Origin of the sequence: Undibacterium sp. TC4M20W (genome assembly GCF_049340245.1) — a bacterium.
Taxonomy (GTDB): Bacteria; Pseudomonadota; Gammaproteobacteria; order Burkholderiales; family Burkholderiaceae_D; genus Undibacterium.
Map to the genome: position 1 here is coordinate 1 of NZ_JBMPPI010000031.1, position 57,671 is coordinate 57,671.

The 57,671-nt window shown below is 50.8% G+C and carries 52 protein-coding genes and 1 tRNA gene; 26 read left to right on the plus strand and 27 right to left on the minus strand.

What is annotated here, in order from left to right; translation table 11 throughout:
• Positions 1-239 precede the first annotated feature (239 nt).
• On the minus strand, positions 240-1,244 hold the full coding sequence (locus ACO0LL_RS25330; protein ID WP_422953584.1) for a TRAP transporter substrate-binding protein: 1,005 nt from the start codon (positions 1,242-1,244) through the stop codon (positions 240-242).
• A 540-nt stretch (positions 1,245-1,784) separates the two neighbouring features.
• Between ACO0LL_RS25330 and ACO0LL_RS25335 the strand changes: the two genes are divergently transcribed.
• The 5 genes from ACO0LL_RS25335 (at position 1,785) to ACO0LL_RS25355 (ending at position 7,519) form a co-directional block, all read left to right on the plus strand.
• Positions 1,785-2,432, plus strand: a complete 648-nt coding sequence (locus ACO0LL_RS25335) for a TRAP transporter small permease (protein WP_422953585.1) — start codon at positions 1,785-1,787, stop codon at positions 2,430-2,432.
• A 98-nt stretch (positions 2,433-2,530) separates the two neighbouring features.
• The gene (locus ACO0LL_RS25340; RefSeq protein ID WP_422953642.1) at positions 2,531-3,820 is read left to right on the plus strand and encodes a TRAP transporter large permease; all 1,290 of its coding nucleotides are present in this window, start codon (positions 2,531-2,533) and stop codon (positions 3,818-3,820) included.
• 156 nt (positions 3,821-3,976) lie between these two features.
• Entirely contained in the window at positions 3,977-5,965 is a 1,989-nt protein-coding gene (locus tag ACO0LL_RS25345) for a sensor histidine kinase (RefSeq protein WP_422953586.1), read from the plus strand.
• A 41-nt stretch (positions 5,966-6,006) separates the two neighbouring features.
• Entirely contained in the window at positions 6,007-6,597 is a 591-nt protein-coding gene (locus tag ACO0LL_RS25350) for a response regulator transcription factor (RefSeq protein ID WP_422953587.1), read from the plus strand.
• Between the two features lie 31 nt (positions 6,598-6,628).
• Entirely contained in the window at positions 6,629-7,519 is an 891-nt protein-coding gene (locus tag ACO0LL_RS25355) for an AEC family transporter (protein ID WP_422953588.1), read from the plus strand.
• Between the two features lie 21 nt (positions 7,520-7,540).
• Here ACO0LL_RS25355 and ACO0LL_RS25360 read toward each other — a convergent pair whose 3' ends face one another.
• The 4 genes from ACO0LL_RS25360 to queG all read right to left on the minus strand — a co-directional run bounded on the left by ACO0LL_RS25360 (position 7,541) and on the right by queG (position 13,780).
• Complete coding sequence (locus tag ACO0LL_RS25360) at positions 7,541-9,457, minus strand: ATP-binding protein (protein ID WP_422953589.1); 1,917 nt, start codon at positions 9,455-9,457, stop codon at positions 7,541-7,543.
• Positions 9,454-10,086, minus strand: coding sequence for a YfiR family protein (locus ACO0LL_RS25365; protein WP_422953590.1), 633 nt, complete (start codon positions 10,084-10,086; stop codon positions 9,454-9,456). Before ACO0LL_RS25365 ends, ACO0LL_RS25360 begins: the two co-directional genes overlap by 4 nt.
• A 9-nt stretch (positions 10,087-10,095) precedes the next feature.
• Positions 10,096-12,015 carry a TonB-dependent receptor plug domain-containing protein gene (locus tag ACO0LL_RS25370; RefSeq protein ID WP_422953591.1) on the minus strand — a complete coding sequence of 640 codons (1,920 nt, stop codon included), beginning with the start codon at positions 12,013-12,015 and terminating at the stop codon, positions 10,096-10,098.
• A gap of 679 nt (positions 12,016-12,694) precedes the next feature.
• Entirely contained in the window at positions 12,695-13,780 is a 1,086-nt protein-coding gene (gene queG, locus ACO0LL_RS25375) for a tRNA epoxyqueuosine(34) reductase QueG (protein ID WP_422953593.1), read from the minus strand.
• Between the two features lie 79 nt (positions 13,781-13,859).
• Between queG and tsaE the strand changes: the two genes are divergently transcribed.
• Complete coding sequence (tsaE, locus tag ACO0LL_RS25380; protein ID WP_422953594.1) at positions 13,860-14,345, plus strand: tRNA (adenosine(37)-N6)-threonylcarbamoyltransferase complex ATPase subunit type 1 TsaE; 486 nt, start codon at positions 13,860-13,862, stop codon at positions 14,343-14,345.
• Entirely contained in the window at positions 14,309-15,733 is a 1,425-nt protein-coding gene (locus ACO0LL_RS25385) for an N-acetylmuramoyl-L-alanine amidase (protein WP_422953595.1), read from the plus strand. The genes tsaE and ACO0LL_RS25385 overlap by 37 nt, the downstream gene beginning before the upstream one ends.
• A 34-nt stretch (positions 15,734-15,767) precedes the next feature.
• Here the strand turns inward: ACO0LL_RS25385 and ACO0LL_RS25390 are convergent, their stop codons facing one another.
• Entirely contained in the window at positions 15,768-17,093 is a 1,326-nt protein-coding gene (locus ACO0LL_RS25390; protein WP_422953596.1) for a PLP-dependent aminotransferase family protein, read from the minus strand.
• Between the two features lie 111 nt (positions 17,094-17,204).
• On the opposite strand from ACO0LL_RS25390, the gene ACO0LL_RS25395 reads away from it, so the two are divergent.
• The 3 genes from ACO0LL_RS25395 (at position 17,205) to ACO0LL_RS25405 (ending at position 19,382) form a co-directional block, all read left to right on the plus strand.
• The gene (locus ACO0LL_RS25395; protein ID WP_422953597.1) at positions 17,205-17,828 is read left to right on the plus strand and encodes a LysE family translocator; all 624 of its coding nucleotides are present in this window, start codon (positions 17,205-17,207) and stop codon (positions 17,826-17,828) included.
• Between the two features lie 100 nt (positions 17,829-17,928).
• Positions 17,929-18,588 (plus strand): hypothetical protein, encoded by a 660-nt coding sequence (locus ACO0LL_RS25400; RefSeq protein WP_422953598.1) that lies wholly within the window; start codon positions 17,929-17,931, stop codon positions 18,586-18,588.
• A gap of 635 nt (positions 18,589-19,223) precedes the next feature.
• Positions 19,224-19,382 (plus strand): hypothetical protein, encoded by a 159-nt coding sequence (locus ACO0LL_RS25405; protein ID WP_422953599.1) that lies wholly within the window; start codon positions 19,224-19,226, stop codon positions 19,380-19,382.
• A 33-nt stretch (positions 19,383-19,415) separates the two neighbouring features.
• Here the strand turns inward: ACO0LL_RS25405 and ACO0LL_RS25410 are convergent, their stop codons facing one another.
• A complete protein-coding gene (locus tag ACO0LL_RS25410) occupies positions 19,416-20,069 on the minus strand; it encodes a DedA family protein (protein WP_422953600.1) in 654 nt (217 codons plus the stop codon).
• Between the two features lie 94 nt (positions 20,070-20,163).
• Between ACO0LL_RS25410 and mutL the strand changes: the two genes are divergently transcribed.
• The 6 genes from mutL (at position 20,164) to ACO0LL_RS25440 (ending at position 29,806) form a co-directional block, all read left to right on the plus strand.
• A complete protein-coding gene (gene mutL / locus ACO0LL_RS25415) occupies positions 20,164-22,086 on the plus strand; it encodes a DNA mismatch repair endonuclease MutL (RefSeq protein WP_422953601.1) in 1,923 nt (640 codons plus the stop codon).
• 46 nt (positions 22,087-22,132) lie between these two features.
• A complete protein-coding gene (locus ACO0LL_RS25420; RefSeq protein ID WP_422953602.1) occupies positions 22,133-23,353 on the plus strand; it encodes a multidrug effflux MFS transporter in 1,221 nt (406 codons plus the stop codon).
• On the plus strand, positions 23,350-24,297 hold the full coding sequence (miaA, locus tag ACO0LL_RS25425) for a tRNA (adenosine(37)-N6)-dimethylallyltransferase MiaA (protein ID WP_422953603.1): 948 nt from the start codon (positions 23,350-23,352) through the stop codon (positions 24,295-24,297). The genes ACO0LL_RS25420 and miaA overlap by 4 nt, the downstream gene beginning before the upstream one ends.
• A gap of 191 nt (positions 24,298-24,488) precedes the next feature.
• A tRNA-Met gene (locus ACO0LL_RS25430) sits at positions 24,489-24,565 on the plus strand.
• 469 nt (positions 24,566-25,034) lie between these two features.
• Positions 25,035-28,748, plus strand: a complete 3,714-nt coding sequence (locus tag ACO0LL_RS25435; RefSeq protein WP_422953604.1) for an RNA-directed DNA polymerase — start codon at positions 25,035-25,037, stop codon at positions 28,746-28,748.
• 71 nt (positions 28,749-28,819) lie between these two features.
• Positions 28,820-29,806, plus strand: coding sequence for a hypothetical protein (locus ACO0LL_RS25440; RefSeq protein ID WP_422953605.1), 987 nt, complete (start codon positions 28,820-28,822; stop codon positions 29,804-29,806).
• A 103-nt stretch (positions 29,807-29,909) separates the two neighbouring features.
• On the opposite strand, the gene ACO0LL_RS25445 is transcribed toward ACO0LL_RS25440, so the two are convergent.
• The 6 genes from ACO0LL_RS25445 to ACO0LL_RS25470 all read right to left on the minus strand — a co-directional run bounded on the left by ACO0LL_RS25445 (position 29,910) and on the right by ACO0LL_RS25470 (position 38,098).
• Positions 29,910-31,325, minus strand: a complete 1,416-nt coding sequence (locus ACO0LL_RS25445) for an efflux transporter outer membrane subunit (protein ID WP_422953606.1) — start codon at positions 31,323-31,325, stop codon at positions 29,910-29,912.
• On the minus strand, positions 31,322-32,512 hold the full coding sequence (locus tag ACO0LL_RS25450) for an efflux RND transporter periplasmic adaptor subunit (protein WP_422953607.1): 1,191 nt from the start codon (positions 32,510-32,512) through the stop codon (positions 31,322-31,324). Before ACO0LL_RS25450 ends, ACO0LL_RS25445 begins: the two co-directional genes overlap by 4 nt.
• Positions 32,509-35,721 carry an efflux RND transporter permease subunit gene (locus tag ACO0LL_RS25455; RefSeq protein ID WP_422953643.1) on the minus strand — a complete coding sequence of 1,071 codons (3,213 nt, stop codon included), beginning with the start codon at positions 35,719-35,721 and terminating at the stop codon, positions 32,509-32,511. The genes ACO0LL_RS25450 and ACO0LL_RS25455 overlap by 4 nt, the downstream gene beginning before the upstream one ends.
• Positions 35,722-36,098: 377 nt before the next feature.
• A complete protein-coding gene (locus ACO0LL_RS25460; protein ID WP_422953608.1) occupies positions 36,099-36,623 on the minus strand; it encodes a GrpB family protein in 525 nt (174 codons plus the stop codon).
• A gap of 5 nt (positions 36,624-36,628) precedes the next feature.
• A complete protein-coding gene (locus ACO0LL_RS25465; protein WP_422953609.1) occupies positions 36,629-37,363 on the minus strand; it encodes a substrate-binding periplasmic protein in 735 nt (244 codons plus the stop codon).
• 42 nt (positions 37,364-37,405) lie between these two features.
• Complete coding sequence (locus ACO0LL_RS25470) at positions 37,406-38,098, minus strand: ATP-dependent Clp protease proteolytic subunit (RefSeq protein WP_422953610.1); 693 nt, start codon at positions 38,096-38,098, stop codon at positions 37,406-37,408.
• Positions 38,099-38,338: 240 nt separating this feature from the next.
• On the opposite strand from ACO0LL_RS25470, the gene ACO0LL_RS25475 reads away from it, so the two are divergent.
• Together ACO0LL_RS25475 and ACO0LL_RS25480 are read left to right on the plus strand one after the other, a co-directional pair.
• Entirely contained in the window at positions 38,339-38,773 is a 435-nt protein-coding gene (locus ACO0LL_RS25475; protein WP_422953611.1) for a DUF2177 family protein, read from the plus strand.
• A 79-nt stretch (positions 38,774-38,852) separates the two neighbouring features.
• The gene (locus ACO0LL_RS25480; RefSeq protein ID WP_422953612.1) at positions 38,853-39,389 is read left to right on the plus strand and encodes a DUF2177 family protein; all 537 of its coding nucleotides are present in this window, start codon (positions 38,853-38,855) and stop codon (positions 39,387-39,389) included.
• A 35-nt stretch (positions 39,390-39,424) separates the two neighbouring features.
• On the opposite strand, the gene ACO0LL_RS25485 is transcribed toward ACO0LL_RS25480, so the two are convergent.
• The 4 genes from ACO0LL_RS25485 to ACO0LL_RS25500 form a co-directional block, all read right to left on the minus strand.
• Complete coding sequence (locus tag ACO0LL_RS25485; protein WP_422953613.1) at positions 39,425-40,030, minus strand: TPM domain-containing protein; 606 nt, start codon at positions 40,028-40,030, stop codon at positions 39,425-39,427.
• On the minus strand, positions 39,933-40,790 hold the full coding sequence (locus ACO0LL_RS25490; protein ID WP_422953614.1) for a TPM domain-containing protein: 858 nt from the start codon (positions 40,788-40,790) through the stop codon (positions 39,933-39,935). The genes ACO0LL_RS25485 and ACO0LL_RS25490 overlap by 98 nt, the downstream gene beginning before the upstream one ends.
• Positions 40,787-41,413 (minus strand): LemA family protein, encoded by a 627-nt coding sequence (locus tag ACO0LL_RS25495; RefSeq protein ID WP_422953615.1) that lies wholly within the window; start codon positions 41,411-41,413, stop codon positions 40,787-40,789. Before ACO0LL_RS25495 ends, ACO0LL_RS25490 begins: the two co-directional genes overlap by 4 nt.
• Before the next feature lie 299 nt (positions 41,414-41,712).
• Complete coding sequence (locus ACO0LL_RS25500) at positions 41,713-42,171, minus strand: PA2169 family four-helix-bundle protein (RefSeq protein ID WP_422953616.1); 459 nt, start codon at positions 42,169-42,171, stop codon at positions 41,713-41,715.
• A gap of 576 nt (positions 42,172-42,747) precedes the next feature.
• On the opposite strand from ACO0LL_RS25500, the gene ACO0LL_RS25505 reads away from it, so the two are divergent.
• The 4 genes from ACO0LL_RS25505 to ACO0LL_RS25520 all read left to right on the plus strand — a co-directional run bounded on the left by ACO0LL_RS25505 (position 42,748) and on the right by ACO0LL_RS25520 (position 44,800).
• Complete coding sequence (locus ACO0LL_RS25505) at positions 42,748-42,963, plus strand: hypothetical protein (RefSeq protein WP_422953617.1); 216 nt, start codon at positions 42,748-42,750, stop codon at positions 42,961-42,963.
• 70 nt (positions 42,964-43,033) lie between these two features.
• On the plus strand, positions 43,034-43,234 hold the full coding sequence (locus ACO0LL_RS25510; protein WP_422953618.1) for a hypothetical protein: 201 nt from the start codon (positions 43,034-43,036) through the stop codon (positions 43,232-43,234).
• A 128-nt stretch (positions 43,235-43,362) separates the two neighbouring features.
• On the plus strand, positions 43,363-43,761 hold the full coding sequence (locus tag ACO0LL_RS25515; protein WP_422953619.1) for a hypothetical protein: 399 nt from the start codon (positions 43,363-43,365) through the stop codon (positions 43,759-43,761).
• Positions 43,762-44,167: 406 nt separating this feature from the next.
• Positions 44,168-44,800, plus strand: a complete 633-nt coding sequence (locus ACO0LL_RS25520) for a response regulator (RefSeq protein WP_422953620.1) — start codon at positions 44,168-44,170, stop codon at positions 44,798-44,800.
• A gap of 137 nt (positions 44,801-44,937) precedes the next feature.
• Here the strand turns inward: ACO0LL_RS25520 and ACO0LL_RS25525 are convergent, their stop codons facing one another.
• Entirely contained in the window at positions 44,938-45,318 is a 381-nt protein-coding gene (locus ACO0LL_RS25525) for a response regulator (protein WP_422953621.1), read from the minus strand.
• Between the two features lie 347 nt (positions 45,319-45,665).
• On the opposite strand from ACO0LL_RS25525, the gene ACO0LL_RS25530 reads away from it, so the two are divergent.
• On the plus strand, positions 45,666-47,030 hold the full coding sequence (locus ACO0LL_RS25530) for a CHASE3 domain-containing protein (protein WP_422953623.1): 1,365 nt from the start codon (positions 45,666-45,668) through the stop codon (positions 47,028-47,030).
• 140 nt (positions 47,031-47,170) lie between these two features.
• On the opposite strand, the gene ACO0LL_RS25535 is transcribed toward ACO0LL_RS25530, so the two are convergent.
• Positions 47,171-47,866 carry a Crp/Fnr family transcriptional regulator gene (locus ACO0LL_RS25535; RefSeq protein WP_422953644.1) on the minus strand — a complete coding sequence of 232 codons (696 nt, stop codon included), beginning with the start codon at positions 47,864-47,866 and terminating at the stop codon, positions 47,171-47,173.
• Between the two features lie 484 nt (positions 47,867-48,350).
• Here ACO0LL_RS25535 and ACO0LL_RS25540 point away from each other — a divergent pair, with 484 nt between their 5' ends.
• Positions 48,351-48,815, plus strand: a complete 465-nt coding sequence (locus ACO0LL_RS25540) for a glycine zipper 2TM domain-containing protein (protein WP_422953624.1) — start codon at positions 48,351-48,353, stop codon at positions 48,813-48,815.
• A gap of 130 nt (positions 48,816-48,945) precedes the next feature.
• On the opposite strand, the gene ACO0LL_RS25545 is transcribed toward ACO0LL_RS25540, so the two are convergent.
• The 5 genes from ACO0LL_RS25545 to ACO0LL_RS25565 form a co-directional block, all read right to left on the minus strand.
• A complete protein-coding gene (locus ACO0LL_RS25545; protein ID WP_422953625.1) occupies positions 48,946-50,196 on the minus strand; it encodes an AI-2E family transporter in 1,251 nt (416 codons plus the stop codon).
• Between the two features lie 165 nt (positions 50,197-50,361).
• Positions 50,362-50,544 carry a CsbD family protein gene (locus ACO0LL_RS25550; protein WP_422953627.1) on the minus strand — a complete coding sequence of 61 codons (183 nt, stop codon included), beginning with the start codon at positions 50,542-50,544 and terminating at the stop codon, positions 50,362-50,364.
• Between the two features lie 459 nt (positions 50,545-51,003).
• Positions 51,004-51,318, minus strand: a complete 315-nt coding sequence (locus tag ACO0LL_RS25555; RefSeq protein ID WP_422953628.1) for a BON domain-containing protein — start codon at positions 51,316-51,318, stop codon at positions 51,004-51,006.
• A 291-nt stretch (positions 51,319-51,609) separates the two neighbouring features.
• Entirely contained in the window at positions 51,610-52,833 is a 1,224-nt protein-coding gene (locus ACO0LL_RS25560) for a hypothetical protein (RefSeq protein WP_422953629.1), read from the minus strand.
• A gap of 15 nt (positions 52,834-52,848) precedes the next feature.
• Positions 52,849-54,258 (minus strand): MBOAT family O-acyltransferase, encoded by a 1,410-nt coding sequence (locus ACO0LL_RS25565; protein WP_422953630.1) that lies wholly within the window; start codon positions 54,256-54,258, stop codon positions 52,849-52,851.
• Between the two features lie 322 nt (positions 54,259-54,580).
• On the opposite strand from ACO0LL_RS25565, the gene ACO0LL_RS25570 reads away from it, so the two are divergent.
• Positions 54,581-55,192: a DUF4166 domain-containing protein gene (locus ACO0LL_RS25570; RefSeq protein ID WP_422953631.1), complete on the plus strand. Its 612-nt coding sequence runs from the start codon at positions 54,581-54,583 to the stop codon at positions 55,190-55,192.
• Here the strand turns inward: ACO0LL_RS25570 and ubiG are convergent.
• Both ubiG and ACO0LL_RS25580 read right to left on the minus strand, forming a co-directional pair.
• A complete protein-coding gene (gene ubiG, locus ACO0LL_RS25575) occupies positions 55,119-55,868 on the minus strand; it encodes a bifunctional 2-polyprenyl-6-hydroxyphenol methylase/3-demethylubiquinol 3-O-methyltransferase UbiG (protein WP_422953632.1) in 750 nt (249 codons plus the stop codon). The genes ACO0LL_RS25570 and ubiG overlap by 74 nt on opposite strands.
• 38 nt (positions 55,869-55,906) lie before the next feature.
• Positions 55,907-56,284, minus strand: coding sequence for a thiol-disulfide oxidoreductase DCC family protein (locus tag ACO0LL_RS25580; RefSeq protein WP_422953633.1), 378 nt, complete (start codon positions 56,282-56,284; stop codon positions 55,907-55,909).
• A 104-nt stretch (positions 56,285-56,388) separates the two neighbouring features.
• Between ACO0LL_RS25580 and ACO0LL_RS25585 the strand changes: the two genes are divergently transcribed.
• Positions 56,389-56,742, plus strand: a complete 354-nt coding sequence (locus ACO0LL_RS25585) for a metalloregulator ArsR/SmtB family transcription factor (protein WP_422953634.1) — start codon at positions 56,389-56,391, stop codon at positions 56,740-56,742.
• A 65-nt stretch (positions 56,743-56,807) separates the two neighbouring features.
• On the opposite strand, the gene ACO0LL_RS25590 is transcribed toward ACO0LL_RS25585, so the two are convergent.
• On the minus strand, positions 56,808-57,473 hold the full coding sequence (locus tag ACO0LL_RS25590) for a hypothetical protein (RefSeq protein WP_422953635.1): 666 nt from the start codon (positions 57,471-57,473) through the stop codon (positions 56,808-56,810).
• Positions 57,474-57,671 lie beyond the last annotated feature (198 nt).

Sequence of the window (57,671 nt, forward strand, 5' to 3'; positions counted from 1 at the left end):
AACTTTGATACTCTTTCATCTTGAAACTCCTTCTTTTGGTAGAGATAGAAGTTTCAAACCGACCGCCGTATAGGTCAAACCTTGAGGAGTCCCCCGGCAGAGCCGGGGGATTACCTTATTTATTTAGAAATTGCTGCACGGTACGCACATCCAAATAAAAAAACCACCATGACCGTGTCATAGTGGTTTTTGACAGATTTCAGAAGTCCAGGTAACTACTTGATTACCCAATTAGCTACTTACTTAAAGCCCAACTTAACGCCTTCTTTATTGACATTGGCAATCAGGTCTTTACCTATGCGTCCTTCCATTTCTTTTTGCACTGGCAACAGCGCTTTGCGCCATTCTGCTTTTTCTTTGTCAGTCAGTACGTAGACTGTTGTCTTGCCAGATTTTTTGACCGCTTCCAGTGCATTGTCATTTTCTTGCTGGGCAATCGCATTGGCATACTTGGTGGCCGATTTCATCGCTTCATCAAGCTGGGCACGTATGTCTGCTGGCAAACCATCCCAGAATTTTTTATTGACGATGACAGCATAGCCAAGATAACCGTGATTGGTTACGGTGACATGCTTTTGCACTTCATGCATTTTTTGCGTATACAGATTGGATGGCGGGTTCTCGGTGCCATCTACTACGCCGGTTTGCAAGGCTTGATAAACTTCAGAGAATGCCAGCACCTGAGGATTCGCACCCAAAGCGCGCATTTGTGCATCCAGTACTTTAGATGATTGTATGCGCAGCTTTTGCCCCTTCATGTCGGCTGGCAAATGCATGGGTTTGTTGGCAGACATGACCTTGAAACCATTGTCCCAGAAGCCCAGGCCGATGATGCCCTTGGGCTCCAGCTTCTTCATGAGGTCTTTGCCAATTGCGCCTTCTGTCACGGCGTACAGGACGTCTTTGGAAGGGAAAATATAAGGCAGATCAAATACTTCAAATTCTTTGACGCCCAGCGGACCAAATTTGGCAAGGGAAGGTGCCAGCATCTGCACTGCACCTAATTGCAGGGCTTCCAGTTCTTCCTTGTCTTTGTACAGGGTGCTGTTAGCGTAAATCTCTACCTTAACGCGACCCTTGGTGGCTTTTTCTGCCAATTCCTTGAAACGCTCGGCAGCTTTACCTTTAGGCGTATCGTTGGAAACCACATGACTGAATTTAATGACGATAGGTGCTTGCGCAAATGCGGCACCACTGACGAGGGATGCGGCCAACAGGGAAAACAGCACTGACTTCAGTTTCATATTTGTCTCCGGACGTTTTTATGGATTGTATCTATTCTTGCACAGATTATTGCAATGCCAGCATTATCTGCCAACTGTGGAAAACCACAAGTCCGGCAACTAACTGACAGAAATACGACTAAGCCAGCCATTTCAGCAAAAAAATTACTATACTTGCACTCAATCTATTCATGAACACAATGTGGAAAACCACAGTTGCCGCAGTTGCAGTGCTACCTGAGAATGAGAAACAAAATAAAAATTAATTTTTACAATACGGGGACTCTATGAATCAAAAATCCACATTAGCTTGCTGAAGCCCACTGGTCGTCCTGACTTGTGGCATCGATACAGAATACAAATTTGTAGCTGGTGACGACTGCAGCCTGGCGCGTCACAATGCGCTACGAGATTGTATCTGTCCTTGATCAGCACCAAGACGCGCAATCAGATCTTATTACCAAGCTACATAGGTAAGGCATATCAGCAAGGCATAGGCATAAAAAAACATACTGCCTGTCTTTTCAACATCGCGTTAATTTTTCCAATAGGGATCCTGTCATGAAATTTCTCGATCATCTGGAAGAGTGGATTATCGCTGCCCTCATGGGTGGTGCAACGTTCATCATCTTCATTTCCGTTCTTCACCGCTACGGTACCGGCTTCAACATCCCTGTCGTGCAGGACTGGTTATTGTCACTGCACTTCAGTTGGGCACAAGAACTGTGCATCATCATGTTCGTCTGGATGGCCAAGTTTGGTGCGGCCTATGGCGTACGTGCAGGCGTACACGTAGGCGTCGATGTGCTGGTGACCCGCCTGCCGGCAGAATGGCGCAATGCCACAGTGTATACGGCACTGGTATGCGGCATGATCTTTACCGGCATCATTGGCACACTGGGCCTGACCTTTGTCTGGGAAAACGGCATGCACTATGCCATTTTCCACACTCTGGGCCTGTCTGTAGGCGAACTCACTGAAGGTCCGACTACCCCTGATCTGGAATGGCCTACCTGGATAGTCTATTCCGCAGTCTGGATGGGTTCTTATTTAATGTGTTTCCGTTTTATTCAGGTTGCACTTATCTTCAATCGCACTGGTAAATTGCCGGTACATGATCATGCCCATGTAGAGGGCTTGAGTGATGAAGAAAATGAAATCCAATTGCAACCAGCAACAGCCACAGCAGCCGCGAAAGGAGGTGCATAATGAGCGCAGCCATTGATACACTGGGCATCAAACAGATGTCTAAACAGCGTGCCACGATAGTCTTGTGTGGCATAGTCCTGGCGCTTGGTGCCATGTGCATGGTCGGCAAGATCGGTATTGTCTTCGCCTTACTGATTGCGCTGATGCTGACCGGCATCCCGGTCTCGATTGCCTTGGGTCTGACGGTGCTGATGTTCATGTACCTGCTGACCCAGGTACCGATCGAAGCCGTGGCGCTGAAACTGTTCACCGGTATAGAAAAGTTCGAGATCATGGCGATCCCTTTCTTTATCCTGGCAGGTAACTTCCTCACGCATGGCGGTGTCGCCAAGCGCATGATCAATTTCGCTACCAGCATGGTCGGTCACTGGCATGGTGGCCTGGCGCTGGCAGGTATTATTTCCTGCGCCATGTTTGCGCTGGTATGCGGCTCCAGCGTGGCAACCGTGGTGGCGATTGGCTCCATCATCTTGCCTGCCATGGTCAAGCAGGGTTATCCTAAGCAGTTCGGCGCAGGCGTCATCATTACGGCAGGCTCCCTGGGTATTTTGATGTTGCCATCGATTCCCAAGGTGATTTACGCGATTTCTACCAATACCTCGATTGGCGCCTTGTTCGTCGCAGGTTTGTTCCCAGGCATGTTGCTGACAGCCATGCTGTGTGCAACGACCTGGTTCCTGGCCAGGAAAAATGGTTACCCGCGCATGAAACGGGCAACCTGGGGCGAGCGCTGGAAGGCATTCCGTGAAAGTATCTGGGGTCTGCTGCTGGTCGTCATCATCATCGGCGGTATCTATAGCGGCATCTTCACTGCGACAGAAGCAGCGGCCATGAGTGCGGTATATGCCTTCTTCATCTCGGTCTTTGTTTATAAGGACATGAAGATAGCAAATACCCCCAAAGTACTGGTCAATTCAGCCGCGCTGTCAGCCATGCTGTTGTACATCATTACCAATGCCGTGCTGTTTTCCTTCCTGATGGCGCATGAGAATATTCCCCAGCTAATGGCTGACTGGATACTCGGCAAAGAACTGGGCCGTGCTGGCTTCCTGTTCTTTACCAATATCCTGCTGCTGCTGGCTGGTAATGTCATGGAACCATCGTCCATCATCCTGGTCATGGCACCTATTCTGCATCCGGCTGCGATGCGCCTGGGCATAGATTCCGTCCATTTCGGTATCCTGATCGATGCGAACATGGAAGTCGGCCTTTGCCACCCACCAGTGGGCCTGAACCTGTACGTCGCCAGCGGCATTTCAAAAATGAGCATTACCGAGCTGACTGTTGCCGTCATGCCGTGGTTGTGCACGATGCTGGTCTTCCTCGTGATTGTCACGTATTGGCCGGGCCTCTCCTTATGGCTGCCACGGGCCATGGGTATGATGTAAGCAAGGCAAGCAAGCGAAGGGCCAGAAATAGACATATTTCTGGCCTTTTGTTTTACAAACGTCGATACAGCCTGTCGGGTATCATGAGCTGAAAAGCTTGCGCATGCACAAATTACCCCTGTCAGCAATGATCAGGCTGCGATAAACTCGTTTTTTATGAAAAGCATCCAACGCTCCCAATCCTGGCCCAATCAAAAGTGGCGCTGGATTATTCCTATTTTGCTGCTGCTGTTATTCTTGTCTACGCTGATCTGGTTACCGTGGCAGGCGCAGCGCATGGAGGCCAATGAGCGTCAGGAACAACTGATTGCCGACTCGCTATGGGTGGAACAGGCCATACAATTCCAGCTCAACCGCAATGACGAAGTCTTGCGCCAGGTCGGTAATGAGATCAAATCGGCCAAGCTGCAAAAAGATGCCGTGCTGGAGCGCTTTCGCACCATACTCAAGAACAACCGTGAAATCCAGCGTATCGCCTGGTATGACGCCAGCAATAAATTATTGGTTGATACCCGCGAAGTCATACCGGCAACTAATGACAGAGTGCCCCTGCCCAAGTTTGAATTTGGCGAACTTGATGTCAGCGAAGAAACGGTGTGCATGAAACCCGTTTTGGAAATCAATGCCAAGAATGCCTATCTCATGCATTGCCAGATCCCTCTGATCAAAGACGATCACCGGGTAGGCAGCATCATGATCAGTTACCGCATGAATGCCATTTTGGAAGAGCTGGTGCCCTGGTGGTTTGCCCAGGATAACCAGATCACCATCACCGACATTGACGACCGTATCCTGGCGGAACGCAGTGCCGGTGGCAGCGGCAAAAACGTGTATACCCACAGCCGCGCCTGGGAATTACCCAGCCTGACCCTGGTCTTGCGCACGAACAGCATCAAGACTGAGCCCAAGCTTTTGTCGAACCTGCTGGTATTGTCGGTCATCCTGTTATCGATAGGGTTGATCTGGAGCCTGCTGGCCCTGTGGCGCGATATCAACCGCAGACTGGCCGCAGAGGGGGCGCTGCGCAAGCAGGTCACCTTCCGCGCCGCCATGGAAAACTCCCTGGTCACCGGTCTGCGTGCGCGTGATATGGAAGGCCGCCTGACGTATGTGAATCCGGCTTTTTGCCGCATGGTGGGTTTCCCGGCAGAAGAAATCATAGGCAAGGTGCCACCCATGCCTTACTGGGCACCGGAAGCCATAGAAGAATACCAGCAGCGCTTTACCCAGTTACTGGCTGGTACCGTGCCGTCCGAAGGTTTCGAGACGACCTACCAGCATGCCAGCGGTGAGCGCATCCCGGTGCTGATTTATGAATCTGCCCTCATCGATGAACAGGGTAAACAGGCTGGCTGGATGAGTTCCATCCTCGATATCTCTGAGCTCAGGCGCGCCCAGGAACTGACCCGTCAGCAGGAAGAGAAATTGCATACCAGTGCCAAACTGGCGACCATGGGTGAAATTGCCTCGATGCTGGCGCATGAACTGAACCAGCCATTGGCAGCTATATCAAGTTACACCACAGGTGCAGTCAACCTTTTGCAGGCAGGCATGATAGACCGTAGCCTGTTCCAGAGTGCGCTCGAAAAAGTCAATGCCCAGGCCCAGCGTGCAGGCCAGATCATACGCAGCGTGCACGAGTTTGTAAAAAAACGCGAAGCTGCCCGCGAGCCCCTGCAAATTGCCGACCTCATACAAAGTGCCATGCCGTTGGTGGAGCTGCAGGCGCAGGCCAGCCATGTCGCCCTGCAATGGAAGGTCAGGCCAAAACTGCCACTGGTGCTGGCAGACCGGGTCTTGCTGGAGCAAGTCTTGCTGAACCTGACCAGGAATGCCATCGAAGCCATGCAAACCACGGCACCAGAAAAACGCATACTGCGGGTAGAAGCGGCGCTGGATGAGGGCAGCCAGCAAGTGATCGTCAGCGTGACCGACCGCGGCCACGGCATACCGGCAGAAGTGGCCGAGAAACTGTTTTCACCATTTTTTACCACCAAGTCTGCCGGCATGGGCATGGGTTTAAACATTTGCCGCACTGCCATAGAATTCCACGGCGGCAAGCTCTCACATCATGAAAACCCTGCCGGTGGTACTATTTTCCAATTCGCTATACCTATACAAGACTATCCGAGCGCATCAAGTTAACAAAAAATACATAATGCGCCATACAAAAAACGGGAGATACCATGCTACATATTATTGACGATGAAGAGGTCATACGCGACTCTTTATCCTGGCTGGCCAGGTCCAGGCAAATTGCCGCACACAGCTATGAAAGCGCAGAAAAATTCCTGGTTGCCCTCGACAAACCACTGATTTTTGACAGCCAGGGCGACTGCATCCTGCTGGATGTGCGCATGCCCGGCCTGACCGGCATCAACCTGTTTGAAATGCTGGCAGCGCGGCAATTGACCAAACGCCTTCCCGTGATTTTCCTGACTGGTCATGGCGATGTACCGATGGCAGTAGATACACTGAAGCGCGGTGCCTTTGATTTTTTTGAAAAACCCTTCAATGACAACAAGCTCATGGACAGGGTGCAAGAAGCCCTGGCCATCTCGCGCCAGGCAGGTTCTGCGGCATTGGTGCATGACCGCTTAGCCAGCCTGTCTGCCCGGGAAAAAGAAGTACTGGACCTGATCCTGCTCGGCAAAATGAACAAGGTCATCGCCGACCAGTTGGGCATCAGCATGCGCACGGTAGAAGTACACCGCGCCCATATCTTTGACAAGATGCAGGTCAAGACTGCGGTAGAACTGGCGGGCTTGCTGAAGTAAATAATTGAAGTAAAAAATTGAAGTAAAGCCGATGTCTATCTTCACCCTGCTCTTCCCCGACTTCAGCCTGATACTGATCGGTTTTCTGCTGGCTCGTCATGCGCACTGGGGTGGACATTTTTGGGCCGGGGTGGAAAAGATCGTTTATTTCATCATGTTCCCGGCGCTGCTGTTTTACACCACCTCGCGCACCCGTTTTGATTTTCACTCGACCGGGCATTTGCTACAGGTTGCTGTCATCACTACCGCCTGTGGCATGCTGCTGGGCTGGCTGGCCAGGTTCATGTTTACCACAGCGCCCAGGATATTTGAATCGGGTGTGCAAACCGCATTTCGCTTTAATTCCTATATCGCGTTGGCGATTGCCTCACGTCTCGCAGGTGATGAAGGTACAGCACTGATGGCCTTATTGATCGGCTTTCTTGTACCGCTCTGTAATATGGGCGCGGTGTATGCGCTGGCACACAATAGCGGCAGGCTCATGAAAGAAATCGCCAGTAATCCGCTGGTCGTTGGTACCGCCAGCGGTGTCTTGTTCAGTGTGCTGGAGATACCCATGCCTGAAGGCATAGCCGCCACCTTGTCACGCCTGGGCAATGCCTCGATTGCATTGGGCTTACTGGCCGTTGGCGCTGGCATGCGTTTGTCCGGTTTGCGCGAAGCCAAGGGCATCGCTACCTACTTTTTATCGGTGAAGCTGCTGGCCCTGCCCCTGATCGCCCTCTTCCTTGGCCGCTGGCTGGAACTGCCACCACTGCAATTGCAGATCGCCGTCGTCTTCTGCGCACTGCCTACGGCATCCAGTGCCTATGTACTGGCGGCACGCATGGGTGGTAACGGGCCGTTTGTGGCATTTCTGATTTCTGCCAGCACGGTGTTGTCTGTGCTGACTTTGCCGGTGTGGTTGAGTTTGGTGCGTTGACGCGGTAACTGCAAGTCTGGCTTACTCCTGTGGAGCAGCAATGCCGCCGCTGCCACGCTGATGCGCAGGGTCGGACAATATCGCATTGATCTGATCAAAACTGACCGGCTTGACCGAGTGTGCATCAAAACCGGCATCCAGTGCCAGTTGCCGGTCTTTTTCCTGGCCCCATCCTGTGATTGCTACCATCACCGTGTTTTTCAGTTCAGGCATAAGGCGCAAGCCTCGCACCAGATCATAACCATTCAGGTGAGGCAGGCCGATATCAAGAAAAGCAAAATCCGGGCGGAAAGCCGCCGCCATACTCAGCGCTTCTGCCCCATCATGACTGATCTGGGTGGTGTGGCCTATCAACTCCAGCAACTCGCCAAATCCCTTGACGAAATCCACATTGTCATCCACCAGGAAAATCCGGTATTTTGCATCGGCTGCCTGCCTGTCTGCGATCTGCTGCTCATCCGCAAGCAGATTGACCAGCGCTGGCAGGCGCAAGATAAATTCACTACCTTCCCCCATCCCGGCACTACGGGCAATAATACTGCCACCATGTAATTCTGCCAGGCGGCGCGCCAGTGACAAGCCTACTCCCAGCCCTGCGTTCGAACGTTCTATCGACGAATCAGCCTGGCTGAACATGTCGAAAATACTTTCCTGCATGTGCAATGCGATACCTATGCCGTTGTCCTTGATGCGTATCTCAACATTCTTGCCATCCAGCGCAGCGGTCAGCCTGATCTGCCCGCCTTGCGGCGTATATTTGACGGCATTGTTGAGGAGGTTGGAAACGATTTGCGCCAGCCGCGTCACATCACCCGCGATCATCACTGTCTGCACAGGTAACTGCACCTCAAACTGATGGGCAAATTTATCGATCAGCGGTCGCGCAATCTCAACCGCATTATTGATGATGACATGCAGCGGCACGGGTGCCACCTGTATCGCCAGCTTGCCAGTATTGATGCGTGAGACATCCATGAGATCATCGACCAGGCGCACCATCTGCACCAGTTGTCTTTCCATGATATCGCGTGCTTTGGCTGATGCGGCCTTGTCGCCTTCCTTCATCCGCAAGATGTCGAGGCCAGTGCGTATCGGTGCCAGCGGATTACGTAATTCATGCGCCAGTGTCGCCAGAAATTCATCCTTGCGACGGTCGGCCTGCAACAGGGCTTCTTCTGCCGATTCGCGTATGCGCACTTCTTGTTCCAGGCGGGCATTGGTCGCTTCCAGTGCATCGGCACGGCGGCCAAGTTCAATCAGCATGTCATTGAATGCGCCAACCAGGGTACCGATTTCACCGCCATCGCGGCGTTCCACACGCAAAGAAAAATCACGGTGATACATGACTTGCCGCGCAACATCAGTAATCGCGCCCAAAGGCCTGGTAATCGCCACCTGCAAACGCGAAGCGACGATGCCGGCCAGCAGCAGGCTGATCAGCATGACCGAAACCAGGATCATGCTGTAACTCTTGATACGCTCAAACAAGGGATAAATTTCACGGATATAAACTGTGCCAAGAAATTCACCGTTTTCAATCACCCGGTAATAGACATGCAATTCACTGCCGTCTATCGTATAACCCGGCGCACCCGGTGTGTCAGGGTAGGCGGGCGAACCCAGGTCTGCCTGCATGTAGCCGGCAAATCGCTTGCCATTGGCATCGTAGATCGCCCCCACCAGAATTTGCGGCCTGGCACTCAACATGCCCAGATTGTGTTCAGCGGCAGCACTGTCATTAAAGCTCAGCGCCGGCGCCACGGCCTTGCCAACAATTTCTGCCTGGGTAGAAAGATCATTGATCCATGAGCGCTGGAAAGAGATCAGGTCATAAATCAGCATGGCGGCAGAAGCCACCAGCACCGCCACCATGGTGGTGATCATCGCCATCAATATCAGTTTGCCCCTGACGCTCTTGGTTTCTATCGCTGTTTTCATGGTGCCGCTTTTTGTACAAGGTAAGCAACCGACAGCAAACGGGAACTGAGTTTCAGGCCGGCTTTTTCAGCTGCGGGCAAAGAGACTTCAAAACGTACTCTGTCATCGACCATGCGAAAATTGATCACACTGCCAAGCCGCATGCCGCTATCAAATTCTGTAATAGACAAGATGCCCAGAGCAGCGGCATTCCGCAAGGGTTTTTCAGCTGAATCAGATTCAGCGACACCAATGAACAGTATGTGCAGGCCATCCAATTTCTCACGTGGCGCGATGGTTTTAACTGTCACGGTGCGTCCATTGATGCTGCGGCCAGTGACCTGTCGTGTCAGGTCAGCCGCCACATCGTCGGCACCCAGCACACCTATAACCAGGTGCATTTCAGCACTGCCAGCTTCTGCCACCGGAAAGTCAATATAGCCGATGAATTTTGCAATAAAGGCTGCCTTGATATTGCGTTCCTGCGGCACTTCTGCCCTGACTGACCACGCAGTACATATCACCAAAAATGACAATAACAGGCATGCCAGCAAACGCCAGAATAATGGCGTCAGCAGGGCGTGGTAGCTCTGGCCGACAGGAACCGGAGCCTGACCCGAATCGGTATGTTGAAAATGAATGTCAGTCATATGGGCTGACTAAAAACGTTTGGCAATTTTTAACAGCACGCTACGCTCAAATACACTTCTGCCCGCAATGCCACCAAACTCCGGGTGAGATGCATGCAAAAGGTTTTGTCCTATAAGAGCAACATCAATATCTGGCCGCACACGCCATGACCATTGCGCATCCATTTCGTAATAAGCGGGCACAGCAGGATTTGTCAGATCCGAGTTATAGCGCAAGGATATATCGAGCTGCTGATTTCCCGACAGATCAGAAGATGAACGCAAGGTCCAGTGACGGCCGGGATCATTGTTTGCCAGCCCGCTGGTGCCGCTGGAATCTTTGCTGCCTGCACGCAATTGCGTCGTGACACTTTGCACGACCATGCCGCCTGAGAGTCGCCATTTACCGACTGGTTGCCAGCGCCACCATGCCTCCAGCCCTTTGGTGCGGCCCTCACCCATGTTCTGGAATAAAGCACCGCCGCTAGCCTGAGGCTCCAGCGTACGTAAATTATCGTAGTGGCTGGCAAACGCTGTCATGGAATAAGAAAAGCCACTATCAAGTTGTGAGCGATAACCGATTTCAAGAACCTTTGCCACTTCAGACTGGAAATTGGGCCCGCCTGCGATACCAAACTGCGGAATGCCATTCACCACTTGTGGATTGGTTGGTGAATAAAAATCGCGGTCTATACGCGAAGGTGCGCGCACCGTACGCGACAGGCTGGTCCATATCAGTTTCGACTGCTCTGGCATCCAGGCCAGACGCATATTCGGTAATTGTTCCCAACCAGTATAGTTATTATGTTCGGCCTTCAGCCCCAGGGTAAGCTTGAATTGCTTGTTGATGGCAATTTCATCCTGGGCAAACAAATTGGCCCAATGCATGCTCAGGTCACCAGGCAAAAAACCAAAAGCCGGGCCATTAGTGACTCGGTCACTCGAATAGCGGTAACCACCGCCCCAGGAAAAACGGTGATCATCACCAAAATGCAGATTATGTTGCATCTGCAAATCCACCGTACCCAAACGCTCGGCAAAGGCATTCGGCTGATTACGTTCGGTATGGTCAAATATCAAACCCAAGTGCAAGTCAGAACCATCACCAAGTTTACTATTGAGCGCGCCCGTCAGATTGGCGCCACTGATGCGAATATTTGCTGTGCCCGTCTGCCCCAGTTCACCAGAATAGGCATCTCCAGACAGTGCCACGCCATAATTGCGGATCAGCCAGTCAGACCGGAAACCCGCTTGCAAGCGACGAAAACCTGTATGGGTATTCTCGCCCGTCGCAGTATAAGTATCATTCACCTCAGTGGCCTTGGCATAGACCCGGTAATGACCATTGCTGAACAGTTCCCCACCATAGCGAAAACCACCAACCCGGTCTTTGCTGCCACCGACAAAGCCGATGACACCATCCTGGGTATCTTTGGCAGACTTGGTAATGATGCTGATGACACCATTCACCGCATTCGCGCCATAGATAGTCGCACCGGGGCCACTGATGACCTCTATGCGCTCAATATCCGCCATCAGCACATCCTGGGCATCCCAGAAAACGCCCGAAAACAGCGGTGAATAAATACTGCGCCCATCGATCAGCACCAGCAGCTTGTTTTCAAACGCACTGTTAAAGCCACGCGCCGTAATCGCATAATTGCGCGCATCCACCCGCGACACCTGCAAATTTGGCGCCAGCCGCAAAGCCTCTGGCAAGCTACGCGCACCGCTGCGGGCAATGTCAGCCGCATTAATGATATAGATGGAAGCTGCCGCATTACCCAGCTTCTCTTCCTGGCGCGACAAAGACGTGATGACAACTTCGCTCAATTGCTCCAGCGAAAGCCCAGGCAATTCACCATCCCCGTCAAGCGCGAGGGCACTGACAGGGCATAACAATAACAGGAGCGCTGAACATACAGCTGCATGAATGCGTTTTTGGAGCATGATAAGCTGTCTGTGGATATATTTAAGGAACACCTGCTGCCTTGAGGCCGACGCAGTATGAAAAGCATCAAGGCCAAACCATTACCAGCATGATAAGGGCTGATTGTCGCAGAAAACAGTTAGCTATGCCACTTAGGGTGAGGAAGCAACAAATTGGTGATCCAATTGCATACAGGTCGCGTTGCTGTTGGTTTTGACTTTGGGGTTGATGTTGCTGTTGCGTTTGACTTTGACGTAGCGTTTGACTTTCCGCAGTTCCCATGTGTAGCCGCCATTTGTGTTGTACAGAAAATGGATTAAGAAATGCCCGTGTTTGAGGTGTAGCAGGGGTTTCGTGCAGCATGCTGCACGCCTGCGTAACGGCAATCGCTTGCAAGCGATTGTGCGCCCTGCAAGGGCAGCGAGTTTCGGGCATTTCCCATTTTTTGTACTGCACAAATGGGCACCCCGCAGGGGCGGCTACGCCTGGGTCGCCTTTCTTTGAATTCTTTCTTTGGCGACGCAAAGAAAGAATTTCGGCTGCCGGGCCGAGACCCGGCTTGTATCCACGAAGGGCAATCGCTTTAATCAAAGTACGGCAAAACAACGAACGTCACTAGGCTCCTGTCTGCGCAGGAGCGACGAAATGAAGGATACGGCTTATCAATCGGCATTCGATGAACTCACGGAATCCGAAGAACTAAACCGCCTCCACACCATGCCTCCCCAAAGCCCAAACCACATGCTCCCTCACCATCTCAGAAGGATGTAGCAAGCGCGCCTGCAAAGCCGAAACAATCTCAGCATCACCACGCATGGCAGTAGCCGCATTCCCCAAGCCAACCGCAATATTCCGCAACCAGCGCTCATGCCCTATACGCCGTATAGGGCTCCCCTCCAGCATGCGCAGGAATTGTTCTTCCGTCCAGGCGAACAAGTGCACCATGCGGGCATTGTCGAGACCATTGCGGACAGAAAAATCGTCAACAGCCGCAGCCTGGGCAAATTTATTCCAGGGGCAGACCAGTTGGCAATCATCGCAGCCATATACCCGGTTACCTATCAGAGGGCGCAATTCCACCGGTATGCTGCCGTGCAATTCAATGGTCAGGTAAGACACGCACAAGCGCGCATCGACAGTGTATGGCGCAACAATGGCCTTGGTCGGGCAGACATCCATACAAGCGCTGCACTGGCCGCAGTGCTGGCCGACTGGTTCATCGACTGGCAAGGGAATGTCGATCAGGATTTCCCCCAGAAAGAACATTGAACCCGCCTCGCGACTGAGTAACAGACTGTGTTTTCCGCGCCAGCCCAGGCCAGCCTTGGCTGCCAGCGCCACTTCCATGACGGGGGCAGAATCGGTAAAGACCCGGTAACCGAACGGGCCTATGGCTTTTTCTATGCGTTCAGCCAGTTGCTGCAGGCGGGTGCGCAAGACTTTGTGGTAGTCGCGGCCACGTGCATACAGGGAGATCACGGCTTTGTCAGCGGCCTGCCCCTGCTCTTCGGCACGCCAGCTTTCTGTCTTGGGCAAATAGTTCATGCGGGCAGAAATCACCCTGACCGTGCCTGGTACCAGCTCTGCGGGACGGGTACGTTTAGTACCATGGCTAGCCATGTAGGCCATTTCGCCGTGGTAACCAGCGTCCAGCCACGCCTGGAAGCTGCCTTCTATATGCGACAGATCGACGTCACCTATGCGCAGCTCGGCAAAGCCCAGCTCCTTGCCCCACAGGCGTATTTGCCCCGCCAGGTCGGCCAGGGCTGTGCTGTCCAGACTCACGCGCCTGCCCCTCTGTAGTACACAGATTGAGGGTGTTGTGCTATGTTAGGCAGATTCATGAATAGGAACTTTGCAGGAAATGTCACATTATAAGACCACACTCGCCGATGAAGCAGCAACCCAGGCACTGGGTAAATGCCTGGCACATGCGCTGACGCCGGGCATGAGCATCTTTTTGCATGGCGACCTCGGTGCAGGCAAGACCGCCCTGACCCGCGCCATGATCCATGCCGCAGGCCATAGCGGCAACGTCAAAAGCCCTACCTATACCTTGGCCGAACCTTACCAGGTCAGCATCAAGGGCCAGGCTGTCACCATCATGCATTTTGACCTGTATCGCATGATCAGTGCAGATGAATTTGCCGAGGCAGGCTTCAGGGAAGAGTTTAATGACAGCAATATCTGCGTCGTTGAATGGCCAGAAAAAGCCGATGGCGTGCTGCCAGAACCCGATTTGAATGTATTTTTGCGCGTCGCCGGTGACGGTCGTGAGGTAGAATTGCACGCGTTGTCTGCTAAAGGTATCGCATGTCTCGCATCACTCAAGTTCGCCCCGAATCTATAAACGCTGGAAAGCCTGAAAGTACGTCTGGTACTGATACAGCGCGCTCCCAAAAACGCCGCGTCCTGCTCAAGGCAGGCGGTACCCTGCTGCTCTCTGTCCTGGCACCTGCTGCCAGGGCGGCACAGATATTGGCCGTGCGCGTCTGGCCAGCAGAAGACTATACCCGCGTCACGCTGGAAAATGACAGCGAGCTCAAAACCAATCACTTCGTACTGAAAGACCCATATCGCCTGTTTGTCGATATCGAGGGCCTGGAGCTGAATGCCAAGCTCAAGGAACTGGTCGCCAAGATCAAGTCGAATGACCCCTACATCAAGCAGGTACGCGTGGGCCAGAACCGCCCCAACGTCGTGCGCCTGGTGTTCGATCTCAAAGAAGAAGTCAGCCCGCAGGTATTTACCCTGCCACCGGTAGGCAATTACAAGCACAGGCTGGTATTCGACCTTTACCCGTCCAACCCCACCGACCCTCTGGCAGCATTGATAGAAAAAGGGGAATGGAACAAGGAACCAGGTGCCATCACCCAGGCACCGGTGGCGACCGCCAACCCGGCAGATATATTGGCAGGCAAGAGCGAGCCCAAGGTAGAGCCCAAGCCAGAAGTCAAGCTCGATCCCCAGCCAGAAATCAAACCCGGTGCGCCTGCCATAGAGAAACAGGAAAAACCGGTACAACTGACACGCATGATCACCATCGCCATCGACCCTGGCCATGGCGGTGAAGACCCGGGTGCCATAGGTCGTGGCGGCAGCCGTGAAAAAGATGTGGTGCTGGCGATTGCCAAGCGCCTCAAGGCCAAAATAGAGCAACATCCAAATATGCGCGTCATGCTGACCCGTGACTCTGATTATTTTGTTCCGCTGAATGTCAGGGTGCAAAAAGCCCGTGCCGTGCAGGCAGACTTGTTCATGTCCGTGCATGCAGATGCCTTTGTCAATTCCAGCGCACGCGGCTCATCGGTGTTTATCCTGTCAGAAAAAGGTGCCAGCTCGACCGCCGCCCGCTGGCTGGCAGATAAAGAAAATGCAGCTGATCTGATTGGTGGCGTCAATATCAAGACCCATGACAAACAGTTGGCCAGCGTCTTGCTCGATTTATCGACCACGGCACAAATCAATGACAGCCTGAAGCTGGGCAAGGTCGTGCTCAGTGAGATCAGCGGCATCAACAGGCTGCACAAGGGCTCAGTTGAACAGGCTGGCTTTGCGGTATTGAAAGCACCCGACATTCCCAGCATCTTGATAGAAACCGCCTTCATCTCCAACCCGGAAGAAGAAGCCAAGCTGACCGATAATGCCTACCAGGATCAACTGGCAGATGCGGTCATGAAGGGTATCAAGAAATATTTTTCCAAGAACCCGCCGCTGGCTAAAAACCGCATGACCTGATGTGCTTGATGTGCCTGATATGCTGTACGGGCATTTAATAGCTGCATAGTTTTTGCACTTTATGCAGCGCATTTGCCAGCGCATCAAGCGGTATCGAACCCAGTGCCAGCCGCAAGGCTTGTGGTGTACTTGCTCCTGCAGAAAAAGCATCTGCGGTACTGACCATGACGCCTCGTTTCGCCAGCTCTGCGGTGATCTGCTCTGCCCGCACACCTTCGCCCAGACTCAGCCAGGCATAATAAGATGAGGGATGCGACCTCACATCGCAGCTCTGCAAAATTGTGCGTGCCAGCCGTTGACGCTGTCTGGCATCCTTACGCTTTCTTATTTCCAGCTCATCGACTACACCTGCTTCTATCCACAGGCAAGCCAGGGCGATCATCAAAGAGGGTGTGTTACCTGAGGTGACACGTATCGCTGTTTCCAGCGCAGGTATCAACGCTGGCGGCGCAGCCAGCATGCCTATGCGCAAACCCGACGCAACGCTTTTTGACAGGCCGGAAATATACACCGTCTGTTCAGGCGCATAAGTAAACACTGGCTTGGGTGCAGGTTCTGCCAGAAAGGCATATGCCCCATCTTCTATGATCAAAAATTGATGCTTTTGCGCCAGTTGCGCGAGTTGCTGGCGCTCTGTCTCTGTCATGACCGTACCCATGGGATTATGTATGGTGGGCATGGCATACACGGCACGCACAGGCCGTCGTTTGCACAGCGCAGCGAGGGCTGGCAAGTTCAATTTACCTTCTGCCAGCGGCAAGGCTTCTACATCCAGCCGGGCTGATTGCGCGAGGGTTTTCATGCCGGGGAAAGTCAGCGCGTCCATGACCATAATATCACCCGGTGCCAGCAAAGCCTGCACGGTCACCGCCAGTGCCTGCTGCGCACCATTAACGATGAGTACTTGCTCAGCAGGCAGGCGCAAACCACGGTTGCGCAGATGCCGGGCAATGATTTGCCGTTCATGTGGACGGCCACCTTGGGGTGCAGCATGCAATAAAGCATCGAGGTCGCCGGAACTGGCGATTGAGCGCAAGCCTTCGCGTAGCATCTCATCCTGCCCTGGCAGACAGGGATAATTAAAAATCAGATCCACCGCACCAGATTGCAAAGTCTGCTGCTCCAGCCCCAAGCCACGCGGCAGGCTGGTATCGCGTACAAAAGTGCCACGCCCCATCTCACAAGCCACCAGGCCATGCGTTTCCAGTTCGGTATAAACGCGTGAGGCTGTAGCCAGGGCAATGCCATGTTCCTGCATGAGTTTGCGCAGGGTTGGTAACTGCGCGCCAGGGCGCAATTTGCCACTGCGTATGCGGGTAGCATAATCATCAACGATAGATTTGTAACGAGCCAGGGCCATAAGATAGCGATATAAAATAACAACCAGAGAGTATCTAGAACAATTTTTTTACTGTATCAGGTCAAAAGACTACACTGCCTGCATCTTTTCAGCAAACACCAGGACGCCGTCATGATCAGTTTGAGTACCCTCGCCACCTTCAGCATTGCAGTCCTGCTGTTGCTTTGTTCACCGGGCCCGAACATGGCCTTTGTCATGACTTGCGGCATGCAATATGGTGTGCGTGGCGGGGTTGCTGCCGCCCTGGGCATAGCTGCGGCAGACATTATCCTGACGCTGCTGACTGCCTGCGGGATCACAGCCATCATCACCGCATGGCCACCATCGTTTGACTTGATACGCTATGCGGGCGCGGTGTATTTGCTATGGATGGCTTACAAGGCTTTGCGTCATCCTGCTTCGGCAGCACAAGCTGCGGATAAGACCGTGCCGCTGCGCACGGTATTTGCCCGCTCCTGCCTGAACTGCCTGCTTAACCCCAAGGCCTTGTTATTTTTCATGGTGTTCTTGCCGCAATTTGTCGATACCCAGGCAGGTTTGGTCACCCAGCAATTAGTGCTATTAGGGCTAACGCTGACCATCATCAGCACTGTCTTTCATACCCTGCTAAGCAGTTTTGGCCATGTGATACGCCAGGCCCTGATGCGCCATGCCAAAGTCGCCAAATTGCAGGCACGCATACTGGCGGCAGTGCTGTCCTTGCTGGCCCTGCGTCTGTTATTGATGACGCGCTAACGACACGGCTTTTCAAGAGCGCTGTTATCTGTATGCTATGATTTACCGCCATAGACCAACCCATGGGGAAAATTCCCCCTTACAGGAAATATCCGCCCCTATGGCAATCAAAACCATCTTGAATGTAAGCGCCCTGGCTGGCGTAAAGATCACTTCCCGCCTCATCGGTTACACAGCCTTCGGGGTGTTCTTGAACATGGTTTTATTATTGTTGTTTACCAGCTGGGCTGGCAGGGGCCACAGCGGCTTGCCATTATTATTGCTTTGCGTGACGACCTTGCTGGCACCCATTCTGTATTTCTTCGTGGGTAAAAAGCAGGGTGTCGCCGCTGCCCTGCACTTTCTGGCTGAGCGCCATGGTACTGACCTGAGCCAGTTCGTCGTTGGCAAACTGACCGACAGCTACCCGCAACTGCTGGACAAGGCCCATAGTGCTGGCAGCACCAGTGCGGCCATCCATGAAAAAATCAGCGAACAACTCAATAAAATGGGAGAGCAATCCGCCGTCAACAAGCTGGTCTTTAGCTCGCTGCTGCAAAAGTTTGATTTTATTTCTGTGATAGGCCGGGTATTGGAAAGTAACCCCGCTGCTGGCTCAGGCAGCCGCGAAGAAACCGCAGAAAAAATAGCCAAAGCCCTGGAAGAAAAAATGCGGACAGATGATTTGAAACCAGATTTAAGCGCGCCCCGCAAACTGGTCGTGTGCAATATCGCCGCAGCCCTGTTTTGCGCGAGTATTTTGCCGGTGATATTCAGGTAGGTGGGGAGGCGGTATTCACATGCCAACTCAAAAACGGAGCGTAGGTTGGGCTACGGGGTATCAGCCCAACACTGGGCCTTAACAAACGTATAAGTAATTTAAAGCCGAGTGTTGGGCAGATAAAGCGTTGCCCAACCTACGAAATTACAATCATTTGAAGCCAGATTTAAGTGCGCCCCGCAAACTGGTTGTGTGCAATATCGCCGCAGCCCTGTTTTGCGCGAGTATTTTGCCGGTGATATTCAGGTAGGTGGGGAGACGGTATTCACATGCCAACTCAAAAACGGCGCGTAGGTTGGGCTACGATTTACCAGCCCAACACTCGGCGTTTAAATAACGTATACGTTTGTAAGGATCAGTGTTGGGCTGATGAGGCGTAGCCTCGCGAGGCCCGGCCCAACCTACGAAAATTGCAATCAATCGCAGCATATCATCCGACATTAAAGAAACAAGAACTTTTGCAAAAACCTCACCAAAACCTACTCCCCCACACTAGCATCCGAATCACAAGCCGTCCCCGCTGCTACCCACCGCCTCACTCGCCGGGCAAACCAGCTTTGCCATGCATAAGGCAGAAAACGCACATAACTCGCAGGCTGGACTAACATCCCACAACGGTATTGCTGCACATCGGCATGCCATTCCAGCGCCTGGCAACTGCCGCGAAATTGCAACAAGAACACCCGCGCCACAGGGCAAGGTTCAGCCGCACAGCACACTCCACAACCGTTACAGGTCTGACCCAGGTCAGGTTTGACTGGTGCACTGGCATGCAGCCAGATAACCGTGGATGAAGTCTGCCTGGGCTTCAAGATAAAGACCCGCTTTCAAGAAGGTTTGCGCTTGCCCCTGAAGAGTCTCCACAGGCCACCCAGCACGACAGGTACAACCGCCGCGCCGACACCGACGAGGACTACCGTATTCAAATGGTCACGCAGAATAGGTATGTTACCAAAATAATAACCAGCAAGCACCACGCTGAATACCCATAAAAAAGCACCGAGTACATTGTAGAGCTGGAAAGTCTTGTGCGTCATCTCGGAAAAACCTGCCACAAACGGGGCAAAGGTACGCACCAGAGGGATAAAGCGTGCCAGCACCACTGTCTTGCCGCCATGTTTTTCATAAAACATATGCGTTTTCATCAAGGCGCTGCGGTCTATCCAGCGGAAATCTTTTTCCATGACCTTGTGGCCGATCAGGCTGCCTATCCAGTAATTGATAGAGTTACCTGTGATAGACGCTATCACCAGCAAGGCGATCAGCACCCAGACATTGATGGGCGAATCAGGCGCAGCGCACAGCGCGCCGGCGATGAAGAGCAGTGAATCCCCAGGCAAGAAAGGGAAAACAACAAAGGCCGTTTCACAAAATACGATGGCAAACAAAATGACATACACCAGTGCGCCATACTCCGTAACGAAAGTGCCCAGCATTTTATCGACATGTAAAATGATGTCGAGGAGTTGCATAAAATCCATTATTGTCCCAGGGTCTAGATAGTCTGTACATAAAGCCGCCGCAATCATACACCAGACGGCAATGTCTGCGACGCCTGACAGGTATAATCATGGCATGAATTCGAACCCTGCTACCCATCGCCCCATCCTGGCCCTGCCCGACAACCTGATTTCCCAGATCGCCGCAGGCGAAGTCGTGGAAAGGCCCTCTGCCGTTGTCAAGGAAGTGCTGGAAAACGCCCTTGATGCCGGTGCCAGCAATGTCGTCATCCGTCTGGAAGAAGGCGGCGTCAAGCGCATTGCCATCACCGACAATGGCCGCGGCATACCGCCAGACCAGTTGACTCTGGCCGTGGCCCGCCATGCCACCTCCAAGATCGCCAGCCTCGATGAGCTTGAACATGTCGCCACCCTGGGCTTTCGTGGCGAGGCTTTGGCCTCCATCGCCTCGGTATCGCTGCTGACGCTGACCACCCGCACCGCCGATGCACCCCATGCCTGGCAGATAGAAAACGGCAAGGTCTCACCCGCATCCGGCGCACAAGGCACGACGGTGGATGTGCAAGACCTGTATTACAACACCCCGGCCAGGCGCAAGTTTTTAAAGTCTGAGCAGACAGAGTTTGGCCACTGCGCCGAGATCGTGCGCCGTATTGCGCTGGCCAGACCCGATGTCTCATTCTCACTGAGCCACAATGGCAAGGCAGTCGATCACTGGAATGTCAGCGCCATCGACAAACGCAGTGCGCAGATTTTAGGGGATGCCTTCTCGAATGCCCGCCTGTCTCTCGATGAAAGTGCTGGCCCCTTGCGCATACATGGCTTTGTCGGCCTGCCCACCGCATCCAAGGCCCGGGCCGATGCGCAGTTCTTTTACGTCAATGGCCGCTTCGTGCGCGACAAGCTGCTGACGCATGCCGTGCGCGCTGCTTATCAGGACGTGTTGCATGGTGACCGTTATCCATCCTATGTACTTGGGCTGGACCTGGACCCGGCACTGGTCGATGTGAACGTACACCCATCGAAGATAGAAGTACGCTTCCGCGATAGCCGCTCTGTGCATCAGTTTGTCTTCCATGCGGTCAGCCGCGCCCTGGCGCAAACATCGGCGACGGCGTTTGGCACTGTACCGGGCCCCATGTCTGCTGGCTCTGGCATCGCTGCACCTGCAAATGGCAGCACACCATGGATAGCCGGTGAGCAAACCACCTTTGCAGCGCAGTTTGCCAATCCATCGCCCTATGCTGGTGGTGGTAGTGGTGGAGGTAATACTGGTGGAGGCGGCTACGGCAATGCCTACCAAAACCCTTATCGCCCACAGCCCAATGGCGGCGTCACCCAAAGCATGGAAAGCTATGGCGCCTTCTTCCGCCCCAATGCCAATGCTGGCGTCAACGAGGCAGGTGCCAGCTATGCACCCACCAATCAGGTCGCCAACAGCCTGCCAGATGATGACTATCCCTTAGGTTTCGCCCTCGCCCAATTGCATGGCGTGTATGTGCTGGCACAAAACAGTAAGGGTCTGGTATTGGTCGATATGCATGCCGCCCATGAACGCATACTCTACGAACAATTAAAAAATGCCCTTGATGAAAACAGCATGCCGGTGCAACCCATGCTGATCCCTGTCACCTTCTTTGCCGATGGCGTAGAAGTTGGCACGGTAGAAGAACATCAGGAAACACTCAAGGCACTCGGCTTTGACATGGCGGCCATCTCACCGACTACGCTGGCCGTACGTGCCGTGCCAGCTCTCTTGAAGAATGCCGATGCCCAGTCACTGGCACGTGATGTCTTGCGTGAAGTGCGTGAATTTGGTGGCTCGCGCGTCTTGATAGACAGGCGCAATGAATTACTCGGCACCCTGGCCTGCCACACCGCCGTGCGCGCCAACCGCAGCCTGACCGTGCCAGAAATGAATGCACTGCTGCGCCAGATGGAACATACAGAACGCTCAGACCAGTGCAACCATGGCCGCCCGACCTGGGTGCAACTGGGTTTGAATGATCTCGACAAGATGTTCTTGCGTGGTCAATGATGTGCACAAGAGCGTGATCCATAGCGTGACAAACTCAAAAGCATCCATGAACCAGCCAGCCCAGGCCATCGCCCAGTTTTCGACAGCGCCGCTGTTCTTTTTGATTGCCGCATTCCTGATGCTGCAACCGCTATCGACTGACCTGTACCTGGCGTCCCTGCCCAGTCTGGCGGCAGTGTTTGATGTGCCTGCCTCTACAGTGCAACTGACGCTGTCCATCTTTGTGGCAGGCTTTGGTGGCGCGCAACTGGTCATAGGCCCACTGTCTGACCGCTTTGGCCGCCGCCCCGTCGTCATCGCCGGGCTCAGCCTCTATCTGCTCGCCAGCCTCTTGTGTGGCGCATCGCAAAGCATGGGCATGCTGATTATTGCGCGTTTCCTGCAGGCCCTGGGCTGCTGCTCTGCCGTCATCATTGCGCGAGCCATCGTGCGCGATGCCTATGACCCGCAAGACAGCATCAAGGTCATTTCCAAGGCCAGTAGCTGGGTATCTGCCGCGCCTTTGCTCGGCCCTATCCTGGGTTCATTCCTGCAAGTCAATCTGGGCTGGCGTGCAGCATTCTTTGTGCATGCCCTGCTGGCAGCAGCCTTGCTCATCATGGTCATCTTGCGCCTGCCAGAAACCAATCTGTATAAAGACGCCAAAGCCACCAATGTCAGCGGCTTGCTGAGCAATTACCGCATCGTGCTGGGTGCGCCTGTGTTCTGGGTATATGCCTTGCCGGGTGCACTGTCGTATGGCTCCATCTTTGTCTTTATCTCTGGCGCATCCTTTGTACTGATCAAGGTATTGCTCCTGCCAACAGCCTGGTTTGGTTATTGTTTTGCCTTTGGCGTATCTGGCTACCTCAGTGGCACCGTGGTCTGCCGCCGCCTGCATGCGCGCTTTGGCACCAAGATCACCATGCGCATAGGCAGCAGCCTGTCTCTCGCTGCTGGCGCTACTTTTCTGGCAATGACACTGGCAGGCGTACAGCACTGGACCATGATACCGCCCATCATGTTCATGACCATGGGTGCGCATGGCATCAACTTCCCTATTTCGCAATCCAATTCTGTATCGCCCTTCCCGCAACAGGCCGGCACTGCGGCTGGCCTCATGGGGGCGCTGTATATGCTGGTCGCCTTTATCGTTGGCAGCATCGTTGGTGCCACGCATAATGGCACGGTCTATCCACTTGCCATCATCGCCTGCAGCATGGGCAGCCTCATTTTTATCGCCGCCCGCGCTTTACCAGCATTGATCCCGGCAGAACAACCCGTATGAATATCTCAATTAATAAAGTCATCGCCATCATGGGGCCTACCGCCTCAGGCAAAACTGCTGCCGCGCTGGAAATTGCGCGCCACCACCCGGCAGAAATCATCTCCGTCGATTCTGCCCTGGTTTACCGCGACATGAACATAGGTACGGCCAAACCCAATGCAGCAGAACTGGCCGCAGTACCCCACCACCTCATCGACATCATCGACCCGGCAGAATCCTATTCAGTCGCGCAGTTTCGCAAGGACACACAAAGACTGGTCACAGAGATACAAGCCAGGGGCAAGCTGCCCCTGCTGGTAGGCGGCACCATGATGTATTTCAAAGCCCTGATGGATGGCCTTGACGACCTGCCAGGCGCAGACCCTGCCATACGCGCAGAACTTGATGCAGAAGCCGCCCGCATAGGCGTACCCGGCCTGCACGCCAGACTGGCAACGCTGGACCCCGAAACCGCAGCAAGACTCAAACCACAAGACAGCCAGCGCATACAACGCGCCCTCGAAATCATCGCCATCACCGGCCAGCCCATGTCCGCCCTGCTGGCCAAACAGGAACGCGCCGCCCCGCCCTTCGAAATGCACGCAATCTCGCTGGAACCATCAGAACGCAGCGTACTCCACCAACGCATCGCCCTGCGCTTTGACACCATGCTCCAACAAGGCTTTATCGATGAAGTCAAAGCCCTAAAACAAAGACCAGACCTGCACGCCAACCTGCCATCCATACGCTGCGTAGGCTACCGCCAGGCCTGGGATTATCTCGATGGAATAACCACCCTACCTGAAATGCGCGAACTAGGCATCATCGCCACCCGGCAACTCGCCAAACGCCAGGTCACCTGGCTAAGATCCATGCCAAACCGCATCATCATCGACTGCCTCGCAGCCGATGCCCAGGCACAGATCATGGACAGCGTCAGGCAAGCATTGGCAAGCCCAGAGTGAACCCAGCCAAGTTCACTACAAGCGTTGCTGGGACTGTCGGTGCCAACCTCATTTTTAACAATACGCAGCCTAATTCAGACACAAAACCAGAAATGCTTTGCTTTTTAAGCAAAAATAGCCGCAGTTTCCATCAAAATCTGGTTTTGCATATTGACAGTCAAAAGCCAAACTGACATAATCGCAGGCTTCTTGGTGATATAGCTCAGTTGGTTAGAGCACAGCACTCATAATGCTGGGGTCGGTGGTTCAAGTCCACCTATCACCACCAGAATTTTCTTGCAGAGCGATCTGCCAGATGCAAAGAACCCGCTTTTAGCCTTGTGCTTTAGCGGGTTTTTTGTTTTTTCAATCTTATCACTATCTATTCGCTCAACGTTTCACATCCGAATTTAATCCCAAAAATTTTCGCTCAACGATAACTTCCATAAATAACAAAATTTATAAATTCAGTTCAAGTTATGCGCAAAAAAACTTATTGAATGCTCGAAAAAACTCAAAATCTTTGCTTTTGCTAGCCACGTCTTCAACTGTTCAATTTTCACTTTAATTATCAATTAATAAAGTACAATTAATATCTTATAACCAAACAGTCGGTCAATAGGTTGGGAAAACAAAAAGTAGCTTTTGAGCATTAAGAAGACATCCAAGAACAAAAACGCACTGATCATATTCGGCACCACAAATTGAACATCGCATTTACTGTATGAATCAACTATCAACTAAGGCGGATATTAAACGTGAAACTTATTTCCGAAAAATATAGGTCCCTGAAGCCAACAATTGACTATTTAGTTGATCCTGTAGTAATCGCGCAAGCCTGGAAAAAAACGCACGGCTACATTCGCAGCTTTAACTGGTATGCAGATACTCTTGCTCTAGATGTGTCCGCACTTGGAATTGAAGAGCTTTCCAAAGAGTGGGGTGCGCAACTAGCACTCAAGAAAAAATTAACTCCAATTGAGTTAGTGCCCGCTGCAAAAAGTGAGAGTTGGACAATTGATGAAAAAAACGGTTGGTCTCCAATCCCCAATAAAGAGCGAAAAAATACACCACCACTTCGGCCATTGGCACACCTGACGATTAGAGACCAGACTTGGGCAAGCACCGTAATGCTATGTCTGGCAGACGCGATAGAAAGCGAGCAGGGGGATTGTAGTGAAAAGAATTTTCGAGTTGCTCAGTTCAAGAATGTTTACAGCTATGGGAATCGACTAGTTTGCGATTGGAAGGATGATAAAGCCTGGTTTCGTTGGGGTAACAGTGACACGTACAGAAAATTCTTTACAGATTACCAAAACTTCATCAAGAGGCCTTTGAAAATCGGCCGTGAAATTGCAGAATCTTCAAGAGATCCTGACAATGTCTATATAGTCAATTTCGACCTATCAAAGTTTTATAACAATATTGACATCTCACTTCTCGTCAAACGTTTAAAGAGTATCTCAACTAAATTTGGGAATGAAGCGTGTTCCGAATTCTGGAATGGGGTAAGGCACGTGACAAAATGGGAGTGGGAAGATGCGACAATTAAGATTTTTTCAAAATTAAATCTTGAAAATGCAAAGAAAGGATTGCCACAAGGTCTAGTTGCATCTGGTTTTTTTGCCAACGCCTATCTTACTGACTTTGATCGCGAAGTTGGGGCACAGATTGGTTCGACGATTTCTGATAAATCTGAAATCATACTTCATGACTATTGCCGCTATGTTGATGATATTCGCTTAGTTATTTATAGTGAAAGTGGTGATTTAGCTGAGATATCCGACGAATTAAATATTTGGATATCGAAGATTCTCTACTTACATGGGGGAAAGGAACTATCTGTCAATCAAAAGAAAACTAAAGTTATCAAACTTATAGATTTAGCAAATCGTGGCAGTATGTCTAGCCGCATAGAGATGATTCAAGGTGACCTAAGCGGTCCTGCGGACAGAGAAACTTTAGACAATACTAGCGGTCTTTTAGAAAACCTTCTTAATGCTGATATCGACCTCAACTATAACTTAGCAGAATTACGAAAAACAAAAATTGATCGCAATGACTTGAAATTGGTGACCATTACCCAATTCGACCACGATATTCGACCTGATACATTGAAACGGTTTGCAGCTAATCGACTTGAGTCAATCATGCGAAGTAAGCGAAAAATTGACTTTGATGGGGCATATGATATCGGGCCGAATGTTTTTAAGAATAGCGATAATGAAAGCGAACTATTAGCGAAAAAATTAATTTCTGCTTGGATGAAAGATCCTTCACTCGGACTCGTTCTGCGGAAGGCGATCGAAATATATCCTAATGCTGACTTATTTTCACCTATATTCGAGGCCATATTTTCTAGAAGTAGCTACCGCAATCATTCAAACAAAGTCACCGCCGCCTTCATGGACTTTTTGCTGGCAGATTTGTTTAGATGTGCATCTGATTTTCATGGATATTTTCAAGCAGTGACTTATCCGAAATCTGCAGATCCTAGCGGAATATTAGAAGTCATTTCAAATTATGCTCAAAAGGTGATTGCAGAAAAAAAAGGCCTTAAATTTGTAGAGCGTCAAGCCCTGATGGTACTAGCTGTATTGAACAAGCCAGTTCTTGATAGTTCTGGAGAAAGATCGATTCAGAAAATACTGCACTCGATACTAGTTGGCAGCCCACCAAAAATCAATATCACAACAATCGCTTTATTTGAAGTGGCATCACAAATAACAGGAAAAACAGATAGCTATGCAATTCAATATCTCGAAGCGCTTAAAAATAGCGGCCTTGAGAAAAGTGTTTACTTGATTCCTTTTGCTAAGCGAGGTGGTCCATTCTGGAATTCACTTTGGAAAAATATTTCCCGCGATAGTGATCTTACATTAGAAAAAAAAGAGCTCAAATGGGCTGCAATATTAGAAGTTTCGAAACTACGTGGAAAAAGACAACGCCTTTCAAATGTAATTTCGTCTGGTTCAAATGGATTTGAACACGAAGCGGCCCTACTAAAATTGGCACTGGCGTTAGCAAACTTAGCCACTAACAATCTTGGCATAACAGAATCATCTCCAACCAGAATAATGGTCAGTAAAAACAATACGACTGGATGGGAAGCACTTTGGCATCCAAAAGTAACGAGTTTAGAATGTGACATTGACGAAAATGATACGATAGTCGATCCAAGATTTTCTGTGCCTCCTTGGGTACTCGAACCTGATGGAGATTTGGGTAGCGACAGAGCGGTGATTTATTGGATCGGAGCAATAATGCGCTCATCAGTTTTAGGTCGATTAGATTTCACAGCGAGTAAGCATAAGCTAGGGAAAGCAATTACGTATAAAGGATTGCGCGCAAGTTGGTACAAACGCCGAATGGGCATGATGCATTCCCCAGAATCTGTACTTGGAGAATTTGCGACAGTAACAAATTGGTTTTCAGAGTTATTGATGAGTAGTTTGCAATGGCCAGGCTTTCAATCTTCTTACGTGAGCAATGAAGACATTAAGAATATTGAGGATATTGATACATTTAAAGAATGTATCAAAGTTCGCCTTGATAAACTTAATAGTTTATATTGCAGTGCTTCGAATGTTCCTTTACTGCCGACAACAATTAATCGATCCTCCGAAGAAAATCAACTATTCAGATTGATTACAGTTCAACCGTTGTTGCCACGTACAGAGGATTTTTCACCTGCAGACCCCGAACTTAATAATCCCCAAATTAGGGCGAAGCATAGGGATCATCTATTGGCCATCTGTCAACTAACTTATAAAACACTAAAAACAAAATCGTCTGCAGATAAAGGCAAGCAAAAGCACTTAGCAGACCTAATTGTATTTCCTGAAGTTTCAGTACATATAGACGATCTTGATGTTGTGAAACGACTGGCAGATAAAACTAGGGCAATTATTTTCGCGGGCATCGTTTTTACAGACCACAAAGGTAAATTAGTAAATTTTGCTCGCTGGATAATTCCAGATATTCGAGAAAGCGGTCGCCAATGGATTGTCCGAGATCAAGGCAAGGAATACATGATACCCGGCGAGTTGGAATTAGGTGTGACTGGCTACCGCCCATGTCAACATCTTATTGAGATTCATGGGCATCCAGAAGGACCTTTTAGATTGTCTGGCGCGATTTGCTATGATGCCACGGACATTCGATTGGCTGCAGATTTGAGAGATAAAACAGATTTATTTGTAGTGGCCGCTCATAACCCTGACGTCAACACTTTTGACAATATGGCAGCGGCATTGCACTTCCACATGTTTCAACATATCGTAATCACAAACATTGGCCAATATGGTGGTACAACTATCCAGGCACCTTTCAAATTGCCATATCACAGACTTATTTCACATGCTCATGGAAGTGATCAAATTTCAATCAATATGGCAGATCTTGACTTAGCTGCATTTCGTCGACGAGTGAAATTGTATAAAGAGATCAAAACAAAACCCGCAGGGCTCTAAAACGAACTCAGTATCTGTATATTTCATAGAGAGGAAATTAGGTAAATGCGCTATTTTTTTCGCCGTAAATTATGATCTCCAATCGCATTAATTATATCAATGCCGCCCTCATCATTTTTTCTTGCGTTGTTGCATTCGTCATTCCTTTCGAACTATTTTTATTCTCTTACGCCGTGCTTGGCCCATTGCATTACCTGACTGAAATAGGCTGGCTGCATAAGAAAAATTATTTCACCAAGGGTAAATACGATTTTATTTTTTTGATTGGTCTGTGCTTTGCGCTGTTTTTCTTCCCTGCCCTTGCGCATCTGGCTAAGGACAGCACTTTTGTTGCAGACGTATTGGCGTTTGCGGTTTTATTGGCGCTTATTTTTGCGCTTGTCAAAGACAGGCTGTATCGCACTGCGCTTGTGGCCCTGTCCTTGTTGGCTGTAGCTGTCGTGAATAAGTCCCCGGCTTATTTACTCTTGATGGGCATTTTTCTTCCTACTGTCATTCACGTCTTTATTTTCACCCTGGCGTTTATGTTGTTTGGTGCATTGAAAGAAAAATCGTTTTCAGGATTTTTGTCTATCGCAGTTTTGCTCGTTTGTGCGGTAAGTTTTTTTATTGTCAGGCCAGAGAGTTTGCAATATACGGTGAGTGCTTATGTTCAAAAATCTTACTTTCAGTTTGAGTTATTGAACTTCAGCCTGATCAATGTTTTTCATCTTGATACGCTATCAAAAACCAGTGAGATTTTTAGCAGCAATGCAGGCTTTGTGATCATGCGCTTTATTGCTTTTGCGTATACCTATCATTACCTGAACTGGTTTTCAAAAACATCCGTCATACAATGGCATAAGGTGCCTAAGAAAACCCTGTTTTTGACGGTAATGATCTGGCTGTTGTCGATGGCACTGTACGCTTATGATTACAATCTTGGCATGCAAGCTCTGCTTTTCCTGAGTCTGTTGCATGTGTTTTTGGAGTTTCCGCTGAATGTTGTGTCGTTTGCGGGGATAGGGAAGGCGCTGGCCGGGAGTAAAGGCCAGGTCGCTGGAGTGAAATCAACATAACAAAAAAACCGCTTCTCAAATACAACTGAAGCGGTTTTTCTTTATCACACATGCCAGCCGAATCCGCATTGAATGCTTCTTGGTAGCGGGCTATATCAGGAGGTTAACTCCCTCCCGCTTCCACTGACCACCCTCCTCCCAATGCCTTGACCAGTTGCACGGCAGCGCGGCGTTGCCGCGTGTTGAGGTCACGGGTACTGCGTTGTGCTTGCAGGGCGTTGGTTTGGGCGACGATGACGTCGAGGTAGCTGACTGCGCCTTGTTTGTAGCGGATTTCTGCGAGTGTCAGGGCGCGTTGGGCGGCGACTGCGCCCAGGCTTTCTTCTTTGGCTGCTTCGCCGTAATGACTTAACAATGCCAGTTGGTCTTCGACTTGCTGGAATGCGCCTAGTACGGTTGTGCGGTAGCGCTGGCCTGCCTCATCGAGTACGGCTTCTGCGCCTGCGACCTGGGCTTTGCGACGGCCGCCGTCGAACAAGCTCACAGCCAGGGTGGGGCCGATTGCCCAGAACAGGTTGGGCATTTCTATAAATTTAGCGAAGTCACTGCTTTGAAAGCCGCCTTGTGCGCCCAGGTTAAGCGAGGGGAAGAAGGCAGTTTGAGCTATGCCAACTTTGGCGCTGGCGGCAGCGATGCGCAATTGGGCGGCGGCGATGTCGGGGCGACGTTGCAGTAATGCGGATGGCAAACCCAGCGGTATCGCGGGCGTGGTGGCTGGCACGACCCGGGGTGCGATGCTGAAGCTGGATGCATTGGCACCGACCAGGGCGGCGATGGCATGTTCCATGATGGCGCGTTGTGCCTGTACCTGCTGTGCCTGCGAGCGGGCAGATTGCAATTGCGCTTCTACACGGGCAACGTCAAGGCCGGATGCGATGCCTTCATCATGACGGCGGTTGATCATGTCAACCGCGCGGCTGTAGGCGGCAACGGTGTCGCTGAGCATGGCAGCTTCTTCATCAAAACCGCGCAGGGCGACCAGGGTGTCTGTCAGTGTGGCTTGTAATGACAGGCGGGCGGCAGCGAGGTCAGCCTTGGCGGCTTTTTCTTCTGCGACGCCGGCATTGACTTGTTCGCGCACACGGCCCCAGAGGTCGATTTCATATTGGAAATCCAGGCCCAGGGTAGCGCTATTGTATTCGTTGGGCGAAGTGGGACCTAGTACGCGCAGGGGGCGGCGTTCTGACTGGCGGATGCGCTGGCCGTTGAGGGAGGTGCCCAATGTTGGTAACTCAGCAGCGCGCAACTGGCCCGTGGCTGCCTGTGCCTGGCGGTAACGTGCCAGAGCACTGGCAAGGTCGGGGCTGTTGTCTATGAGGCGTTGTTGCAGGCTGTTGAGTTCTGCATCACCAAACAGCAGCCACCATTCTTGTGCAGGCAGGATCAGGCTTGCATCGCTGGCAGATGCTGGTGCTTCTTTATAGGCAGCGGCCAGCGGCATGACGGGTACCTGCGTGATGGGTGCTTGAGTGCAGGCGGCACACCAGACAGACAAGGTGGCGATGACATAGCGCCTCATGGTTTGGCCTTGGCAGGATTGTTAGTCGTACCCGAAGTACCTGCTGCTGTATTTGCTGCAAGCTGCACGAGGTCACCATTGCTGATGCCGTCTGGCGGGCTGTTGATGACGCGGTCATTACGATCTATGCCACCAGCGATTTCGATGAGACTGCCAAAGTCACGGGCGATGTTGACGCTTTTAAGGACAACGCGGTTATCGCTGCCCAAGGTGGCAACCTGGGTGCCATTCTTGCCAAAGATCAGGGCTGCGGGCGGCAGGTTGATGCTGGTGGTGTTGGCAGCGGATTCAAAACTGACGGTAGCGAAGCCGCCGGGCAGTAGTTCTTTATTGGGGTTTTCAACAGCCAGTTGTACCAGCATGGAACCAGAGCGTGGGTCTATTGCCTGTGCCAAGGATTGCACGGTGGCGGTGTAAGTGCGGCCGGGGCGTTCACGCACGCTTAGCTGGGCGACGCTGCCATTTTGTACCATGGCGACCTGGCTTTGCGGCACGTTGACATAGACGCGCAGACGCTGCACGTCAGAGACGACAAACAATTCACTGCCAGGCGCACCGCCGACATTGATGAGCGCGCCAGTGTCGGTATTGCGGGCGGTGACGATGCCGTTGAATGGCGCTGTCAGGCGGGTGTAGCGTTTGAGTGCCTGCACGCGATCTACATTGGCTTGCAGGGCATTGACGGCAGATTGCTTGGCGGCGAGGTCACCAGCTTTTTCATCTGCCTCTTGTTTGGAGACGGCATCGCTGGCCAGCAGTGATTGCCAGCGTTTGGCGGTGCTGGTGGACAGTGCCAGGTTGCTGCGCGCATTGCTGAGTTCTGCCTGGGCTTGCAATAATTGTTGATCCAGGTCGGGGGTGTCGATCTCGGCCAGCAGTTGCCCTGCCTTGACGGCACCGCCTATATCGACTGTCCAGTTTTTGAGGTAACCGCTGACGCGTGCATAGATGGGAACGCGCGCCCAGGCTTCTATGCGGGCGGGCAATTCAAACTTTGCCGCACCTGTGCCAGCAGTCGCCACCAGCGACACTGTGGGTACGGTGCTGGCGACGGCACGTTCCTTGATTTGCCCGGCTTGCGTGCGGCGTGTGGCTACGCCAGCAATGACGACGATGGCGGCAATCAAGGCCAGCGAGATGCCCAGGATTTTATAGCGGGCAGATGATTTTGCTGAATCAGTTTTCATGAATAAGAAACTCCGGCAACAGTTTGTGGCGGTGATGCCGATGGTGCTGATTTAGCACGGCGAGATTCCCGGTCATGCACGAGGCTGAAGACCACGGGAACAAAAACAAGGGTGGCAACAGTAGCGAATACCAAGCCACCGATAACGGCACGGCCCAGCGGGGCATTTTGCTCACCGCCCTCACCCAGGCCCAGTGCCATGGGCAACATGCCTATGATCATCGCCAGTGCCGTCATCAACACAGGGCGGAAGCGCACGAAGCCGGCATCGAGCGCAGCGGCGGTGGCGTCACCGAGCTCGGCCAGGCGTTCACGCGCAAAGCTGACGACCAGCACGCTGTTGGCAGTGGCCACACCCATGCACATGATGGCCCCGGTCAGCGCGGGCACTGACAAGGTGGTGTGGGTGGCAAACAACATCCAGACTATGCCCGCCAACGCGGCAGGCAGGCCGGAGACAATCACCGCAGGGTCAAGCCAGGACTGGAAGTTGACGACAATCAGCAGATAGATCAGCACGATGGCGCCCAGCAAGCCGTACAGCAGGCCAGAGAAGGCGCGGTCCACGGTGCGTGCCTGGCCCAGCATTTGCACGGTCGTGCCTTTGGGTACTGTGGCTGACATCTCGGCCACGACACGGCGGATATCATCAGCCACAGCACCGAGGTCACGGTCTTGTGTGGCGGCGTGTATCTGTATCATGTTTTGCACGTCGTACTGGCTGACCAGGGCGCTGCCGCTGGCGCGTTCTATACTGGCGAGGCCACCGAGCGTCGCGGCATCTGCAGTAACACCATTACCGACAGGCAGGTTGGCGAGTGAGGCGAGTGAACCGAGCTGGTATTGCGGCGTCTGCATGACGATGGGGTAGCTGACGCCATTAACAGGATTAAGCCAGTAAGTCGGTGCAACCTGGCTGCTGCCGGCGAGATTGACAACCAGGCTGTTGATGACATCACGCGTCGTCAAGCCCAGCAATTGCGCCTGGGTGCGATCGACATTGACGTTGAACACCGGTGCCTTGTTGGATTGCTGTATGCGCGCATCAGCTACGCCGGGTATGGCCTTGATGCGCTTCAACAACTGCTGCGCATAACCAAAATTGGCATCGACATTGCTGCCGCGTATTTGCACGTCGATAGGTGCGGGTGCGCCAAAGTTGAGAATCTGGCTGACGATATCGGCAGGCGGGAAAGAGAAGGTGGTATCAGGAAATTCACGCGGTAGCGCTTCACGCAATTCACGTACATATTCTGCGGTCGGGCGATGGCCTTCACCCAAGGCGATCTGGAAGTCACCATCTTGCGAACCCATGACGCCAGTATTGTTGTAGGTGAGGTTGATACTGCTGGGCGGCAGGCCGATGTTATCGACCATGGTGATGATTTCTTCTGAAGGGATGATGCGGCGTATCGCTTTTTCTATGCTGGCAAAGCGCACGGCAGTTTCTTCTACCCGCGTACCCACTGGCACACGTACGTGCATGAGTACCTGGCCAGAATCAACCGACGGGAAGAAATTGCTGCCGATAAAAGGCAGCAATAAAAACGACAGCGCCACCACCGCCAGAAAACCGACGATAAACGGTTTTCGGCGTGTGACTGCGCGTTGCAACAAGCCGCGATAACCTTCACGCAGGTGTTCAAACCTGGCTTCAAAGCCACGCTGGAAACGCACCAGCGGATTGCGTGAAGGTACGCCATGGTCACCATGCACATCGTCGGCAGTATGTGGATGCAGAAGATAATTCGCCATCGTCGGCACCAGAGTACGCGACAGGATGAAGGAACAGACCATCGCAAAGATCACCGCCTCTGCCATGGGCACGAAGAGGAAGCGCGATACACCTTCCAGGAAGAACATCGGGATAAAGACGATACAGATACACAGCAGCGATACAAAGGCGGGCGTGACGATTTGCTGTGCTCCATCAAGAATCGCCGTTTCTACATCCTTGCCCTGCTCCAGGTGCCAGTTGATGTTTTCTATAGTGACCGTTGCATCATCGACCAGAATACCCACGGCCAGCGCCAGACCACCGAGGGTCATGAGGTTCAGGGTTTCACCAAAGACGGCCAGTGCAATAATGGAACCGAGGATGGACAGCGGGATAGAAATCGCAATGATGACCGTAGAACGCCAGCTACCGAGGAAGAGCAAGATCATGACACTCGTCAGTGCAGCAGCAATCGCACCTTCGAGCGCGACGCCACGGATGGCTGCGCGCACGAACAGTGACTGGTCATTGATGGCAACCACCTTCAATGCTTCTGGCCAGGATGGTTTCAGGGTGACCAGCTTGGCGCGGATGTTGTCGACAATCGCCAGCGTGGATGCTGAGCCATTCTTCAATACCGACATCAATACAGAACGGCCACCATCCACATGTACGATATTGGTTTGTGGCGCATTGCCATCATGCACATCGGCCACGTCACGCAGGTAGATCGTGCTGCCGTTGATGACCTTGACCGGCATGAGGCCCAGTTCTTCCAGCGCGGACGGTGCGCTGTTCATTTGTATGGTGTATTCCAGGCTGTCTATCTTTTGCGTGCCGACTGGTACCAGCACGTTTTGCACTGCCAGCGCAGTCGCCACGTCCTGTGCGGACAAGCCACGCGCCTGCAATGCAGCGGGCTTCAAGTCAATTTGCACCTGGCGCTGTTTGCCACCATAGGGCAAAGGAATCGCAGCACCCGGCACGGTGACCAAAGGCGTACGCACGGTATTCATGCCCAGGTCAAACAGGCTTTGTTCAGACAGGCCCTGCCCTGATAATGCCAATTGCAGGATAGGCACGGTTGCGGCGTTGTAGTTCAGGATCAGCGGTGGCGTGATGCCGGCAGGCATCTGGCGCAAGGCCACTTGCGAAATCGCCGTCACCTGCGCATTGGCAACTGCAATATTCACACCGGGCTGGAAGAAAATCTTGACGACGCTGATACCAGGATAGGTATTGGCCTCAATATGCTCAATATCATTGACGGTGGTGGTCAGGCTGCGCTGGAACAAGGTAGAAATGCGTCCCGCCATCTGATCGGGCGGTAGCCCGGTATATTGCCAGGCCACGGCAATGACCGGCATGCGTATTTCAGGGAAAATATCAGTAGGCGTGCGCAATGCAGCCAGCGGCCCCACAATCAGGATGACCAGCGCCATGACGACGAAAGTATAAGGACGTCGCAAGGCGACACGGACTGCATCAATCAGCACATTCAACTCCGCCGGTCTGAGGCCTTAAGGCCCCGGTTGATAAAACAAAATATAGAACAAACGATATAACAAGCGATAGAGCAAAAATCGGGAACAAGCTAAGGCAGGCACAAGCAAACAGCAAAGCAAAGCCCTTACCAGGAAATTGGCAGCGACAAATAGTAAAGCAGATCAGTGCGCTTGATAAGCCGCATAATCTGCATAAGTATATGAATATAGCTCATGAGTAGGTATTCCCTGGCTTTGCGCCTGTCTCATACCCTGTATTGCTACATACTTGCTACATACCGTTACATTAGCGAGGCGATTTAGCCGCTTTAGTGCTGCACCAGAGCCGGGTCAGGTCACTATAAAGTAAGCTCAGTTGGAATTGATCAGGCCATATCAGACGGTTTTGCCAGCGCAGCCAGGGTGGCCTGAATGAAAGGGCCTTTGGCGTCAGAATACGCCGCCTTGTCATTGGCATGCGTTTGTGCCAGTTGAAGCTTTAAAGCCTGGTACTGTGAGCACAATTGCACATCTGTGCGCAGAATATTCCTGAACGCCAGGTGCTCATTCCAGAACGGCGAACCAGTCACAACCGCATGCAGGTGTATGCGTAGCGAGTCTGCGGGTGCTTTGACAAAGTAGCGCCGCATGGGCAACTCTTGTTCATACTTTGGCACATAGACATAGTCCAGTTTGGCAAGAGCCGGTATTTTTGCTTCTATCTCTTGCAGCGAACTGGCCCCCAGCAGTACGTCCAATACAGGTTTGGCCGCCAAACCGGGTACCGACGTGCTGCCTATGTGCTCCAGGCTCACGGCAACTGGGGCGAATACAGCCAGCAATTCACCCTTTATCTGGAGAAAGAGCGCTGGCCATTCTTTTGAATAGGGCGATACGATGACTTTGGACATACTGACTATTCCTGAGGTACGTAGCTGCCCTTGTTTTCTTTGATGAAGAGATTTAATTGCTCCAGCAAACCAGTACTATCATTGCGGGTGATGAAATTGAAGGTTTCGGCTGTCGCCCCATCAATGTGGTGGATATCTGCCAGCGCCAGACCGACTGCCACATCGCGGCCAAACTGACTGCGCAGGTATTGGTTGCTGACATCGCCTTCGGCAAAGGCATCGGCGCGGTGGTCTGCGATGAGGGTTCTGACAATATAGGCCTGGGCATCTGGCTGGCCTTCGGCAATGTCATCGACATACAGGATGCTGCAATGGGGGTAACGGGTTTTGGCGTCGATGTCAGCGGTTGATCCACGGGTGACGACGATGGATTTGCCTGAGAGCTTGAGGTAGTCGTCAAATGCAGCCTGGTCGGCGCTGCGCACCAGCAACGACCTTTGCACCTGGAAGTAGGCATCACTCCATGAGCCGCCTGGCCCGGTATCCCGCTTGTCGCGTTTTTGGACACCGGCGGCGGCGATGTCGCACTTATCCTCGTCAGGCATGGTCCAGATGCCGTCAAAATCATGTTCTATGAGAGCAATTTCCAGCCCTTGGGAGATCGCAAATTTTTCCAGGAAAATGACGTCCAGCCCGGTAAGCTGGCCTTGCTCATTCTTATAACAAACCGGGGCAAAGCCGCCATAAGTACAGACAGTTAATTTGCCTGGAACCTTGGTTGTGATCGCTTCTTTCGTCATCGCATTTCCTTTTGATTGATGAATGGATGGAAAACTGTCTTACTATGGTTTAGCTATATCTTGCTCTGCGTCATCAAGGCTCTCCAACTTCAGCAACTCAGCTGTTGTCAGGATGCCGATATTGACAATATTGTAGCCTTTCAATGCTTCGCAACGTAGCGAACCTTGCGTACAGAAGCGTATATCCCCAAGGTAGTTTTCGTCCGGATAATAGAAGAACAGCATGTCGCCAGCGCTTTCTATATTCATGGCGCGGTCCAGGACCTCTGCAGGGAATTTTCCTTGGGTAACCTTGAGCAACCACTCACGAAATCTTGGAATGGCGGCGGTCGAGATTTCTTTAGTGACTTTATTGTGTGGGGCATGAAAACCCAGTCTTGTCTTTTCCAGATGCTTGCTGGCAAGCATCCGTCTTTCGGTGCCCGCCATGAAGATGAGCGCGCAGGCAGACATGCAATTGCCATTGACTGCAGTATTGATCCTGCCTTCTGTGATCAGTGCTGCAATGTCATAGGCGGCGCGCATATTGCCACCAGGGCTTTCTGTCATCACGACTGTTTTGACTGGTCCTTCTTCCAGTTTTTTACGGAATAGCTGGCTATCTTCTGGCACCACCTTGCCAAACAGTATCAGAGTCTGGTTCGACCTGAGCATGGTCATGGCTGTGGCATTGCCGGAAAAAAGCACAGCGCACAAGGAGAGGAAAGCAAAAAGTTGTTTAAGATTAGATGGCATGGAGATAAGCATTTGTTATTTCGAGAAAAATTTACCTGGTGAAAGCGCGCGCCAATTCCACAAGTACCTGCTGCTGTGAATAAGCGAAATGCTTAACAATATGATATTAGACACTACCTGTTCAATATTTAACAACGCTTTTATTACATTATCTACCGCACAGAAGGAGACAGACACTTCGCTGATAATAGGCATCACTAACAACGCCATCACATCCATATCTTAAAAAAGGTCAAAGCCATGCTCATCCTGTCTACCGCCAAGTCGCCTGCTGCAAAGCAAATACTGATCGCTTACGGCGTTGCCTTGCTGGCAGTGCTGGGCCTGGATGCGGTATGGCTGGGGCTGTTGATGACATCGACCTACAAGTCTTATCTGGGCGAGCTGATGCTGGCACAACCCAGGCTGATACCAGCGGCGCTGTTTTATTTATTGTATTCCTTTGGACTGACAGTATTTGGAATTGTGCCTGCATTGCGTGCGCATAGCTGGCAACAAGCCGGGCTCATGTGTGCCTTACTGGGTCTGGTTGCGTATGGAACGTATGACTTGAGCAATTTGGCGACGCTAACAGCCTGGTCACCAGTGTTAACGGCAATTGATATTTGTTGGGGTGCACTGCTGTCATGTATCGCTGGTACGCTGGCATATGTTGCTGCCCGTCGCTTTGGCTGAACGGAATTTCTTACGTTGAGGCCATGCTGTAACCAGCATGTGGCCTAAAGTACAGAAATAGTCTCTCACATGCGGGATCATGGTACTCAATAGCGTCCACCTTCCCGCTCCACCCGCCATTACCCTGCGCCTGAAAATCAGTAGCTTTGATTGGCGCGCTCCTCACCTGAAAGATCGCGCCATGCTTACGCTGTCACTTGATACAACGCTGACCCTACAACATTACTTGATTGCCTATGGCAGTTCCCTGCTCAGCATGCTTGCGCTGGATGCAGCGTGGCTGACCATGGTGATGGGTCCCTTATATAAATCCCATTTGGGTGACATGATTCTGCCAAAACCAAGGATTGCGCCAGCGGCAGTATTCTATTTGCTCTACGCGATGGGTGTGGTGGTATTTGCCGTGGCACCTGCCTTGGGCCAGCAAAGCTGGACTTGTGCCTTGATGTTGAGTGGATTACTAGGCATGATTGCCTATGCGACCTATGACCTGACCAATCTCTCTACACTCAAGGGCTGGTCGTTGACTTTATCGCTGATCGATATAGGATGGGGTACGTTGATGACGTCCATCGGCGGCACAGTGGCTTATTTTGTCGTCAACCGGGCGTCTTGATTATATTGGCATCTGAATAGCAGCCCGCTTGTCTTCTATAACAAAATAGGTTTGTCCGGCAATTCGTTGATGTTCTCGCCGCTGGCGGGATAATGTGTGTTCAAGTGCATGCCAACAGCCTGTATGCCCTGGATAACACCTTCTTCATAGCGGTCTTGTTTAAAGGCCGCTTCAATCTGGTGGCAGATCTGGTTCCATGCATTAATACCGGTTTTACGATAGATGCCGCGATCTGCGATGATTTCTACCTCGCGCTCAGCCAGCAAAACGTAGATTAGCACCCCGTTATTGTGTTCTGTATCCCATACGCCGACCTGGGAAAAAACCTCTATCGCACGTTCTCTGGTCGTTTGGTCTGCAAACACGGCAGCACAGTCAAGCGCACTCTCGATGACGAAACGGATTTCGCCCAGGTGGTTTGCTTCACACTGTTTGATGGCGCGCTCTATGGCGTCCAGGCTTGCAGGCGGAAAAGAGCGCTTTAACTGCGAATGCATACTCAGCATATGTTTTGCAATGCGCGGGAAGTTAAGTTTTCTCATATCACCACCGCCCCGATGCACCGCCACCACCAAAACTACCGCCGCCACCGCTGAATCCTCCACCACTGCCACCAAAGCCACCTCGTCCTGATCCGCCATAATAGGCACCTATCCCACGCGCACCCAGTACACCACTAAACAGACTGAATACCATGGCGACGATAGCAGCCACTATTGCCATGGAGACTGCGCCTATGACAAACCAGGCAATAACGCCGACGACACCACCTGTGATGATGGCACCGGGCAACCTGCCAAAGACGGCACGCAACACGCCGCCAACGACTAAAGCGAGGACAAATAATATTGGTGCATATTGCTGAAAACTGCCGTTATCAACTGCACTGACCGGGCTTTGCGCAGGCAAGGGTTCACCATCAATGACACGCATGATCTGATCTGTACCTGCCTTGATGCCGGCATAGTAGTCGCCTTGCTTGAAATAAGGCGTCATGGTCTCGGCAATGATACGTTTGGCTGTGGCGTCATTGAGGGCACCTTCAAGACCGTAGCCGACTTCTATACGCATAGTGCGGTCATTTTTTGCCATCAGCAGGATGACGCCGTCATCCACCTTTTTACGTCCCAGTTTCCATTGTTCTGCCACGCGCAAGGCATATTGTTCTATGCTTTCTGGTGCGGTGGTTGGCACGATCAATACTGCAAGCTGGCTGCCTTTTTTAGTTTCGAAAGCTCGCAGGCTTTGTTCCAGTGTGGCTTTTTGTTCAGCGCTGAGTGTCGCGCTCAGATCCGTGACACGGGTCTGGATGGGTGGGACGGCAATTTGTGCAGCGGCATCAAAGCTCAGCAGCAGCACGCATGCACAAATAAAATATCCGGCTTTTTGCAGGATGCTCATTTTGCGACGCCTGTGTTGGTAGTATTGGCTGCAGGGGCAGCAAAGTCTACGGTCGGCGGCTTGGCGATTTCTTTTTCATTCTCGACTGCAAAGTTGGGTTTGACCTTGTAGCCAAACATCATGGCTGTCAGGTTCGATGGGAAGGAGCGTACCATCACATTGTATTCTTGCACTGATTTGATATACCGGTTGCGGGCTACGGCAATACGGTTTTCTGTGCCTTCCAACTGGGCTTGCAGGTCGCGAAAGTTAGCGTCGGACTTGAGTTGGGGATAATTTTCAGTAACCACCAGTAATCTGGACAAGGCCCCTGACAATTCGCCCTGTGCTGACTGGAACTTGGCAAAAGCTTCCGGATTATTCAATATTTCAGGCGTAGCCTGTATGCTGCCAACTTTGGCACGGGCATTGGTCACGCCCAGCAATACATCTTTTTCCTGTGCAGCAAAGCCTTTGACGGTGTTCACCAGATTAGGTACCAGATCGGCACGGCGCTGGTATTGGTTCAAGACTTCAGACCAGCTAGACTTGACTTGTTCGTCGCCACTCTGGAAACCATTGTAGCCACAACCTGACAGTACCAACATGGCCATCATCGACAATAACAAGCCTAATTTGCGCATTTTAATTTCTCCGTGATTGCAAACGCGCCATCAAGCGCGTGAAATTATTCTTTAACTGATGATGGTCATAGTGGCAGTTCAAGCCGATGACTTCGGTACGTTGGCGCACAGTGCACTTCATGCAGCATATAAGTTAGATGCAGACTAGGGCAAATTGCCCCTCAAGCATTGAGGCACAACAAAGTTTGATGAACCAGGATGATCAAAAACAAAAACCCGCAAGGCTTGCACCCCGCGGGTTTTGATCGATGAGCAATGCAAAGCTGGTTTAGTAGCCTTGCACGGCATCGTCAATTAACTCAGGCATGTGTCCTGACTTGATTGCGCAGGGTTTTGATCAGATCATGGTTACGCAGCACGCCCTGATACTGGCGTTCTACCACCAGGCGTACATGGGTAGGCAAATCTTTTTCCAGGGCTTTGCGGTAAGCTTTTACGGCCACGTCTTCACCGCGTTCGCATTCGTTGAGCACTGTTTCATCGTCCTTGCCTGTGACAGCGGTACGGATATTGGTCCAGGCACGGTGCAAGGCACCGGACACGCTGCTGCTGGTTTCTGGATCGCCACCCTGATTGCGTACCAGTTCTTGCAGTTCAGAAGCTGCCAGGGCGCATTCACGTCCACGCTCAGCCAGCATGGCTTTGAGCTGTGGATGACGGCCACTTGCATCTTCAGCGCAGACTTTAAAGCCCTCTTCGCCATCTTTGCTGGTTTCGATGAGGTCGTTCAGGGTAGAAATGATGTCGTCGTTGTCCATGATGTTTCCTTTATTGGTAGTGAATTAGCCAGCCTTAGCGCTGTACACACGCCTGCTTATATATTCCTGCTTACATATTTATATCCGCAGGCAGAACAGCTTGCCGACAACTTGCCTGTCGCCATGATTACTGACATGACAGGAATTTCGCCAGGGGCTTATATCTCCCGCTGACATAAGCACATACTAAAACCCGGGGACAATTCGCAGTATCGGACATGGGCTTGCAGGCATGTAGGAGCTCAAGAGATTGCGGCAAACTCTTTGAATTTCTCTCAATATGGCTGGATTGCTGGACTGCGCACCTGGGTTCAGCACTCATTCAGCTACACGTTCAGCTACTCATTCAGCCATCAATTCTGCCATGGTGCTTACTAGAGAACATGGCGGGTTTACTTCATCTATTCCTACAAAGGCTGGCGTCCGCGTCCTATATGGTGTGATCAGGGCCGATGCTAGTATGCAATGCAAGTCGATAACAGTTTTAGCCAAGCGCTGGCTGGAGCTGGCGGATGTAAGAGCTGCCACTGGCTTACCGTATGGATCAGGATTCACCATTTTTCTGGAGAGATCGCAATGAGTATATGTCTATTTAAATGCGGAGTATTTTTCTTGCAGGGTGCAGTAAGCGTTGGCATCGGTCACTTACTCGGCAGACAGCAAATGCTTGCCCGCGGTTATCAAAAAATGACCAATGCCAAATGCCAGATCGCCATCGGTGATGCACAAAAGGTCATCAGGCAATGCATCAAGCGCCAGCAAAATAGCCTTACTTCGATTTCCAGATCCTGAATACGGATTATTGCAAGTAAATGAAGCAACTGAAACAAATTAAGCAAATGAACATAACCAGGAGAAATTTATGATACCCACTAAACATTTGTTCCTTGTCGCTGGCATTGCCAGTTGGGCTTTGATGACCGCGTTCGGTAAAAAAAGATACCACGAAAAACATGCGGCCAAAAAACTGCATAAAACCGAAATTAGTACCTGGGAAGGCGAAGGCGGTAATTTACCGCCCAAAGTAAGCCGCCCGGCAACAGACAGCACAACGGTGCAATAAGCACAATGAGGCACAACAAGCGCTTTGAGCAATTCAGCTAAGCAACGGCAGTTAAGCAACGCAACTGTGAAAAATCTCGCGCTTCCCTATAACAGTCAACTGGACCTGATCCAGGAAAAGGAGTAATCATGCCTAGCAATACGAGTAATGCGAATAATGCGGCCACAAATACGGCTACCCCGGCAAATGATGGGGCTGTAAATGGCATCAACCATCCTGCTATCCCCTTCCCTACTGCGGACAATCCGCCTACATTCGTAGAGCAGGTGCAGGCGAAAACTGCAGAAGCAGTCAAACCAGCCGTTGAAAAACTGAATGTCATCAAAGAGCAGGCTGCCGACAAGCTGGCATCAGGCGCGAGCCAGGCAGTTTCCAAACTCGCCGACCATAGTGAAAAACTGTATATCAACCAGGTAAAATTGCTGGACTCCTGCCGCATCCAGGTCAGAAGGCAACCAATGACGATGCTGGGTCTGGCAGTGGCAACGGTGGTGGCGCTTGGCGTTTTATTCCGTCAGTCACGCTGAGAGCTCTGGCATCGGTAAAGCAGGCAGCAAAGGTATTTACAATAGTTGCTAAATTGACTTTTTACTGATCCCCAAGCTTTATGATTTTTAGTGAGCAGCAGGACTAGTCTTGCTGCTCTTGTTTCAAACGGGTTGCAAAATTGCCTCTCCTGACGCTCATTACAGACTGGTTTAAGCGAAATTAGTTATCCCCAGATGAGTAAGCATGGCGAGGGGAATTTGATAGTGACTTACCTATATCCTGTGTAGATGCTATGCTATGGTTATGGGCAAGGATATTTGACAATTTTTGCAACTGTAGGGAAATTGCTAAAATTCCCTCCCCCTAGAGTAGTTGATGATGCTTTGTGATGCCGTATTGAAACTAGTTTCAATCATTCGAGCATTCCCAAATTGAAGGAAGAAAATGATACGTATTGCAGTTTGTGATGACCACCAGATTGTACGGGCCGGTTTCAAGCAGATCTTTTCAGAGGTCAGCGACTTTGAAGTCGTGGCCGAGGCAACCACAGGCCGTGAAGCGCTGGAAATCGCCAGGAAAGAAGCTTGCGACGTCATGCTGCTAGATATCAGCATGCCTGACCAGAGTGGCATAGACACCCTGCGTACCATCAAGCAAGGGCAGCCAGACTTGCCTATCCTTATTTTAAGTGGCTATCCAGCACAGCAATACGCAGTGAATCTCTTGAAAATGGGAGCTAACGGCTACCTGAATAAGGAATGCGATGCCCACGAGCTCATCAAGGCTGTCAGGACTGTTTCTACCGGCCGCCGTTATGTCAGCGCTGATGTCGGTGAAATCCTGGCCCAGGGCTTCGATCATGATGCAGAAACTGCCTTGCATACTGATTTGTCTGACCGCGAGTTCCAGGTATTTTTAAGACTGGCCAAAGGCGAATCTGTCTCTGATATTGCGCTGACACTGTCGCTCAGCGTAAAAACCATCAGCACCTATCGCACCCGCGTCATGGAAAAAATGAATTTGCAGTCAAACTGTGACCTGACGTATTACGCAATGAAGAATAATCTACTGGAGTGAGCTGGCCAGCGCCAGATTCAAAACAGAGTCAGAGTAGAGGAAGAGTAAGAGTAAGGAAGAAGCTACTACGGTAGCTACTTTTTCGACATTTAATTAATCACAATTAATGAGATTAATTAATAAGATTAATGAGAAGATTAATGAGCCAGGGCCTGGATGTGGCCCACCAGATTGTCCATTTCACGGGATTTATCAAAAAAACCTTCAGCACCCAGTGACATGGTGCGGGTTTTCAAGGCATTGCTGGGATTACTGGTAAATACCAGCCGTGAGCCATATTGACGGCCATCATTTTTCAAGCCGGACAATACAGCCAGACCACTGCCTTCGCGCAAACCTATATCGACAATGGCAACGTCCCACTCAATAGAGCGCAATTGAAACAAGGCCTCTTGTTCACTTTCTGCAAAACCAATGACTTCTATATTTTCCGTCTGCTGCAATACCTCGATGAGCACAGAACGGATGCGCTGCGCGTCTTCGATTAAAAATACTTTTAATTTCTTCTTGTCGTTCATTTTGTTCCACACTCTTACGAACTGAAACTCGCGCTGATAAATGCATTTATAAGACCGCGTATCCCAGAGGCCCACTACAATTCATTTTAAGGAGACTCATGCGGATTAGCAATAAGCTTTCGCGGAATTGCTTGTAGGAATAAGACTACCTATTTAAGTTTCCGGGGCTACAAAATTTTACTGTAAACTTGCGACACATAATTTATCAATTCAGGTATTGTTTTTCATGGCCCGCAAGTGATGAAAACCCTGGTTTACAACGACAGAAAAAGGGGAGAAAAAATGACTGACTCCAATTTTCTTCCGCAATCACATGCTGTTTGCAGGCGCTATTTGAGGAAATTTTCATGAAAAAAAACGCATCGACTTCCATCCCGCTTTACATCACTTTTCTGTTCGTGACCTGTCTCGTCGTCCTGATCGGCAATGCCTATTCAGCATACCAGAATATGGAAAAGCTCAAGTTCAACAATGATTGGGTAGAGCATAACTGGAGTGTCAAAGACAAGCTCAAGAACATCAATTTGCTCATCATGGATTCTGAAAGCAGTTTGCGTGGTTATTTCATGTCCGGCAATGAAATCTATTTGCGCCCAATGCAAGTCGCTCAGAGCAAGCTGGAGAATGATTTCAAGGAACTGGAAAGGCTGTTGCAAGACAATCCTGCCCAGATCAAGAACCTGGCAGAGTTGCGCAGATTGTATAGCAGTAAAACCAAGATATTTGAATCAGCCCTGTCGACCTATAGAGAATTTGGGTTGACGGGAATAGTCGAGATATCCAAGGCTGGTGATGGACGGGAAGTCATGGATGAAATCCGCCTGCTCGATATCATCATGGAAAAGGAAGAAAACGAGGTTCTCGCCGCCAGGCGCCAGAATTTTTACAAGGACTATAAAGATGCCCTGTTCTTTGGTACGGCGACCAACAGCATAGCATTACTGGTATTGATACTGTTTTACCGTCTGATCTACCGCAGTTTCTACAAACAGCGCGGTATAGAAAATGCCTTGAAGATAGCGAATGACAATCTTGAGAGTACGGTATTGAAACGTACTGAACAATTGTCGGTGCTGTCACATCACTTGCTGAATGTATCTGAAAAAGAAAAAGCCAAACTCGCGCGCGAATTACATGATGAAATGGGGTCGAACCTGACGGCGATCAGCATGGATATTTCGGTCGTGACAGAAAAGCTCAAGGACAAGGAGCCAGATCTGGTCAAGCAATTGCAAAGAACCAAGCGCGCCCTGCTTGATACGGTGGATATGAAGCGACGCATCATAGAAGATTTGCGCCCCAGCATGCTCGACAACCTGGGTCTGTCTGCATCAATACAGCATTATTGTGAAGAGACGACAGCCATGGCTGGTTTGGCTTACGTGACCGATATTACAGAAGATTTCGATACCATAGACCCGGCCTGGTCTATCGCCTTGTTCCGCATTACCCAGGAATCACTGAATAATGTCATCAAGTATGCCCAGGCTACCGAGGTCAAGATCAGCTTGAAACGTACTGACAAGGGTTTATGGCTGCAGGTCCGTGATGATGGTATAGGCATACAGAAAGAGGCTCTGACCAAGCCCAAATCACATGGCATATTGGGTATGCGTGAGCGTGCCTTGCTATTGGGTGGCAGTTTCTCTGTCAAGCCGGGTGAGAAAAATATTGGCACTGTCGTTGAAGCATTTATTCCTTTCAAGACGTAAAAAAATCCCGTTACCTGGGTAACGGGATTTTGGATTTTACGGTCAGAATATCAGGCTTTTGCTTTCGTCTTATGCATCCTATTATGCGCCCTAGTCTGACCAGCCAGCTCTCGCCATTTATTTTAAACTTAATTCAAGCACTATCGTGCCATGGCTGTTGAAAGTATTTGGTCAAATTCTTGTTTGGACACGCGGTAGCATTCGCCGGCATGCATCTCCAGGCCTTCACGGTCGAGCATGGTGATATTGCCGCGTTTGTACTGGATCAGGCCTTCGTGCTGCAATTTACCAGCTGCCTCGGTAACGCTTTCACGACGTACACCCAGCATATTGGCGATCATCTCCTGGGTCACTTTGATTTCATTGCAATGCAGGCGATCGAGCCTGTCAAGCAACCAACGTGACAATTGCTGGTCTATCGAATAGTGACGGCCACAGACAGAATTTTGCGCCATCTGGGCAAACAGGGCCTGCGTATAGCGCATGAGGATATGCTGTAACTTGCCACATTTGGCATACGCCTCTTTCAAGACTGAAGCTTTAAGCTTGTAGGCGTCGCCAGCACATTGCACCATCGCTGTACCCAGAGCACGTTCACCCATGACAGCAGAGATACCAAGCAAACCTTCGTGACCAGTCACGCCGATTTCTGTGACATCGCCATCAGCCAGTACGTATAACAAGGCGACTACAGCCGTAGTAGGGAAATACACATGGGACAATTTAGCACCGTATTCATACAGTTCTTTATCGAATGGCAAATGCACCAGTTCGAGATGCGGCAGCAGGAATGCAAGTTCTTCTTCAGGCAATGCCGCCAGGATGTCGTTTTGCATCGGTTCATCAAGCAAACCAACATCAGCTCGTGTTGGTGTTGTGTAATCTACGGAATACCTGCGATGTAAATTCCCGCCAGAGATCAGCGATGGATGTGGGGTCATAGAAACTTGTGTGTGAGCGATATTCATTTTTGTTCCTCTTTTTCAAAGACATCCAATTTCGTTCCGTACTACGCCATTCATGCTTACAATATTTGCGGGTACAGAGTTTATTTTCACGACATCGACACCAGTTACTTTTTAATTTCTGATGTCTTTCGAACTGATTACACTTTAGTTTGTTATCCGTGAATCTGGCATCAGAGAGTCTGGCAGCAGCTTGTACGCTGAACGCGCTGCAAAATGTGGGAATTGTCCTACAAGAACGATGCATCGCTGCATGAAATCTGTTTTTTTTGGCGGTGCACACCGTACGATAACGCACCGACAGACGGAATCGCGAAGTTCATGATGACTCACATCACAACAGTGGAGAATGATCATGAATATCTGTAAGCAAACCGTCATCGCCGCAGCTTTTGCCGCCTCTGCCGTACTCTCAGGATGTGGCAGCAGCTCACCATCCACCATGACTGGCTACCCAGCCTCGCAGGTGGGATATAGCAGTTACGGCGTGATTGAATCAATTCAAGTAGTCCAGGTCAGCAATGAAAACAAAGGCCCTGGTGCAGGCGCAATCGTCGGCGGTATCGTCGGTGGTATATTGGGTAACCAGGTAGGTGGCGGTCTGGGTAATGCTGCAGCGACAGCCGCTGGCGTTGTAGGTGGTGCGATTGTTGGTAACAATATAGAAAAAAATAATCGCAACCAGCAAGTGCGTGAGGCATACCAGATCAGTGTGCGACTGGAAAACGGTGTCTATCAAAGCATAGTTCAGGACAATATTGTCGATCTGCGCGTTGGTGCCCAGGTGTATGTCAAAGACAACCACGTCTATCGCAATTAAGCACTAAGTACGGTATTAGATGCAATGCCGGGTTTGACAAAATAAAAAGCCATTCCAGTAATTTCAAGGAATGGCTTTTTTTATGCCTGCAAGCCTGACGTCAACATCTTACATGTTCGCCAGCAAGCGCTTATTCACTCAATAGTTCTGCCGCAGCCTGCATACCATCGATATGTTCTGCCATGACCTTGACGACGACGATAATTGGCACACCGAGCAGCAAACCCCAGGCACCCCATAGCCAGCCCCAGAACAACAAAGAGATAAATACTGCCGCTGTATTCATTTGGGTGATACGGCCCGTCATCCAGGTCGTCACCACCGTGCCTACCAGCACGGCGATCGCTACAGAGATACCTGCCACCAGCAGCGCCATCGAGATGGTACCAAACTGTACGTAGGCAATCAGGCACACTGCCAGCGCCATTAAAATCGACCCAAAATACGGGATAACATGCAGCAAGCCACCAGTGACTGCCCAGGCGCCGGCATTGTCCAAGCCTATCAGATGAAACGCTATCCATGTCAGGAAAGCCAGCAGGCCATTGGTGATCAGCAGCATGAACATGTATTGCTGCACCGAAGTGTTGATCTTGCTGAGTATCTGCACGGTAATGCGTTTCTGCGTCAGCGAAGGCCCGGTAATCTTGACCAGCTTTCTCTTGAATTTATCGCCGGACAGCAGCAGGAAGAAAATAAGAAACAGCATCATGACAGTCTGCCCCAGCAAATCCATGAAGCCCAGAGAGCCGGCCAGCAAGAGCTCGCGCAATTTCAGTACCGGGGCTTCATTGACAACCGTCTTCTTTACAACTGGCTGGTCACCTGAAGTCGCCTGGCTGGTTGCTTTTTCTATTTCTGTTGCGGCTGTCTGCATCTTTTGCATGAGGCCAGCCTGCCCTATTTTTAACTTGCTCATTTCGCTGGAAAACTTGCGCGTTGCTACCGGCAACTGATCAAGTATGGCGTCAAATTCTGTATGCAGTGAACTGACCTGAGTCGCAATAATGGTAATCATGCTGGCCATGACAATGCTGGTAGCAATCACGCGCGGCAAGCGCAGGCGCTGCAATGCATCGACCAATGGGGACAAGGTATAGGCAATGAAAATGCCAAAGGTCAGGGGAATGAAAAAGCGTTGCGCGGCGCGTAAGGCAAAGATGAGAGCGACCGTTGCCAGTATGGTCAGCGCAAGACCGCGTGCATTGACATGTATGCCGGGAATCAGCTGAGCGGGCGCCTCAGCATTTGCAGGTGCTTTGATTTCAGCGACTGGACTATCGGCGATTACCTGGTCATTATTGTCAGTCAATCTGGCCGAACTATTGGTGGTATTGGTGGGGTCGATGCCAGAAGGTAAATTGGGTAGAGGTACATCCATCGCTTTTGTCCATTCATTTGCATTATTTTGATTATTGAATTAACGATTTGCGAGATGCTACAGATAAGCTGCAATACGTACTGCAGTACTTAAGCTGCAATACATAAAATTTCCGGGCTTAAGCACCGTGCAAACTAGTGCCTAAGCCCGCGAAACGACAGTAGCTTAGTGCTTCTGTTCGTCCTTCAGGGATTCCTTGATATTACCAATTGCTTTTTGCATGCTGCCTTCTACTTGTTTGGCAGCACCCTTGACTTGCTGTTCTTTGCTACCGACCAGCTTGCCTGCTTCTTGTTGGACTTTACCTGCCACTTTTTTTGCTGCGCCTTTGACTTGATCTGAATTCATCATGAAGCTCCTGTAATAAAATGGGGGGACTACAAAAAATTACTTGTATCAGGCTAAGTTTCAATGTTCATCAAATTAGCATCAAATTAGCCTTGGCTATTACCTCAATACCAGCTGATTACTGGCTGATTATTGCCTGATAAAAGTAAATTCAGTTTATGTTGAGAAAAACACTATGTCAGTGTGTTAGGCAACACATATAAAAAAACTCCACAATCAGTCCAGTTATTCACCAAGCTGTTTGCGGAGCAAGTGGCAATCACGTCTGGCTGTCACGTAATTGCCTGCAATCGAACAACAGCAAATGCAGATTGAATTGAAAGTTTCTGCGACCTACTGGTTCTGAGCTCCTGTAGCGCTCACTTGTAACGACTACCAATAATCACCATTGGTCACCATCAAGACCGGGCTTTGAGCAAAGCTGCGCAGAGCCCTTGACTTGATGACCTGATGACCTGTTTATTTAACGCGTATATCGTTTTTGACTGATTTAACGCCTTTGACTTCACTCGTCACACTGACGGCCTTGCTGGATGAAGCTGGATCAGCAACGAAGCCACTCAATTGGACTATGCCTTTGTAAGTCTCAACATTGATTTCACTTGCTTTCAATGTTGGCTCATTGACGATGGCAGCTTTCACTTTAGTCGTGATGAGCGTGTCATCTATGTATTCGCCAGTGCTTTCCTGCTTTGCAGTTGAAGCACAACCGACCATCAAAACCATCATGCTTGCCAGAAAAATGCCAGTGATTTTTTTTACGAAGTTATTCATTTTTATACTCCTTGATTAGGATTTCACTTGTTTATATGCCAGACGGAAAAGTTGCTATAAATGCCTGCACTTACAATATCAACTGTTTGTGACCTTCAGTGTTACCCGCTAGTCTTTGAGAGAGTGATTTTTATCGTTCAGGCATGGGATGTATCGTAGCAGCGGCTATGGCTGTCAGATATAGGACGCTGGACTGCGAGTTTGTAGGACTTAAGGAAATGCAGGCAGGCAAGAGTTTTCGACCTCACCTTGTAATGCCTTGCATTTTGGCCCGGCCAAAGCTGAGAATTTTTATCTTTTTGCGTTCAAAAGCTGAGCAGGTGCTCTCTCAAAATAAGAGATGGCAGCATCGTGAAATACATAGAGCACCTGATCAGGTGCAAAATCTTCAAAAACAAGTTTCTTCAAACTGGCCCGCTCAGCCTCTGTCAGCAGATTGATATTATTCATGGAAAGGTGCCAGACCTCGCCATAGTATTCGGCAAAAAAACCAGCGACACCATGCCCAAAAGAATCCGAGATCAGTAATAGTCTGGGCCCCTGTTGTTTATCATGCCGGTAACGGCTGACATCCCCCAAAGTGGCAGCCACACCCTTCCATTCAGGGAAGCAGGCAACTCCCGCACACGCGGTAATGCCTGCCAGGGCATAATCAGGCTCACGTGTTGGCACGTTCAGTGTGACACCAGGCAAGAATTGCTGTATGTCTGAAGGCCGGTCATGCAACTGGCCAGATAAGGTAATCAACCTCGGATGTTTAAAATATTTTTCAGACAGCCATTGCGCCAAGGCTTGCGGGCCCATGCCTGTCCAGTGAAAAGTATTTTTTGGGTACACTTCGGTTTTGGCCTTGAGCGCCAGCATCTCTGGCAGGGGATAGATCACTCTGCCTGCCAGGCCTGGTTTTTGATCAAGACTGGCAATCACGCCTGGCAAGGTGGGGGGATACAGCTGGCACTGGCTTTGCAACCAGTCCGGCATTTTTTCTGCATAGACGACGGGCTTGGTAGGCACCATGAGCAAGTAACTATCGGCCTTGGTCTGCAAGGCAGTCTGCATGAAGCCGGATGCAGTTTCCACCATGCCGGCACGGTCTTGCGCACTCACATTTTTACCGCACAGGAAGTGCACCATGCCCAAAGGTGTATTGGCAGCATGGGAGTTAAAGAAGATATAGCCATCTTTGCCTGCAGTCAGTTGCACGGCATTGATATCGCCGAGCACGTGATAACGCAGGCTGTTATTCCATGCCACCAGTTGGCTCCTGAGACCAAAGTGATCATTCAGATAGGCATCGGTCACGGATGGGAATTTCAACACATCTGCCATGTTCACTGGCAATACCGGTGCGCTTGCCAGGACGCGGTTTTCCGTGTTGCTACCCTGCCATTTGCCACTCAGGTGAATGAGGGCTGGCAGTATCAACAAGCCAAAGAAAGCAAAGATAAAGATTACCCTGATATAAAATCGCTTTTTATAGATAGTGGCTGATGCGGCTGGACTCGATGATTTCATCTTTAACTTCCAGTCTCAAAAACGGAAATAAATAAAAGGATTGTAAGCCCCGGTCGCCAGGCTGACTGCCGATATGACAAACAACGTCAGACTAAGGACAGGAGCGGCCATCCTGACAGCTGCCAGCGGTTTATTCATTGCCTGCATGATGGGAGTAGAAACCAGGATACCGGCGCAAAGAGCCGTGATGACCGTGCCATTCATAAAACTCAAGACAGGCGCGACCGCATTGTCTGCGGGCATACCGCCAGCCATGGCCTGCAGGTAATGCAGGGCCTGGGCAAAACTGTCGCAACGGAAAAACACCCAGCCCACCATCACCACCAGTATCGTATACACATGCCTGCATGCCCTGGGCAAGCCTGCCAGCACTTTTTGCAGGCCGCTACGTTCCAGTACCAAAAAAGCACCGTGATACAGGCCCCAGGCCACAAAGGTCCAGCTTGCGCCATGCCAGAGCCCGCACAGGAAAAACACGATAAACAGATTGCGGTAAGTGGCAAGACTGGATCCACGGTTACCACCGAGCGGTATATACAGATAGTCACGGAACCAGCGCGACAAGCTCAGGTGCCAGCGTTGCCAAAACTCGGTGATGGATTGCGCGACATAGGGATAATTGAAATTGCGCGGAAAGGTAAAGCCGGTCACCAGGCCCAGACCTATGGCCATATTCGAATACCCAAAGAAATCAAAATAAATTTGCAGGGTATAGCAGGTGATGCCCAGCCAGGCGCTGGCCAGCCCCAAAGTCTCTGGTGCCAGTGAAAATATCTGATCAGCAGGCAAGGCCACACTATTGGCGATCAAGACTTTTTGCGCGAGACCGAGAATAAAAATCTTGATACCCAGTTCCACCCTGCGCACAGTATGGTGACGCTGGTGTAATTGCCTGGCGATGGTAGAGAAACGGATAATGGGCCCGGCAATCAGTTGCGGGAACATGGTGATATACATGGCAAGGGCAAACAGATTCTTTTCATGCGCCGTTTTTTTGCGATAGACATCCACCAGATAAGAAATCGCATGGAAGGAAAAGAAAGAAATTCCCAGCGGCAGCGTGACTGCCTCTGCCTTGGGCATGGCGATGCCCACACCATTCAGCACTGCATACAGACTATCCAGCGCAAAATTGAAATATTTGAAGTAGGCCAGCAAGAGCAGATTAAAACCTATGCCTGCGATGAAGATGGATTTTCCTGTGCCACCTTTTTCCTGCGCCCGGCCCATGCCCAGCCCGCACAGATAATTGAGCAGGATGGAAATCAATAACAAGGGCAGGTTCTTAGGTTCGCCCCAGGCATAAAATATCAGGCTGGCAAGCAGCAAGACAATATTGCGGAAATGGCGAAACGGCAATGCAAAATACAAGACGAGAAAGATCGGTAAAAAATAAAATAAAAAACTAACCGTACTAAAAACCATGTTTTGTACTTTCTCTTGTGCTTGCGTATTTGTACTTATTTACTTGCTTATTTGTACTCTGTGATCAAAGCGCCCGCCATTTCCATATATGACCTGCGCATCAGCGAAATATGTGTCTGGTGCGGGATTTTAATGCCATGTGCTGTAAAAAAGAAGCACAAGCCTGTTTTTACCTGTGGGTCAGGCATTTTACTGTTCCTCCGCAATCAAAATAAATCAGAGCCGTACCGAACAGTGTCAGCGATACTTTTTTATTTTTCTGGCTTACTCTGCAGGCTTGGTTTGCAGCATTACAATGGCACGCATGACTACAGAAACCACGATGCCGAGCCCCCCTCTTACCCCGGTTCAGGAGTGGTTTGGTGAGTCTTTCAGCAATTTGCATCCTCTTCTGCAGCAAATCCATCTCCATGGCGGTACGCTGCAAGGCGAGATAGATATCAAGCTGGGCAAGGGGCTGGCTGGTTTTCTGGGACGCCGGCTGGCAAAGAAGCTGGGCGTGCCGATCACCCACACCCGTTCAGGCTACAGGGTCAGTATCAGCCATGCGCCAGGGAAATTGATTTGGGCCAGAGAATTCATTGCGCCGGACGGCAAGGTAGAAAAACTGGTCACTGTGTTTGCACCGCATGGCCAGTATCCACATGCTTATTGGCAAGAGAGCACAGGGCTGATGCATTTTCGCCTGACGGTAGATATTCTTGAAGGCGGCGGCTGGAGCTGGCGCGTTCTTGCGGCGCATCTGCATGGCATACCCTTGCCTGTGAAGCTGTTTCCGCAATCGCAGGCCTATAAATGCATAGAAGATGGCCGCTATCGTTTTTATGTAGGCGTTGTCATGCCTGGCCTGGGCTTGCTGCTCAGTTACTCTGGCTTGCTGGAACTTGCACCTGCAATGGCTTCTGCATCGCCAGCAGATAGCCTACTCCCATGAAACCATGCAGGCGAAAGCGCTGAGTCAGCGGGTTATAGCCGAGGCCATGCTGGTCCTGCAAGGCCAGGCCGCTGGCGTTTGCCATGGCGAGTAATTCTGCTGGTTTGATAAATCGCGCATATTGATGGGTACCTCGCGGCAGGATGCGCATAAGATATTCCATCCCCACAATCGCCAGCGCATAACTAAGGGGATTGCGGTTGATCGTTGAGAAAAATACCCAGCCGCCAGGTCTGACCATCTCTGCACAGGCCTGGATGACAGCAGCGGGAGATGGCACATGCTCCAGCATTTCCATGCAGGTAATGACATCGTAATGCCCAACATGTTGTCCGGCCCATGCCTCGGCACTGCTTTTGGCATAATGCACATCCACGTCCTGGCCTTGCGCATGCCACTGGGCGATTTGCAAGGGTTTATCAGCCAGGTCTATGCCTGTGACTTTGGCACCCTTGCGCGCCATGGACTCTGCCAAAATGCCGCCGCCACAACCCACATCCAGCACCTGCTTGCCTGGCAGTTGAACCAGGCGGTCTATCCATGCCAGCCGGTGTGGATTAATTCTGTGCAAGGGTTTGAATTCTGAATTCTCATCCCACCAGCGGCTTGCCAGGCTATTGAAACGTGCCAGTTCGGCTGGGTCGGCATTGCTTGCTATCGTACGAATTGTGCTCATGACATTCTCTATTGATTGATGATAATCGAATCAGGGTCTTACCAGTGACCGCGCCTGCGGTTCCAGCGGTACAGGTGTCTGGCGATGAAGTTATACAGTGGCCGCGTCAAAAAACTCAGCCTTAGTGTCAGCCAGGCCAGCCAGCGACGTCCACTGGTTTGCGACCACAAGGCAGCCAAGGCCTGCTCACCCGTCAGCAGTTCGCCATTGGCATTGCGCACATGCAGGCGCTCGCGTACGGTTTCCAGCTCGCTGTTGATTTCTTTGACTGCATCAGGGTCAGTATGCACATCTACCCAGTTGATCTTGCAAGTCTGCATACGCCCACGCTGATCGCGTATGCCAGCATCACATACAGGGCAGGCACTGTTGTAATAGACCGTCGTGCTGCCTGCAATGTCTTTGTCAGTTTCCATGATACCTGTCTGCCTTTCTTCAGTTCACGATTCAAGCATATACCTTATTTAGCTAAATGTCTAATTATCTAATTAACTTCACGATTACCGGCTAAAGTGCTAAGATGAGTCATCAACAGTTCTTGCTAATTATGGAAAAAGTATTTGAAGCCCTGGCATCGACGCCACGCCGGAAGATTCTGGCTTATTTATCGGAGACAGAATTGTCTGCCGGGGAAATTGCTGCGCGTTTCGACATGACCAAACCGTCCTTGTCCAAGCATTTGCGCATACTGGAATCAGCAGGATTGATTGCCAGTGACAAGCGCGGGCAATTTGTTTTCTATCGTTTGCAGGGGGACAATCTGGCAAATACACTGGCTAGTTTCATGCAGGCAGTGTGCCCTGTATCCAAGTCCCTGAAAAAAGAAAGCAAGGCTTTGGCAGTGAAAAAGTCTGTTGGAAAATCCGTTGAATAATCTACTTTAGAATCCGCTTAAAAATCCGCTTAGTAATCTACTTTAAAATTCACTTAAAAATCCACTTACTCGCGCGCGGCAGGCAATTCACTTTTTTGCGTTTTTAACGGTAGCTGCGGCTTGGCAGTGACTCTGCTCAACAAGGCAGGAGGCGTCAAGGGAAGATTTGGCCCGGAAAATAATTTCTTGACCAGATAGGCCATACGGTTTTTCTGGAAGTCGTCATAGCCACTTAATACACGCTCAACTGTTGCAAGCTGGTGTTCCAGTTCTGTGCTCACCATGGGTGAAATCCAGTCTGTACGCCATGTCATTATCGCGCCACTATCCAGCTCAAGATGACCCAGCACCGGATTGTCGCCCAAAATTTCGCAGGCCAGCGCGTGGCTGAAATCCTCGGCATAAAACTTTCTTAAAGTTCCCAGTCCAAAATCGATGAGGTATTGCTCATCGACTATGCAGACAGCATGACCTTCTTTTTGCTGATCGTGCGCAAAACCCTTATAGCCTATGTAAAAAACACCGTTATTTTGTGTGATTTCGGCATAGCATCCCTGGACTCTGGCGGCATAACCTTTTTCTGACAATATGCGCGCGAGCAAGGCAGACATCACAAAACAGCAACTACCATATTGCTTGAAAAAATCGAGGATTTCAAAATCATCTGCGACCTGCCTCAAGTCATGGGCAAGTTTGCGGTCTTTTACTACTTGTATAAATGCGGTATTCATTGTTGCGAATGAAGACAATGAATGAAAATTCATGCATCATCAAAATGATATATTTACAAAAAGTAATAATATAAAATTCACAATGATTTGTACGTGATAAATCGTAATTACTTGTAAGCAGATGTTTCTACCTGGCTGCTATTTTCCTTCTATTTCCAGCTGACTCAGGCTAGCAGAGTTGTGCAACAAAACCAGCCA

Bases quoted from the DNA above. Each gene is read 5' to 3' on its own strand.
- ACO0LL_RS25335 (WP_422953585.1), top strand. From the start codon at position 1,785: ATGAAATTTCTCGATCATCTGGAAGAGTGGATTATCGCTGCCCTCATG.
- ACO0LL_RS25450 (WP_422953607.1), bottom strand. From the start codon at position 32,512: ATGAAAACTGATTCAGCAAAATCATCTGCCCGCTATAAAATCCTGGGC.
- ACO0LL_RS25330 (WP_422953584.1), bottom strand. From the start codon at position 1,244: ATGAAACTGAAGTCAGTGCTGTTTTCCCTGTTGGCCGCATCCCTCGTC.
- ACO0LL_RS25535 (WP_422953644.1), bottom strand. From the start codon at position 47,866: ATGCAAAACGACATCCTGGCGGCATTGCCTGAAGAAGAACTTGCATTC.
- ACO0LL_RS25365 (WP_422953590.1), bottom strand. From the start codon at position 10,086: ATGACTGACATTCATTTTCAACATACCGATTCGGGTCAGGCTCCGGTT.
- ACO0LL_RS25485 (WP_422953613.1), bottom strand. From the start codon at position 40,030: ATGGCGGATCAGGACGAGGTGGCTTTGGTGGCAGTGGTGGAGGATTCA.
- ACO0LL_RS25515 (WP_422953619.1), top strand. From the start codon at position 43,363: ATGCCTAGCAATACGAGTAATGCGAATAATGCGGCCACAAATACGGCT.
- ACO0LL_RS25420 (WP_422953602.1), top strand. From the start codon at position 22,133: ATGAACCAGCCAGCCCAGGCCATCGCCCAGTTTTCGACAGCGCCGCTG.
- ACO0LL_RS25555 (WP_422953628.1), bottom strand. From the start codon at position 51,318: ATGAATAACTTCGTAAAAAAAATCACTGGCATTTTTCTGGCAAGCATG.
- ACO0LL_RS25460 (WP_422953608.1), bottom strand. From the start codon at position 36,623: ATGTCCAAAGTCATCGTATCGCCCTATTCAAAAGAATGGCCAGCGCTC.
- ACO0LL_RS25340 (WP_422953642.1), top strand. From the start codon at position 2,531: ATGGTCGGCAAGATCGGTATTGTCTTCGCCTTACTGATTGCGCTGATG.
- ACO0LL_RS25385 (WP_422953595.1), top strand. From the start codon at position 14,309: ATGTCTCGCATCACTCAAGTTCGCCCCGAATCTATAAACGCTGGAAAG.
- ACO0LL_RS25410 (WP_422953600.1), bottom strand. From the start codon at position 20,069: ATGGATTTTATGCAACTCCTCGACATCATTTTACATGTCGATAAAATG.
- ACO0LL_RS25350 (WP_422953587.1), top strand. From the start codon at position 6,007: ATGCTACATATTATTGACGATGAAGAGGTCATACGCGACTCTTTATCC.
- ACO0LL_RS25490 (WP_422953614.1), bottom strand. From the start codon at position 40,790: ATGAGCATCCTGCAAAAAGCCGGATATTTTATTTGTGCATGCGTGCTG.
- ACO0LL_RS25580 (WP_422953633.1), bottom strand. From the start codon at position 56,284: ATGGAAACTGACAAAGACATTGCAGGCAGCACGACGGTCTATTACAAC.
- tsaE (WP_422953594.1), top strand. From the start codon at position 13,860: ATGTCACATTATAAGACCACACTCGCCGATGAAGCAGCAACCCAGGCA.
- ACO0LL_RS25370 (WP_422953591.1), bottom strand. From the start codon at position 12,015: ATGCTCCAAAAACGCATTCATGCAGCTGTATGTTCAGCGCTCCTGTTA.
- ACO0LL_RS25590 (WP_422953635.1), bottom strand. From the start codon at position 57,473: ATGAATACCGCATTTATACAAGTAGTAAAAGACCGCAAACTTGCCCAT.
- ACO0LL_RS25565 (WP_422953630.1), bottom strand. From the start codon at position 54,258: ATGGTTTTTAGTACGGTTAGTTTTTTATTTTATTTTTTACCGATCTTT.
- ACO0LL_RS25560 (WP_422953629.1), bottom strand. From the start codon at position 52,833: ATGAAATCATCGAGTCCAGCCGCATCAGCCACTATCTATAAAAAGCGA.
- ACO0LL_RS25445 (WP_422953606.1), bottom strand. From the start codon at position 31,325: ATGAGGCGCTATGTCATCGCCACCTTGTCTGTCTGGTGTGCCGCCTGC.
- ACO0LL_RS25585 (WP_422953634.1), top strand. From the start codon at position 56,389: ATGAGTCATCAACAGTTCTTGCTAATTATGGAAAAAGTATTTGAAGCC.
- ACO0LL_RS25440 (WP_422953605.1), top strand. From the start codon at position 28,820: ATGATCTCCAATCGCATTAATTATATCAATGCCGCCCTCATCATTTTT.
- ACO0LL_RS25520 (WP_422953620.1), top strand. From the start codon at position 44,168: ATGATACGTATTGCAGTTTGTGATGACCACCAGATTGTACGGGCCGGT.
- ACO0LL_RS25465 (WP_422953609.1), bottom strand. From the start codon at position 37,363: ATGACGAAAGAAGCGATCACAACCAAGGTTCCAGGCAAATTAACTGTC.
- ubiG (WP_422953632.1), bottom strand. From the start codon at position 55,868: ATGAGCACAATTCGTACGATAGCAAGCAATGCCGACCCAGCCGAACTG.
- ACO0LL_RS25550 (WP_422953627.1), bottom strand. From the start codon at position 50,544: ATGAATTCAGATCAAGTCAAAGGCGCAGCAAAAAAAGTGGCAGGTAAA.
- miaA (WP_422953603.1), top strand. From the start codon at position 23,350: ATGAATATCTCAATTAATAAAGTCATCGCCATCATGGGGCCTACCGCC.
- ACO0LL_RS25405 (WP_422953599.1), top strand. From the start codon at position 19,224: ATGCCATTCCAGCGCCTGGCAACTGCCGCGAAATTGCAACAAGAACAC.
- ACO0LL_RS25525 (WP_422953621.1), bottom strand. From the start codon at position 45,318: ATGAACGACAAGAAGAAATTAAAAGTATTTTTAATCGAAGACGCGCAG.
- mutL (WP_422953601.1), top strand. From the start codon at position 20,164: ATGAATTCGAACCCTGCTACCCATCGCCCCATCCTGGCCCTGCCCGAC.
- ACO0LL_RS25510 (WP_422953618.1), top strand. From the start codon at position 43,034: ATGATACCCACTAAACATTTGTTCCTTGTCGCTGGCATTGCCAGTTGG.
- ACO0LL_RS25345 (WP_422953586.1), top strand. From the start codon at position 3,977: ATGAAAAGCATCCAACGCTCCCAATCCTGGCCCAATCAAAAGTGGCGC.
- ACO0LL_RS25530 (WP_422953623.1), top strand. From the start codon at position 45,666: ATGAAAAAAAACGCATCGACTTCCATCCCGCTTTACATCACTTTTCTG.
- ACO0LL_RS25545 (WP_422953625.1), bottom strand. From the start codon at position 50,196: ATGGATGTACCTCTACCCAATTTACCTTCTGGCATCGACCCCACCAAT.
- ACO0LL_RS25400 (WP_422953598.1), top strand. From the start codon at position 17,929: ATGGCAATCAAAACCATCTTGAATGTAAGCGCCCTGGCTGGCGTAAAG.
- ACO0LL_RS25475 (WP_422953611.1), top strand. From the start codon at position 38,339: ATGCTCATCCTGTCTACCGCCAAGTCGCCTGCTGCAAAGCAAATACTG.
- ACO0LL_RS25540 (WP_422953624.1), top strand. From the start codon at position 48,351: ATGAATATCTGTAAGCAAACCGTCATCGCCGCAGCTTTTGCCGCCTCT.
- ACO0LL_RS25500 (WP_422953616.1), bottom strand. From the start codon at position 42,171: ATGGACAACGACGACATCATTTCTACCCTGAACGACCTCATCGAAACC.
- ACO0LL_RS25360 (WP_422953589.1), bottom strand. From the start codon at position 9,457: ATGAAAACAGCGATAGAAACCAAGAGCGTCAGGGGCAAACTGATATTG.
- ACO0LL_RS25390 (WP_422953596.1), bottom strand. From the start codon at position 17,093: ATGGCCCTGGCTCGTTACAAATCTATCGTTGATGATTATGCTACCCGC.
- ACO0LL_RS25470 (WP_422953610.1), bottom strand. From the start codon at position 38,098: ATGCCATCTAATCTTAAACAACTTTTTGCTTTCCTCTCCTTGTGCGCT.
- ACO0LL_RS25505 (WP_422953617.1), top strand. From the start codon at position 42,748: ATGAGTATATGTCTATTTAAATGCGGAGTATTTTTCTTGCAGGGTGCA.
- ACO0LL_RS25495 (WP_422953615.1), bottom strand. From the start codon at position 41,413: ATGCGCAAATTAGGCTTGTTATTGTCGATGATGGCCATGTTGGTACTG.
- ACO0LL_RS25570 (WP_422953631.1), top strand. From the start codon at position 54,581: ATGCCGAGCCCCCCTCTTACCCCGGTTCAGGAGTGGTTTGGTGAGTCT.
- ACO0LL_RS25480 (WP_422953612.1), top strand. From the start codon at position 38,853: ATGGTACTCAATAGCGTCCACCTTCCCGCTCCACCCGCCATTACCCTG.
- ACO0LL_RS25395 (WP_422953597.1), top strand. From the start codon at position 17,205: ATGATCAGTTTGAGTACCCTCGCCACCTTCAGCATTGCAGTCCTGCTG.
- ACO0LL_RS25355 (WP_422953588.1), top strand. From the start codon at position 6,629: ATGTCTATCTTCACCCTGCTCTTCCCCGACTTCAGCCTGATACTGATC.